This window comes from Streptomyces hyderabadensis (assembly GCF_020404845.1).
Taxonomy (GTDB): domain Bacteria; phylum Actinomycetota; class Actinomycetes; order Streptomycetales; family Streptomycetaceae; genus Streptomyces; species Streptomyces hyderabadensis.
Window position 1 is genome coordinate 1 of sequence record NZ_JAIOJZ010000025.1, and the last position, 57,671, is coordinate 57,671.

Annotated in this window: 45 protein-coding genes, 2 tRNA genes and 1 pseudogene (1 of these 48 running past the window's edge); 19 read left to right on the forward strand and 29 right to left on the reverse strand. The window is 71.4% G+C overall.

The genetic code is table 11. The annotated features are described in order from the left end of the window. Window positions 1–32: 32 nt before the first annotated feature. From K7854_RS37920 to K7854_RS20175, 4 genes and pseudogenes are all read right to left on the reverse strand, one after another. Window positions 33–215: pseudogene (locus K7854_RS37920) on the reverse strand (hypothetical protein); the annotation flags it as partial. 273 nt (window positions 216–488) lie between these two features. Further along, window positions 489–1,265 carry a TIGR03936 family radical SAM-associated protein gene (locus tag K7854_RS20165; protein ID WP_226027946.1) on the reverse strand — a complete coding sequence of 259 codons (777 nt, stop codon included), beginning with the start codon at window positions 1,263–1,265 and terminating at the stop codon, window positions 489–491. A gap of 140 nt (window positions 1,266–1,405) precedes the next feature. Beyond that, the gene (locus tag K7854_RS20170) at window positions 1,406–2,494 is read right to left on the reverse strand and encodes a hypothetical protein (RefSeq protein ID WP_226027947.1); all 1,089 of its coding nucleotides are present in this window, start codon (window positions 2,492–2,494) and stop codon (window positions 1,406–1,408) included. 49 nt (window positions 2,495–2,543) lie between these two features. Then, window positions 2,544–4,682 carry a phosphorylase family protein gene (locus tag K7854_RS20175; protein WP_226027948.1) on the reverse strand — a complete coding sequence of 713 codons (2,139 nt, stop codon included), beginning with the start codon at window positions 4,680–4,682 and terminating at the stop codon, window positions 2,544–2,546. Window positions 4,683–4,960: 278 nt separating this feature from the next. Here K7854_RS20175 and K7854_RS20180 point away from each other — a divergent pair, with 278 nt between their 5' ends. Then, window positions 4,961–6,313, forward strand: coding sequence for an MFS transporter (locus K7854_RS20180; RefSeq protein WP_226028021.1), 1,353 nt, complete (start codon window positions 4,961–4,963; stop codon window positions 6,311–6,313). A 106-nt stretch (window positions 6,314–6,419) separates the two neighbouring features. On the opposite strand, the gene K7854_RS20185 is transcribed toward K7854_RS20180, so the two are convergent. The 10 genes from K7854_RS20185 to K7854_RS20230 all read right to left on the reverse strand — a co-directional run bounded on the left by K7854_RS20185 (window position 6,420) and on the right by K7854_RS20230 (window position 20,700). Then, window positions 6,420–8,378: a TIGR03960 family B12-binding radical SAM protein gene (locus K7854_RS20185; RefSeq protein ID WP_226027949.1), complete on the reverse strand. Its 1,959-nt coding sequence runs from the start codon at window positions 8,376–8,378 to the stop codon at window positions 6,420–6,422. Between the two features lie 124 nt (window positions 8,379–8,502). Continuing rightward, window positions 8,503–9,699 (reverse strand): rod shape-determining protein RodA, encoded by a 1,197-nt coding sequence (gene rodA, locus K7854_RS20190; protein ID WP_226027950.1) that lies wholly within the window; start codon window positions 9,697–9,699, stop codon window positions 8,503–8,505. Further along, window positions 9,696–12,005, reverse strand: coding sequence for a penicillin-binding protein 2 (mrdA, locus tag K7854_RS20195; RefSeq protein ID WP_226027951.1), 2,310 nt, complete (start codon window positions 12,003–12,005; stop codon window positions 9,696–9,698). Before mrdA ends, rodA begins: the two co-directional genes overlap by 4 nt. 49 nt (window positions 12,006–12,054) lie before the next feature. Beyond that, window positions 12,055–12,726, reverse strand: a complete 672-nt coding sequence (gene mreD, locus K7854_RS20200; RefSeq protein ID WP_226027952.1) for a rod shape-determining protein MreD — start codon at window positions 12,724–12,726, stop codon at window positions 12,055–12,057. Between the two features lie 13 nt (window positions 12,727–12,739). After that, window positions 12,740–13,783: a rod shape-determining protein MreC gene (mreC, locus tag K7854_RS20205; RefSeq protein ID WP_226027953.1), complete on the reverse strand. Its 1,044-nt coding sequence runs from the start codon at window positions 13,781–13,783 to the stop codon at window positions 12,740–12,742. Between the two features lie 181 nt (window positions 13,784–13,964). Continuing rightward, on the reverse strand, window positions 13,965–14,984 hold the full coding sequence (locus K7854_RS20210) for a rod shape-determining protein (protein WP_007449816.1): 1,020 nt from the start codon (window positions 14,982–14,984) through the stop codon (window positions 13,965–13,967). 319 nt (window positions 14,985–15,303) lie between these two features. Next, window positions 15,304–15,717 carry a nucleoside-diphosphate kinase gene (gene ndk, locus K7854_RS20215; protein WP_159329531.1) on the reverse strand — a complete coding sequence of 138 codons (414 nt, stop codon included), beginning with the start codon at window positions 15,715–15,717 and terminating at the stop codon, window positions 15,304–15,306. Between the two features lie 145 nt (window positions 15,718–15,862). Continuing rightward, on the reverse strand, window positions 15,863–16,219 hold the full coding sequence (locus K7854_RS20220) for a DUF4233 domain-containing protein (RefSeq protein WP_127892212.1): 357 nt from the start codon (window positions 16,217–16,219) through the stop codon (window positions 15,863–15,865). A gap of 6 nt (window positions 16,220–16,225) precedes the next feature. Next, window positions 16,226–17,749 carry a bifunctional tetrahydrofolate synthase/dihydrofolate synthase gene (gene folC, locus K7854_RS20225; protein ID WP_226027954.1) on the reverse strand — a complete coding sequence of 508 codons (1,524 nt, stop codon included), beginning with the start codon at window positions 17,747–17,749 and terminating at the stop codon, window positions 16,226–16,228. 326 nt (window positions 17,750–18,075) lie between these two features. After that, window positions 18,076–20,700, reverse strand: coding sequence for a valine--tRNA ligase (locus tag K7854_RS20230; protein ID WP_226027955.1), 2,625 nt, complete (start codon window positions 20,698–20,700; stop codon window positions 18,076–18,078). Between the two features lie 138 nt (window positions 20,701–20,838). Here K7854_RS20230 and K7854_RS20235 point away from each other — a divergent pair, with 138 nt between their 5' ends. Continuing rightward, complete coding sequence (locus K7854_RS20235; protein WP_226027956.1) at window positions 20,839–21,840, forward strand: hypothetical protein; 1,002 nt, start codon at window positions 20,839–20,841, stop codon at window positions 21,838–21,840. 77 nt (window positions 21,841–21,917) lie between these two features. Here K7854_RS20235 and clpX read toward each other — a convergent pair whose 3' ends face one another. The 5 genes from clpX to K7854_RS20260 form a co-directional block, all read right to left on the reverse strand. Further along, window positions 21,918–23,204 carry an ATP-dependent Clp protease ATP-binding subunit ClpX gene (clpX, locus tag K7854_RS20240; RefSeq protein WP_003976182.1) on the reverse strand — a complete coding sequence of 429 codons (1,287 nt, stop codon included), beginning with the start codon at window positions 23,202–23,204 and terminating at the stop codon, window positions 21,918–21,920. 191 nt (window positions 23,205–23,395) lie between these two features. Further along, window positions 23,396–24,109, reverse strand: coding sequence for an ATP-dependent Clp protease proteolytic subunit (locus tag K7854_RS20245; protein WP_127892207.1), 714 nt, complete (start codon window positions 24,107–24,109; stop codon window positions 23,396–23,398). A gap of 50 nt (window positions 24,110–24,159) precedes the next feature. Beyond that, window positions 24,160–24,765, reverse strand: a complete 606-nt coding sequence (locus K7854_RS20250) for an ATP-dependent Clp protease proteolytic subunit (protein ID WP_030399935.1) — start codon at window positions 24,763–24,765, stop codon at window positions 24,160–24,162. A 357-nt stretch (window positions 24,766–25,122) separates the two neighbouring features. Further along, complete coding sequence (gene tig / locus K7854_RS20255; protein WP_226027957.1) at window positions 25,123–26,526, reverse strand: trigger factor; 1,404 nt, start codon at window positions 26,524–26,526, stop codon at window positions 25,123–25,125. A gap of 168 nt (window positions 26,527–26,694) precedes the next feature. Then, window positions 26,695–26,771 (reverse strand) — tRNA-Pro (locus K7854_RS20260). Between the two features lie 163 nt (window positions 26,772–26,934). Between K7854_RS20260 and K7854_RS20265 the strand changes: the two genes are divergently transcribed. After that, window positions 26,935–27,005: transfer RNA gene (locus K7854_RS20265), tRNA-Gly, on the forward strand. A 106-nt stretch (window positions 27,006–27,111) separates the two neighbouring features. Here the strand turns inward: K7854_RS20265 and K7854_RS20270 are convergent. Beyond that, the gene (locus K7854_RS20270) at window positions 27,112–27,306 is read right to left on the reverse strand and encodes a hypothetical protein (RefSeq protein WP_052838144.1); all 195 of its coding nucleotides are present in this window, start codon (window positions 27,304–27,306) and stop codon (window positions 27,112–27,114) included. Window positions 27,307–28,028: 722 nt separating this feature from the next. On the opposite strand from K7854_RS20270, the gene K7854_RS20275 reads away from it, so the two are divergent. Then, the gene (locus tag K7854_RS20275; RefSeq protein WP_226027958.1) at window positions 28,029–29,213 is read left to right on the forward strand and encodes an acyltransferase family protein; all 1,185 of its coding nucleotides are present in this window, start codon (window positions 28,029–28,031) and stop codon (window positions 29,211–29,213) included. A 10-nt stretch (window positions 29,214–29,223) separates the two neighbouring features. On the opposite strand, the gene K7854_RS20280 is transcribed toward K7854_RS20275, so the two are convergent. Next, window positions 29,224–29,709: an HD domain-containing protein gene (locus tag K7854_RS20280; RefSeq protein WP_226027959.1), complete on the reverse strand. Its 486-nt coding sequence runs from the start codon at window positions 29,707–29,709 to the stop codon at window positions 29,224–29,226. A 48-nt stretch (window positions 29,710–29,757) separates the two neighbouring features. Continuing rightward, complete coding sequence (locus K7854_RS20285; protein WP_226027960.1) at window positions 29,758–30,945, reverse strand: PP2C family protein-serine/threonine phosphatase; 1,188 nt, start codon at window positions 30,943–30,945, stop codon at window positions 29,758–29,760. 162 nt (window positions 30,946–31,107) lie between these two features. Between K7854_RS20285 and K7854_RS20290 the strand changes: the two genes are divergently transcribed. After that, window positions 31,108–32,379, forward strand: a complete 1,272-nt coding sequence (locus K7854_RS20290; RefSeq protein WP_226027961.1) for a GNAT family N-acetyltransferase — start codon at window positions 31,108–31,110, stop codon at window positions 32,377–32,379. A 10-nt stretch (window positions 32,380–32,389) separates the two neighbouring features. On the opposite strand, the gene K7854_RS20295 is transcribed toward K7854_RS20290, so the two are convergent. Together K7854_RS20295 and K7854_RS20300 are read right to left on the reverse strand one after the other, a co-directional pair. Next, window positions 32,390–33,220: an Fpg/Nei family DNA glycosylase gene (locus K7854_RS20295; RefSeq protein WP_226027962.1), complete on the reverse strand. Its 831-nt coding sequence runs from the start codon at window positions 33,218–33,220 to the stop codon at window positions 32,390–32,392. Between the two features lie 228 nt (window positions 33,221–33,448). Next, entirely contained in the window at window positions 33,449–33,934 is a 486-nt protein-coding gene (locus K7854_RS20300; protein WP_226027963.1) for a ribose-5-phosphate isomerase, read from the reverse strand. A 208-nt stretch (window positions 33,935–34,142) separates the two neighbouring features. Between K7854_RS20300 and K7854_RS20305 the strand changes: the two genes are divergently transcribed. After that, a complete protein-coding gene (locus tag K7854_RS20305) occupies window positions 34,143–35,588 on the forward strand; it encodes an amino acid permease (RefSeq protein ID WP_226027964.1) in 1,446 nt (481 codons plus the stop codon). 71 nt (window positions 35,589–35,659) lie between these two features. Here K7854_RS20305 and K7854_RS20310 read toward each other — a convergent pair whose 3' ends face one another. Further along, window positions 35,660–36,244 (reverse strand): biotin transporter BioY, encoded by a 585-nt coding sequence (locus tag K7854_RS20310; protein WP_226027965.1) that lies wholly within the window; start codon window positions 36,242–36,244, stop codon window positions 35,660–35,662. 333 nt (window positions 36,245–36,577) lie between these two features. Here K7854_RS20310 and K7854_RS20315 point away from each other — a divergent pair, with 333 nt between their 5' ends. The 9 genes from K7854_RS20315 (at window position 36,578) to K7854_RS20355 (ending at window position 45,837) form a co-directional block, all read left to right on the forward strand. Continuing rightward, a complete protein-coding gene (locus K7854_RS20315) occupies window positions 36,578–37,963 on the forward strand; it encodes an amino acid permease (RefSeq protein ID WP_226027966.1) in 1,386 nt (461 codons plus the stop codon). Between the two features lie 152 nt (window positions 37,964–38,115). Then, complete coding sequence (locus tag K7854_RS20320; protein ID WP_226027967.1) at window positions 38,116–38,757, forward strand: superoxide dismutase; 642 nt, start codon at window positions 38,116–38,118, stop codon at window positions 38,755–38,757. A gap of 423 nt (window positions 38,758–39,180) precedes the next feature. Continuing rightward, window positions 39,181–40,380, forward strand: coding sequence for an ROK family protein (locus K7854_RS20325; protein WP_226027968.1), 1,200 nt, complete (start codon window positions 39,181–39,183; stop codon window positions 40,378–40,380). 238 nt (window positions 40,381–40,618) lie between these two features. Then, window positions 40,619–41,683 carry an ABC transporter substrate-binding protein gene (locus tag K7854_RS20330; protein WP_226027969.1) on the forward strand — a complete coding sequence of 355 codons (1,065 nt, stop codon included), beginning with the start codon at window positions 40,619–40,621 and terminating at the stop codon, window positions 41,681–41,683. After that, window positions 41,680–42,531, forward strand: coding sequence for an ABC transporter permease (locus K7854_RS20335; RefSeq protein ID WP_372481048.1), 852 nt, complete (start codon window positions 41,680–41,682; stop codon window positions 42,529–42,531). Before K7854_RS20330 ends, K7854_RS20335 begins: the two co-directional genes overlap by 4 nt. Continuing rightward, complete coding sequence (locus K7854_RS20340) at window positions 42,507–43,238, forward strand: ABC transporter ATP-binding protein (RefSeq protein WP_226027971.1); 732 nt, start codon at window positions 42,507–42,509, stop codon at window positions 43,236–43,238. Before K7854_RS20335 ends, K7854_RS20340 begins: the two co-directional genes overlap by 25 nt. Beyond that, window positions 43,238–44,620: an LLM class flavin-dependent oxidoreductase gene (locus K7854_RS20345; protein WP_226027972.1), complete on the forward strand. Its 1,383-nt coding sequence runs from the start codon at window positions 43,238–43,240 to the stop codon at window positions 44,618–44,620. The genes K7854_RS20340 and K7854_RS20345 overlap by 1 nt, the downstream gene beginning before the upstream one ends. Before the next feature lie 14 nt (window positions 44,621–44,634). Continuing rightward, a complete protein-coding gene (locus tag K7854_RS20350; protein WP_226027973.1) occupies window positions 44,635–45,528 on the forward strand; it encodes a TauD/TfdA dioxygenase family protein in 894 nt (297 codons plus the stop codon). A gap of 84 nt (window positions 45,529–45,612) precedes the next feature. Further along, window positions 45,613–45,837: a hypothetical protein gene (locus K7854_RS20355; RefSeq protein WP_226027974.1), complete on the forward strand. Its 225-nt coding sequence runs from the start codon at window positions 45,613–45,615 to the stop codon at window positions 45,835–45,837. 58 nt (window positions 45,838–45,895) lie between these two features. Here the strand turns inward: K7854_RS20355 and K7854_RS20360 are convergent, their stop codons facing one another. Next, complete coding sequence (locus tag K7854_RS20360; protein WP_226027975.1) at window positions 45,896–46,534, reverse strand: mycothiol-dependent nitroreductase Rv2466c family protein; 639 nt, start codon at window positions 46,532–46,534, stop codon at window positions 45,896–45,898. A 177-nt stretch (window positions 46,535–46,711) separates the two neighbouring features. On the opposite strand from K7854_RS20360, the gene pepN reads away from it, so the two are divergent. After that, on the forward strand, window positions 46,712–49,285 hold the full coding sequence (gene pepN, locus K7854_RS20365) for an aminopeptidase N (RefSeq protein WP_226027976.1): 2,574 nt from the start codon (window positions 46,712–46,714) through the stop codon (window positions 49,283–49,285). A 322-nt stretch (window positions 49,286–49,607) separates the two neighbouring features. Further along, the gene (locus tag K7854_RS20370) at window positions 49,608–50,678 is read left to right on the forward strand and encodes a hypothetical protein (RefSeq protein WP_226027977.1); all 1,071 of its coding nucleotides are present in this window, start codon (window positions 49,608–49,610) and stop codon (window positions 50,676–50,678) included. 7 nt (window positions 50,679–50,685) lie between these two features. Here K7854_RS20370 and K7854_RS20375 read toward each other — a convergent pair whose 3' ends face one another. After that, window positions 50,686–51,825 (reverse strand): serine hydrolase domain-containing protein, encoded by a 1,140-nt coding sequence (locus K7854_RS20375; RefSeq protein WP_226027978.1) that lies wholly within the window; start codon window positions 51,823–51,825, stop codon window positions 50,686–50,688. Window positions 51,826–52,212: 387 nt separating this feature from the next. Between K7854_RS20375 and K7854_RS20380 the strand changes: the two genes are divergently transcribed. Beyond that, window positions 52,213–55,506, forward strand: a complete 3,294-nt coding sequence (locus tag K7854_RS20380) for a S8 family serine peptidase (RefSeq protein WP_226027979.1) — start codon at window positions 52,213–52,215, stop codon at window positions 55,504–55,506. A gap of 73 nt (window positions 55,507–55,579) precedes the next feature. Here K7854_RS20380 and K7854_RS20385 read toward each other — a convergent pair whose 3' ends face one another. Together K7854_RS20385 and K7854_RS20390 are read right to left on the reverse strand one after the other, a co-directional pair. After that, window positions 55,580–56,320: a hypothetical protein gene (locus tag K7854_RS20385; RefSeq protein WP_226027980.1), complete on the reverse strand. Its 741-nt coding sequence runs from the start codon at window positions 56,318–56,320 to the stop codon at window positions 55,580–55,582. Window position 56,321: 1 nt separating this feature from the next. Beyond that, entirely contained in the window at window positions 56,322–56,852 is a 531-nt protein-coding gene (locus K7854_RS20390; protein WP_226027981.1) for an RNA polymerase sigma factor, read from the reverse strand. A gap of 280 nt (window positions 56,853–57,132) precedes the next feature. On the opposite strand from K7854_RS20390, the gene K7854_RS20395 reads away from it, so the two are divergent. Next, window positions 57,133–57,671: the 5' portion of an aspartate-semialdehyde dehydrogenase gene (locus K7854_RS20395; RefSeq protein WP_226027982.1), read on the forward strand. 478 nt of this gene lie beyond the right edge of the window; 539 of the gene's 1,017 nt are visible here — the first part of the coding sequence; its start codon is at window positions 57,133–57,135; the stop codon falls past the right edge of the window.

Here is a 57,671-nt window from a genome sequence, read left to right on the forward strand (position 1 = left end):
GCCTTCGAGCGCTACGACGAGGAGACCGCCACCGCGGCGGGGGCCTCGGCCGGCGCGACGGTCTCCGCCGGCGCCTCGGAGGCACCGGACGGCGGGCCCGCGGGGCGGGACGCGGCCCTGCGCCGACGGCGCGGCGGCAGGGTGTCGCTGGGGGTGTTCGACTCGGTGTCCGTCGAGCTGGTCGCGGACCCGGTGGGTTCGGTCGGTTCGAGCATGCGGGGGTTTCTCCCGTCAGGCTCCCGGGCGCCGCGCCTGGTCCGGCATCGACATGTCGACCGCCGGTGACGTCCGCGGCTCGCGCGGTGCGCGGTCGCCGCCGTCCGGGGCGCGGGCGCCGCTCGGAAGCTCTCCGTGTCTTGTCTCGCCGGTTCCGTACCCCTTGTCGTGCACGGCCTGGCGAAAGTCTTGTGGTCGGTGCGCTGCCCGACCCAGGTGGCTCCCGAGTTCGAGGGCGGCGCTACGACGTCCGTCCCTGAGCGGAACCTTCCTTACGCCGGCGCCTTCGCGGCGGCGGAAGCGGCGGCCGGATGCGGCGCGGGCGCTTCTGCCTCGCGGTCGGGCGCGAGCGGGTCGGTCACCGCACCGGTCTCTTCATCGAACAGCCCCTGCGCCAGCCTGGTCACCGCTGCGGGGACCGGCGGCGCCAGGTCGGCCACGGCGCGAAGACCGGACAGGACGTCGTCGGGTCGTACGGCAGGCGTCACGTGCCGAACAACCAGCCGCAGTATCGCACAGGGCCGGTCGGTCGGCCTATCAGCCGGTGAACCGTGCGTGGTGACGCTCTCCAGGTGCGCGACGGCGGAGCGGGTGTCGAAGGTACGGACGCCGTTCTTCGTACGGCGCTGGACCTCCACCGCCGGGGCCGCGTTGAACGCCGCGACGGCGGCGTCGGCCTCGGCGGACTCCACTCCGTCCAGCCGCAGCTCCCACACGGAGGCCGTCAGCCGGTCGGCGAGCCCCGAGGTCCGGGCCTCGACCGCCTCGACGACGTCGAGCCCGGCGGGCAGCGACTCGTCGAGGAGCAGCCGCAGCCGCTCCGGGTCGCGCGCCTCGGTGAGCGCGATCTCCAGGTACTCCGCCTCACTGCCCGTGCCGGTGGGTGCGGCATTGGCGTACGACACCTTCGGGTGCGGGGTGAACCCCGCCGAGTACGCCATCGGCACCTCGGCGCGGCGCAGCGCACGCTCGAAGGCGCGCTGGAAGTCACGGTGGCTGGTGAACCGGAGGCGGCCGCGCTTGGTGTAGCGCAGTCGGATGCGCTGCACCGCGGGAACGGGCGGCGGGCCTACGGGCTGTCGCTTGCCCAGGGGACTTCTCCTTGTGTACGGCGGTCAGGACCGGGACGCAGCCCCGCGGTGGCGGGGAGCACACCGGCTGACGCTTTCCCAGCGTCGTGCAGTCGGGATCATCCCCGCGTCGGCGGGGAGGTTTCGCGCCCGGTCCTCTTTTCTAGAGTACGCGCTGGCGCAGGCATAGGTTCCCGCCGGTCCACCGGCCGCCGACCCGCGGGCTCCCCGAACAGCATCCGGCGCACGTCGGCGCGGGCCTGCCGCACCGAGAGCCGGGCCGAGGCCAGCGCCTGCCGGGTCGCCCGCCCCGCGCTGCGCCCCGCCTCGGCGAGGGGCCGCAGGACGGCGTCCCGCGCGGCATGCCCCACCGGGGTCAGCACACTCCGGTACACCCAGCGCGCCGGTTCGGCCACGGTCCAGCGCAGGACGGTGCCGAGGAACCGCCCGACGGCGCGCGAGAGGTGCCCGGCGATCCGCCAGGCGTGCCCGAGGGCGTCCGCCACCTCCCGTGCGACGACCGCGAGGACCCGGCCGACCGGGGCGAGCACCCACCGCCACACGGCGAGGGCCGGCAGCACCAGCAGCACCCGGACGGTCCAGTACAGGACGAACCCGACACCGGTGACGACCAGCCCCACCCCCCGCGCCACCTGCCGGCCGCACCAGGCGAGCGCGTGCCCGACCGGGGTGAGCACCCACCGGTACAGCCACATCGCCGGTACGACGGCCAGGTACCGCCCGAGCCACGCCAGAGCGGCGTACAGCCCCCGCCCGACCGCCGCGAGCCCCGCGCCCACCCGGGTGAAGAACCAGGCGAGCCCGTGCCCGACCGGCGTCAGGACCCACCGGTACAGCCACACCGCGGGCACCACGAGCAGCACGCGCCCCAGCCACCCCACGCCCTTGGCGAGCGGCACGACGACGTACCGCCACAACGCGACCAGCGGCCACACGAAGACGGCCCGCCCGAGCCACGCCAGCGCCCGCCCGACGGGACGCAGCACCGCGTCCCGCAGGAACCGCCCCGCCACGACCAGCGCGTCCCACACCATGCGCACCGGCACGACCAGCACCAGCACCACGATCCGCACCGGAATCCGGATCGCCACGGCGAGGCATCCCTCGGCGTCCGACCGGCGCACCGGCTCGCCCTGTCCCGCCCGCGGCTGCACACCGGGCGCCTTCTCCAGATCCACCATGCACATGAGGACGCCGCTCGACCCGGTTCGGATCCCGCGACGTCCCGTCCCGCGGCTACTCGCCGCCTGGGACGGCGGGTGCGGGTGCGGCGGGTGCGGGTTCGGCGTGTTCCAGCAGTTCGCGGACGAGGGCGACGAGGGCGTGCGGCGTTCTGGCCAGGGCCTGCGGCAGGGCACGGGCCTCGGGCGGCACGATGTCCGAGCCGTCCAGGTTGATGATCCAGAGCTGGAGTTCGCCCACCGCGTGCCTGCGCAGGGCCAGCTCGATCTCGTCGTAGCAGAACCTGCTCAGGGCGTACGACCTGCTCCACAGGACGACGAACAGGTCGGCGGACAGGACCGCGTCCTCGATCGTGGGGTTGACCATGCGGTCCGGCCGCAGCTCCTTCTCACCGACCAACGCGGTGATCCCCGCGCCGGAGAGGTACGTCTCCAGGGCCTGGGCGAATTCGGCGTCGGGCCTCGCACGGCTGATGAAGACCCGACGCGGCGGCCACCGGTAGTTGTGCGGCGTGCGCATGCGGGCGGTCACCAGCTGGTCCGCGATCTTCATGGCGTCCGGCACCGCGTCCCGGTCCATGAGCCGGCGGTGTTCGAGCGCGGGGTAGACCGCGGCCCAGTCCCGCCGCTGGTACGCACGCCGGGACGCGCCGCCGAGGAACGCGAACGGCACGATCGGCTTCCGGCGCGCCTCGGCCAGGTGGAGCACCGTGTTCGCCGTCTTGGAGACCCGGCCCCCGACCGCGATCACGACATCGGCCTCCTCCATGGCCTGGATCTGGCACAGCAGCCATGCCTGCTCCCGGGATTCGTCGTCCTCGGGCCCCGGGTAGTACCAGTTCTTGATCTCCGTGTCGTGACCGGACCCCAGCATCGCGAGCATCTCCGTCTGCCGCTCGGCGACCTCCGGGTGCCGCGGACTGTGCAGGTGCACGATGCGGCCTGCACCCGACTGGACGTAACCGATCACCGCGTGGAGGTCGGCGGAGTCCGGGAAGGGACTGCACACGACGAGTTCCGCACCGGCCTTCGCGACGGCCTGCCCCAGCTGCTCGCAGACGTGCGCGAGCTGGGACTGCTCGTAGTCCGGGTAGGTCGTCTCGCCCGTCACACCGCCGAGGACGTAGACGGACCTGATCCGCGACAGGGCGGCGGACGGCGCGGCGACCTGCGGCGCGGCCAGGCGCCGGCCCAGCAGCTTGAACAGCACCTCCGCGGAGGAGCGCGCCGCGAACTGCTTGTACCGGTCGTCCTTGCGCGGATCCGCGTGGTCCATCACCCCTTTGGCGACCACCCAGTCGGACAGCCCCAGCCGGTGGGCGACCTGCGCGATGACGGCGGACTCCATCTCCAGACCGGCGACGGAGCGCACGCCCCACTGCTTGAGCCGCGCCCAGGTGAGCCCGTCCTTCACCACGACGTTGCCACTGGCCATCGGCCCGACGACGACGGCGTACGGCAGCTTGCGGGGGCCGTCCAGGTCGTCGTAGACGAGTTGCTCGATGTGCGCGTACCCCGCGTCCGTCAGCGACAGGGCGGCGCCCTTCCGGGTCACCAGACCGTCGGCCTGCAGGCTCTGGATCTGGTCGGTCCACGAGGCCTGGGAGAGGAAGCGCGACCTGGCGGGGTGCCGCCGGGGGTCCTCACCGGCGTAGAGGCGCTCCATCAGCCAGATCCGCGCCTCGTGCGGGGAGGCCTCGCCGAAACTGGGCAGGTCGGACGTCCCGAGGTCCTGCGCGGCCCGCAGCCAGCCCTCCGGGGCGGGGATCTGGCGATGGTCCCCCTCGAAGCCGTCCTGGGTCCGCTTCCCCTCGTCGTAGGCGTACGCCAGCTCGGCCACCACGACGTCGCCGAGCGCCACGTGCGCCGGGTTGCCCGCGCACACCCCGCACATGGCGAGGCAGCGGGGCCGCAGGCGTTCCACGAGCGTGGACACCACCGGCGCGGTCGCGGTGGCCCCCATCCGGGTGGGCCGGGCCAGGGCCACGGTCATGCTCCTGCCGTCGGCCAGGACGTACGTGCCGACGAGGAAAGGGATCAGGGACTCCGACTCGTGCTCCTCCCAGGCCGCGACCCCGGGATGCCCCGCGTACCCCGCCGAGCCGGCCGACCGGGCCGCCTCGTACTCCTCCTTGAGCGCCGTGATGATCAGTACGTCGACCCCGCCCGACCCGGCGTCCGCCCCCAAACCCATGGACCCGACCGTACCCGCCCCTGGTAGCGTTCGCGGCATGTCTGCTGCCTCGTGCGCGGCCGCTTGCGCCGCGGTGACCAGGACGTCCCGCTAGCGGCGGGGCGTTCGGCTCACACATCCTTCCTGGACGTCCAGCCGCTTCGTGATCGGACCGGAGCGGCACGCTCGTGCTGCTCGGGTATTCCTCTGAGCAACGGAGCCCCTCGATGCTTCCAGGCATCCCTTCCTCCGGCGGGCACGGCCCGTCTCCCGCGCGCGCGTGGCTGGTGCTGTGCGCGATGTCCATGCTGCAGTTCTTCATCGCGGTCGACGTGACCGTGGTCAACATCGCCCTGCCCTCGATCGGCGCCGGCTTCGGCGTCGACGGACACACCCTGACCTGGGTGGTGGTCGGCTACACGGTCACCGGCGGCGGGATGCTGATGCTCGGTGGCCGCCTCGGCGACCTGCTCGGGCGGCGGCGCGTACTGCTGCTCGGCACCGGTCTGTTCGGCGCCGCGTCGCTGCTGGCCGGGCTGGCCCCCACGTTCGCCCTGCTGGTGGTCGCGCGTCTGCTCCAGGGTGCCGGTGAGGCGGTCGCGCTGCCCGCCGCGATGGCCACCATCGTCCTGATGTTCCCCGAGGGGCCGCGCCGGACGCGGGCCCTGAGCGTGTGGGCGGCGGTGGCGAGCTGCGGCCTCGTACTCGGGTTCGTCGTGTCCGGGATCATCACCGCTCACCTGGGGTGGCGGTGGGTCTTCCTGGTCTCGGTCCCGTTCCTGCTGGTCGTGCTGCTGGCGGCCGTCTTCCTGGTCGAGGGCGACCGGCCCGTGGCCGGGGACGGGCCGGCGCCGGACCTTCCCGGCGCGCTGCTGCTGACCGCCTGCCCGCTGCTGTTCGTCCTCGGGGTGGTCGAGGCCGGTGAACCCGCCTCGCCCGCGTGGGTGGCCCCGGTGTCGCTGGCCGGGGCGGCGGCCGCCGGAGCCGGGTTCCTCCGGGTCGAGGCACGCTCGCGGGACCCGCTGCTGCCGCTCCGCTTCTTCGCCGACCGCACGCGGGTGACGGCCAACCTGACCACGATGCTGCTGAGCGGCGGCCTGTCGACCTCGTTCCTGCTGTTCACCTACTACCTGCAGGACCGGTTGGGCGTCGGCCCGCTCGGCTCGGGCCTGACGATGCTGCCGCTGGCGGTGTCGCTGCTCGTGTTCTCCGCGCTCGTGCCGCGCCTGCTGGACCGCTGGGGAGCACGCGCGTGCGTGCTGGCCGGCATCGGGTTCACCGCCGCCGCGATGGCCGCGATCGCGCTCGTCTCGGCCCTGGAGGCAGGGGCGGCGGCGCTCGTCCCGGCCATGCTCCTGATCTCGGCCGGGATGGCGTTCGGCATCGTGGGCCTGCAGTACCTCGCGGTCAGCGGCGTCACCGAGGACGACGCCGGGATCGCCTCGGGCGTCCAGCGCGCGGCCGACCAGCTCGGCGGCGCGACCGGGGTGGCCGTCTGCGTCGGGCTCGGGTTCGCCCCGGCCCTGCACTCCCTCGATCCGTTCCTGGTCACCACCGTGCTGGCCACCCTGGGACTCGCCGCCGGCGCGGCCGTGGCCTGGCGCATGCCCGCCCCCGCCGCCCCGGTAACGGCACAGACTCCGGCCGGGTGACACCCACCGTCGGCCGGGGGTGCCGCCGGGCACCCCGGCCGACGGTGCGGTCCGCTCGCGGAGACCGCCGCCACGCAGCGACCCGGACGGCCCCCGTCCCCTCGGTTCAGCCGGCCGGCGCGGTGTTCTTGACCGTCAGCGGCAGCAGCTTCTTGCCGGTCGGGCCGACCTGGATCTCGGTGTCCATCGCCGGGCAGACGCCGCAGTCGAAGCACGGGGTCCAGCGGCAGTCGTCGACCTCGGTCTCGTCGAGGGCGTCCTGCCAGTCCTCCCAGAGCCACTCCTTGTCGAGGCCGGAGTCGAGGTGGTCCCAGGGCAGGACCTCCTCGTAGCCGCGCTCGCGGGTGGTGTACCAGTCGACGTCGACGCCGGCCGGCTCCAGGGCCTTGTCGGCGCAGGCCATCCAGCGGTCGTAGGAGAAGTGCTCGCGCCAGCCGTCGAAGCGGCCGCCGTCGTCGTAGACGGCGCGGATGACGGCGCCCAGGCGGCGGTCGCCGCGGGAGAGCAGGCCCTCGACGATGCCGGGCTTGCCGTCGTGGTAGCGGAAGCCGATGGAGCGGCCGTACTTCTTGTCGCCGCGGATCTTGTCGCGGAGCTTCTGCAGGCGGGCGTCCGTCTCCTCGGCGGAGAGCTGCGGGGCCCACTGGAAGGGGGTGTGGGGCTTGGGGACGAAGCCGCCGATGGAGACCGTGCAGCGGATGTCGCCGGAGCCGGAGACCTCGCGGCCCTTGGCGATGACCCGGGTGGCCATGTCGGCGATCTGCAGGACGTCGTCGTCGGTCTCGGTGGGCAGGCCGCACATGAAGTACAGCTTCACCTGGCGCCAGCCGTTGCCGTAGGCGGTCGCGACGGTCCGGATGAGGTCCTCCTCCGAGACCATCTTGTTGATCACCTTGCGGATCCGCTCGGAGCCGCCCTCGGGGGCGAAGGTGAGACCGGAGCGGCGGCCGTTGCGGGTCAGCTCGTTGGCCAGGTCGATGTTGAAGGCGTCGACGCGGGTGGAGGGCAGGGACAGGCCGATCTTGTCGTCCTCGTAGCGGTCGGCGAGGCCCTTGGCGACGTCGGCGATCTCCGAGTGGTCGGCGGAGGAGAGGGAGAGCAGGCCGACCTCCTCGAAGCCGGTCGCCTTCAGACCCTTGTCGACCATCTCGCCGATGCCGGTGATCGAGCGCTCGCGCACCGGGCGGGTGATCATGCCGGCCTGGCAGAAGCGGCAGCCGCGGGTGCAGCCGCGGAAGATCTCCACCGACATGCGCTCGTGAACGGTCTCGGCGAGCGGGACGAGGGGCTGCTTGGGGTAGGGCCACTCGTCGAGGTCCATGACGGTGTGCTTCGAGACCCGCCACGGGACGCCGGAGCGGTTGGGTACGACGCGGGCGATACGGCCGTCGGGGAGGTACTCGACGTCGTAGAAGGCGGGGACGTAGACGCCGCCGGTCTTGGACAGGCGGAGCAGCAGCTCCTCGCGGCCGCCCGGGCGGCCCTCGGCCTTCCAGGCGCGGATGATCGCGGTGACCTCCAGGACGGCCTGCTCGCCGTCGCCGATGACCGCGCAGTCGATGAAGTCCGCGATCGGCTCGGGGTTGAAGGCCGCGTGGCCGCCGGCCAGGACGATCGGGTCGTCGATGCCGCGGTCCTTCGCCTCCAGCGGGATGCCCGCCAGGTCCAGGGCGGTGAGCATGTTGGTGTAGCCCAGCTCCGTGGAGAAGGAGAGGCCGAACACGTCGAAGGCGCCGACCGGGCGGTGGCTGTCGACGGTGAACTGCGGGACGGAGTGCTCCCGCATCAGCTCCTCCAGGTCCGGCCAGACGCTGTAGGTGCGCTCGGCGAGGACGCCCTCCTGCTCGTTCAGCACCTCGTAGAGGATCATGACGCCCTGGTTGGGCAGGCCGACCTCGTAGGCGTCCGGGTACATCAGGGCCCAGCGGACGTCGCAGGACTCCCAGTCCTTGACCGTGGAGTTCAGCTCTCCGCCGACGTACTGGATCGGCTTCTGCACGTGCGGGAGCAGGGCTTCCAGCTGCGGAAACACGGACTCGGCGGCCGGGGAGGCTTCGGCAGGCATCTCACGGGACCTTCGTGTGCTGACAAGGGGGACCATCCAGCCTAACCCGGCCGGACCGGTCCCCCTTACCGCTCGACCGCGCTCGGCCCCCGGGAGCCCCACCGCTCACGCCCCGGGTGCCGGGCTACGCCGACATCGGTCTCTGCACGGTGATCGACTGGAGCAGGCCGACCGCCATCCACACGGCGAACATGGAGGAGCCGCCGTAGGAGACGAAGGGCAGGGGCAGGCCGGTGACCGGCATGATGCCGAGGGTCATGCCGACGTTCTCGAAGGTCTGGAAGGCGAACCAGGCGACGATCCCGGCGGCGACGACCGTGCCGTACAGGTCGGGGGTGCTGCGGGCGATCTTGCAGGCGCGCCACAGGACCACGCCGAGCAGCGCGATGATGAGACCGGCGCCGAGGAAGCCCAGTTCCTCACCGGCGACGGTGAAGACGAAGTCGGTCTGCTGTTCGGGGACGAACCGGCCGGTGGTCTGGGAGCCGTGGAAGAGGCCGGAGCCGGTGAGCCCGCCGGAGCCGATGGCGATGCGGGCCTGGTTGGTGTTGTAGCCGACGCCCGCGGGGTCCAGGGCCGGGTTGGCGAAGGCGGCGAAGCGAGCGATCTGGTAGTCGTCCAGGATCCCGAGCTGCCAGACCGCGAGCGCACCGGCGGTGCCGGCGCCGAGCAGTCCGAAGACCCAGCGGTTGCTGGCGCCGGAGGCGAGCAGGATGCCGAGCACGATGATGACCATGACCATGACCGACCCGAGGTCGGGCATGAGCATCACGATGAGCATCGGCACGGTGGCCAGGCCCAGGGCCTGGAGCACGGTGCGGTGGTCGGGGTACGGCCGGTCCCCGGCGTCGACGCGTGCGGCCAGCAGCATCGCCATGCCCAGGATGATGGTGATCTTCACGAACTCCGAGGGCTGCAGGGAGAAGCCGCCGGGGAGCTTGATCCAGGAGTGGGCGCCGTTGATGGTCGAGCCGAGCGGGGTGAGCACCAGCAGGATCAGGAAGACGGAGGCGCCGTAGAGGACCGGCACGGCGGTGCGCAGGGCGCGGTGGCCGAGCCAGACGACGCCGACCATCAGGGCGAGGCCGATGCCGGTGTTCAGGAGGTGCCGGGTGAGGAAGTAGTACTGGTCGCCCTGGTTGAGTTCGGTGCGGTTGCGGGTCGCGGAGTAGACGAGCAGCGAGCCCAGCAGGGACAGGGCCACGGCGGCCAGCAGTATCGGCCAGTCGAGCCGCCGGGCCATGGAGTCCCGGGCGAAGAGGCGGGTCCAGCCGGCCTTCTCGGGGCCGTACCCGGAGACCTGGAAGCTGTTGCCGGTCATGCGCGTGCCCTCCGGCTTCTGCCCCTGGCGACCGGTCGGCTGCCGCGCCGGGCGCCGCGTGCGCCGCCGCGCCGCCGGTGGCGGCGGGTGTCGCGGTTCTCCCCGTTCTGGTTGGGGGTGGTCGCGGGCTGGCCGCCCTCCTCGACGGGGGCGTACTCCTCGTCCGGGGATGCCTTCTCGTCGGGCAGGAGTTCCTTGACGACGTCCTTCGGCATCTTCGGGGACAGGATGGTGCCGTCCGTCTTGATCTTCGGGAGGCTCGCCTGGGGCTTGGGCAGCAGGGCCTTCTTCGGGTCGACGTCGCCGTCGTCGGAGACGCCGTACAGCGCGTCGTAGATGTTGCGGACGGCGGGTCCCGAGGCGCCGGAGCCGGTGCCGCCCTGGGAGATCGTCATGACGATCGAGTAGTCCTTGGTGTACGTGGCGAACCAGGACGTGGTCTGCTTGCCGTAGACCTCGGCGGTACCGGTCTTGGCGTGCATCGGGATCTTGTCCTGCGGCCAGCCGACCTGGGCGAACCGCCAGGCGGCGGTGCCTCGGCTGGCGACGCCGGCGAGGGCCTCGTCCATCTTGGCCAGCGTGGTCTTGCTTATGGGCAGCTTGCCGTGCGCGGTGGGCTCGATCTCGCGGACGGTCTTGCCGTCGGGGCTGACGATCGCCTTGCCGATGGTCGGGTCGTACATGGTGCCGCCGTTGGAGATGGCCGCGTAGATGGTGGCCATCTGGATGGGGGTGACGAGGGTGTCGCCCTGGCCGATGGAGTAGTTGATGGAGTCACCGGCGCGCATCTTGTTGCCCTCGAGGCAGTTCTCGTACGCGATCTTCTCGACGTAGGAGCCGTCCTTCTTGCCGGACTTGCACCAGGCGTCCTTGTTGGCCTCCCAGTAGTCCTGCTTCCACTGGCGGTCGGGGACGCGGCCGGTGACCTCGTTGGGGAGGTCGATGCCGGTCTTGGCGCCGAGGCCGAACTGGTGGGCGGCCTTGTAGAAGTAGTCGTTGGGGTCCTTGGGGTTCATCCCGCCGTCCTTCTTCCACTCCTCGTGGGCCAGGCGGTAGAAGACGGTGTCGCAGGAGAGTTCCAGGGCGCGGCCGATGGTGATCATGCCTTCGTTGGCCGACTCGAAGTTCTTGAAGACCTGGCCGCCGACGTTGTAGGCGCTGGAGCAGTCGTAGTTGCCGTCGAAGTCGTAGCCGGCCTCGACCGCGGCGGCCGAGGAGACCACCTTGAAGATGGAGCCGGGCGCCGCCTGGCCCTGGGTGGCGCGGTTGAGCAGCGGGTAGTTGGACTCCTTGCCGGTGAGCTTCTTGTAGTCCTTGGCGGAGATGCCGCCGACCCAGGCGTTGGGGTCGTAGTCGGGGTTGGAGGCCATGGCGACGACGCGGCCGGTCTTGGCCTCCATCACCACGACGGCGCCGGCGTCGGCCTCGTAGGTCCGGTTGGTGTTGCGGTCCATCTCCTTGCGGGCGGCCTTCATCGCCTCGTTCAGCTCGTACTCGGCGACCCGCTGGACGCGGGCGTCGATGCTGGTGACGAGGTTGGAGCCGGGGGTGCCGGGGTCGGACTCGGCCTCGCCGATGACGCGGCCGAGGTTGTCGACCTCGTAGCGGGTGACGCCGGCCTTGCCGCGCAGCGCCTTGTCGTACTGGCGCTCCAGGCCGGAGCGGCCGACCTGGTCGGAGCGCAGGTAGGGCGAGTCGGTGTCCTGGGCCTTCTGCAGCTCCTCGTCGGTGACCGGCGAGAGGTAGCCGAGGACCTGGGCGGTGTTGGACTTGCCGGGGGCGGCGTAGCGGCGTACGGCCATGGGTTCGGCGGTGATGCCGGGGAAGTCCTCGGCGCGCTCGCGGATCTGCAGGGCCTGCTTGACGGTGGCCTCGTCGGTGACCGGGATCGGCTGGTAGGGCGAGCCGTTCCAGCAGGGCTGCGGGGTCTTGGCGTCGCAGAGCCGGACTTTGTCCATGACGTCCTGGGGCTTCATGCCGAGGACGCCGGCCAGCTTGGTGAGGACGGCCTTGCCGTCGTCCTTCATCTTGAGCAGCTCGGTGCGGGAGGCGGAGACGACGAGCCGGGTCTCGTTGTCGGCGAGGGCGACGCCGCGGGCGTCCAGGATCGAGCCGCGGGTGGCGGGCTGGACGACCTGCTGGACGTGGTTGCCGGAGGCCTCCTCGGCGTACTCGTCGCCCTGGCGGATCTGGAGGTACCAGAGGCGGCCGCCGAGGGTGGCGAGGAGCGAGAGGACGAGGATCTGGATGACGACGAGCCGGGTCTGGACGCGGGTGCTGCGGCCGGTCTCGGGGATATTGGTCACTGCTGGTGCCTCCCCCTGAAGAAGTAGGTACGGGTGTGCTGCCGCGTCGTCACAGCCGCTTGACCCCCTTGATGCGTCCGGCACGGGCCACCCGGGCGCGGGCCGTCTTCACCCGCAGGGCGTTGCGCTGTCTGCCGATGCGCAGTCCGGTGCCCGAGGAGAGCCAGCCGGAGGAGATGTCGGGGCTCTGGGCGGCGGAGTTGGTGTCGGCCAGCGGGTCGTGTTCGGCGCGCCGGGCGAGCGCCATGATGCCGGGGACGACGAAGGGCGCGAGCAGCAGGTCGTACAGGGCGGCCGTGAACAGCAGGCTGGGCAGGCCGACGTGGCGGGCGGCGGTGTCGCCGACGAGCGCGCCGACGCCCGCGTAGAGCAGGGTGGTGCCGACGGCGGCGGCGGCCACGACGACCATGGGGCCGGTGGCCGAGCGGAGCCGTCCGTTGTCCGGCTTGGCGAGTCCGGCGAGGTAGCCGATGACGCACAGGACGAGGGCGTAGCGGCCGGCGGCGTGGTCGGCGGGCGGGGCGAGGTCGGCGAGGAGTCCGGCGCCGAAGCCGACGAGGGCGCCGCCGACGTGGCCGTAGACCAGGGCGAGGCCGAGGACGGTGAGCAGCAGTAGGTCGGGGACGGCGCCGGGCAGGTGCAGGCGGGCGAGGACGCTGACCTGGATCACCAGGGCGACGACGACCAGGGCGACGGACAGCAGGATCCGGTTGACGCGCATGGGGTGAAGGCTCCTACGGCTCGGGCTGCTCGTTCTGCTGCTCTGTCTGGTCGTTCTGGCCGGTGGCGTCGCCCTGGCCGGTCGCATCGCCCTGCCCGGTCGCCTCGTCCTGTCCGGCCTCGTCGTTCTGGGCCTGGCCCTCGGGGTCGGCCCCGGGGGTGACGGTGACGGTCACGGTCGGCGTGGGCTTGGGCTGCTTCTTCTCCGGGAGCACCGTGTCGCGCGGGTCCTTCGCCGGGGCCTGCACGACGACGCCGACGATGTCGAGCTTGGTGAAGCTGACGAACGGCGTGACGTCGAGGATGCGGGTGAGGTCGCCGCCGTTGGGGTCGACGCGGGTGATGGTGCCGACGGGCACGCCGGGCACGAACGGCTTGTCGGCCTGGGAGCCGAAGGTGACGAGGCGGTCGCCCTTCTTGACGTCGGCCTTGCCGTTGAGGAGTTCGACACGCAGGGGGCGGCTGCCCTGGCCGGAGGCGAAGCCGAGTTCGTCGCCGGACTCCATCCGGGTGCCGACGGTGAAGTCCGGGTCGTTGGCGAGCAGCACGGTCGCGGTGTTCGGGCCGACGGTGGTCACGCGTCCGACGAGGCCGTCGCCGTTGAGGACGGTCATGTCGCGCTTGACGCCGTCGTTGGCGCCGACGTCGATGGTGATGGTCCAGGAGAAGCCCTGGGCGGCTCCTATGGCGATGACCTGGGCGCCCTTGATGCCGTACTGCCCGGCTCCGGCCAGCCCCAGCATCTTGTCGAACTGCTTCAGCCGGCTGCGGCCGCGCTCGTCGCTGCCCAGCTTGGCCTTCAGGGCGGCGTTCTCCGTCTCCAGCTGCGCGAGCCGGTCGTGCCGGTCGCCGGAGTCGCGGATCGCGGAGACGGCGTTGCCGACGGGGTCGACCGCGGAGGAGACCCCGTTCTCGATCGGACCGAAGACGCTCGCCGCGGCCTGCCGGGCACCGTCGACCGGTGAGTCCTCCCCGCCGCGGATGTCCACCGTGATCAGTGCGAACGCGATGGCGATCAGCAGCACCAGGAGCAGCCGGCTCTCTTTCGTGTCCCTCACGTGCGGCGGCCGTGCCTTCCTCGTCGAATTCGGGAATCTCGGAATGTACGTGGCGGTGTTCAGGAATGCAGCTGATTCGGTACGTCGGGCACTTCACGCGCATCCGGTACCGGAACCCTCTATATCAACGATCCGCCGCACGAGAGGAGATCGTCTCGTACGGCGGAACCGAAGTGTTACGTCATCTGCGCGGCGAGGCGTCCAGCACCTGCTGGAGTGCCTCGAACTCCTCGACGCACTTACCGCTGCCGAGCGCCACGCTGTCCAGCGGGTCCTCGGCGATGTGGATCGGCATCCCGGTCTCCCGGCGCAGCCGTTCGTCGAGCCCGCGCAGCAGCGCGCCGCCGCCGGTCAGCACGATGCCCCGGTCCATGATGTCGCCGGACAGCTCCGGCGGACACTTGTCGAGGGTCGTCTTGACGGCGTCGACGATGGCGTTGACCGGCTCCTCGATCGCCTTGCGCACTTCGGCGGCGGAGATGACGACGGTCTTGGGCAGCCCGGAGACGAGGTCCCGGCCGCGGATTTCGGTGTGCTCGTCGGAGTCGAGGTCGTACGCCGAACCGATCGTGATCTTGATCTGTTCGGCCGTGCGCTCACCCAGCAGAAGGCTGTACTCCTTCTTCACGTGCTGGATGATCGCGTTGTCCAGCTCGTCACCCGCGACGCGGATGGACTGGGCCGTGACGATGCCGCCGAGCGAGATGACCGCGACCTCCGTGGTGCCGCCGCCGATGTCCACCACCATGTTGCCCGTGGCCTCGTGGACCGGCAGGCCGGAGCCGATGGCCGCGGCCATGGGCTCCTCGATGATGTGCACCTGACGGGCGCCGGCCTGGGACGACGCCTCGATGACGGCGCGGCGCTCGACGCCGGTGATGCCCGAGGGCACACAGACGACGACCCGCGGCCGAGCCAGATACCGCCGCTTGTGGATCTTCAGGATGAAGTAGCGGAGCATCCGCTCGGTGATCTCGAAGTCGGCGATGACGCCGTCCTTCAGCGGGCGCACGGCGACGATGTTGCCCGGCGTGCGCCCGATCATCTTCTTCGCTTCGGCGCCGACCGCGAGGATGCCACCGGTGTTGGTGTTGATCGCGACGACGGACGGCTCGTTGAGTACGATCCCGCGACCCCTGACGTACACCAGCGTGTTGGCGGTCCCGAGGTCGACAGCCATGTCACGGCCGATGAACGACATTGAGTTCCCCATCAGGATTCGACTGGCCTTCCCAGGAGCTTTTGAGGGCTTTTCAGGTAGGCGAAGTGGGTGCAGTGACGCGTGGAGGTATCCATCGTAGACGCGCTTTCGCGAACACTGCGCGAGGGTCTTCGCCATTGTCAGCAGATGGCGCACCGCCTCGCTTGTGGAGACGGGCCAACGGTGGGATCCGTTCCCCCGATCAGGCGCGCATATGCCACAGGGCGGTCGCTTTCGCGCGACCGCCCCGGCTCCGCCCGGTCCATTCGGCTGACGTGGCGTCAGAAAAAAGGTGCTCCCGGCGTGTCCCGAAGGAGGATCAGACCCGGCCCGGGAAGAAGATCTTCAGTTCACGCTCGGCGGACTCCTCGGAGTCGGAGGCGTGGATCAGGTTCTCGCGGACGATCACACCGTAGTCCCCGCGGATGGAGCCGGGCGCGGCGGCGATCGGGTCGGTGGGCCCGGCCAGCGCGCGCACGCCCTCGATAACCCGCTCGCCCTCGACAATCATGGCCACGACCGGGCCGGACGCCATGAACTCGACCAGCGGCTCGTAGAACGGCTTGCCCTTGTGCTCGCCGTAGTGCTGCTCCAGCGTGTCGGTGTCCAGGGTGCGCAGTTCCAGCGCGGTGATCTGCCAGCCGGCCTTGCGCTCGATACGGCTGATGATCTCGCCGGTCAGGCCACGACGGACGGCGTCGGGCTTGAGGAGGACGAGGCTGCGCTGGGTCACGGGGGCTCCCTTGGAGAGGTTCGAGATGTGCGGTCGTGCGGGTGATGAATGAGGTTACCGGGCGTGTCGCGGCCCCCGTCACGCAGCGTCAGGCATACCGGGCCCGTCAGCGCCGACGACCACGCCGCACGAGGTCGGGAGCGTGTCAGGCGGGGTCGGGCGCGGCGGCCTCGGCCTGGGCGGCGAACCTCGCCTTGGCCTCGTCGATCTTCCGCCCGTAGTGCACGGAGGCCCACCACAGGGCGGCGAAGATCGCGCCGAGGAAGAACATGGTCGGCACGACGAAGCCGGAGGCGATCAGCGCGACCTGCAGCGCCCAGCCGAGGGCGACCCCGCCGGGCCGGGTGATGACCCCGCACAGCAGCACGCTGAGGACCATGGCGATGCCGCTGACCGTCCACACCGTCCCCACCGACAGGTCCGGGTCCTTCATGGCGACCAGTCCGGCGAAGCCGATCACGAAGAACTCGCCGATCAGCGTCGAAGCACAGAGCGTACGCACGGTTACTCAGCCCCTCCTCAGGAGCAGTCGGGCCTCGCCGACGGTGATGACGGAACCGGTGACGAGCACACCGCCGCCCGCGAACTCGCCCTCCTCCTCGGCCAGCGTGATCGCGGCCTCCAGGGCGTCCGGCAGCCGCGGCTCGACCTGGACGCGGTCGTCGCCGAAGACCTCCACGGCGATCGCGGCCAGCTCGTCGGCGTCCATGGCGCGGTGGCTGGAGTTCTGAGTGACGACGACCTCGGCGAAGACCGGCTCGAAGGCTTCGAGCAGCCCCCGCACGTTCTTGTCGCCGCTGGCGCCGACCACCCCGATGAGCCGGCTGAACTGGAAGGCCTCCCCCACCGCCTCGGCGGTGACCCGGGCCCCGGCCGGATTGTGCGCGGCGTCCAGGACCACGGTCGGCGAGCGCCGGACCACCTCCATGCGTCCCGGCGAGGCGACGGAGGCGAAGGCCTTGCGCACGGTGTCGACGTCCAGCGGCTCGGGTCGCTGCGCGCCGACGCCGAAGAACGCCTCGACGGCGGCCAGCGCGACCGCCGCGTTGTGCGCCTGGTGGGCGCCGTGCAGCGGCAGGTAGACCTCGGTGTACTCGCCGCCGAGCCCGCGCAGGGTCACCAGCTGCCCGCCGACGGCGACCTCGCGGGCGACGACGCCGAACTCCAGCCCCTCGCGGGCCACGGTGGCGTTGACGTCCACGGCCTTCTTCAGCATGACCTGCGCCGCGTCCACCGGCTGCTGGGCCAGGATGACGGTGGCGTCCTGCTTGATGATGCCGGACTTCTCGACCGCGATCTCGCCGGGCGTCCCGCCGAGCCGGTCGGTGTGGTCCAGGTCGATGGGGGTGACGACGGCGACGTCCCCGTCGATGACGTTGGTGGCGTCCCAGGAGCCGCCCATCCCGACCTCGACGACGGCCACGTCCACGGGCGCGTCGGCGAAGGCGGCGTACGCCATGCCGGTCAGCACCTCGAAGAAGGAGAGCCGGTACTCCTGCTGCGCGTCGACCATCTCGACGTACGGCTTGACGTCCTCGTACGTCTCGACGAACCGCTCGGCGGAGATCGGCGCCCCGTCCAGGCTGATCCGCTCGGTGATCGACTGCACGTGCGGCGAGGTGTACCGCCCGGTGCGCAGTTCGAAGGCGCCGAGCAGGGCCTCGATCATGCGGGCGGTGGAGGTCTTGCCGTTGGTCCCGGTGATGTGGATGGAGGGGTACGAGCGCTGCGGCTCGCCCAGTACGTCCATCAGGGCGGCGATCCTGGTGACGGACGGCTCCAGCTTGGTCTCGCCCCAGCGGGTGGCCAGCTCCGTCTCGACGGCGCGCAGGGCCGCGTCCACCTCGGGGTCCTCCGGGCGACCGGGGATGTCGGCCTGCGGGGGGCCGCCCTGGGTGCGCAGGGTGCGGCTGCCGGCCTCGATGACGGCGAGGTCGGGGTCGCGGGTGGTCTCCGCGTCGATGATCTCGTCGAAGGAGTCGAGGGGGTCGGAGGGGTCGGGCTGGCCGTTCTCGCCGGGGTTGTCACTCACGGGGACCAGTCTACGTACCCGGTCCCCCGTAACCGCGGGCAGTCGTGCCGCCGCAGCCGCGGGCAGTCGCGCCGCCGCAGCCGCGGGCAGTCACGCCGCCGCAGCTGCGGGCAGTCGTGCCGCTGGGGCGGCACGGGTGGGCGCAGCGGCACCCCGTGAACGCCGGGCTGCGCGATGCCCTGCGGGGCGCCAACGGAGGGGGGCGACTTGGGTCCCGGGCGAGTGCGGCGCCGTCGTGGCTGGTCGCGCAGTTCCCCGCGCCCCTGAGGACGCGAAGGCACCCGGCGCCTGCAAGGGCTCCGGGTGCCTTCCTCAGGTATCGGCGACTACGCCTCCGGCAGCTTCTCCAGCTGGGCGGTGATGCGGGTGATGTCCTCGTCCGCCTTGGCGAGGCGGCCGCGGATCTTGTCCACCACCTGGTCCGGCGCCTTCGCCAGGAACGCCTCGTTGCCGAGCTTGGCGTTCGCCTGGGCCTTCTCCTTCTCCGCCGCGGCGAGATCCTTCGCCAGCCGCTTGCGCTCCGCGGCGAAGTCGATGACGCCGGAGAGGTCGAGGGCGACCTCGACCCCCGCGACCGGCAGCGTCGCCGTCGCGGCGAAACCGCCGCCCTCCGGCTGGAGCCGCAGCAGCTGCCGGACGGCCGCCTCGTGGGCCGCCAGAGGACTGCCCGCCAGCGTCAGCCGGGCCGGGACCCGCTGGCCTGGCTGGAGCCCCTGGTCGGCACGGAAGCGGCGGACCTCGGTGATGACGGACTGGACGGTCTCGATCTCCCGCTCGGCGTCCGCGTCCCGGAAGCCCGAGTCCTGCGGCCAGTCGGCGATGACGACCGACTCGCCGCCCGTGAGCGTCGTCCACAGCGTCTCGGTGACGAAGGGGACGACCGGGTGCAGCAGCCGCAGGGTCACGTCCAGGACCTCGCCCAGGACGCGCTGGGAGACCTCGGCCGCCTCGCCGCCCGCCTGGAAGGTGGTCTTGGACAGTTCGACGTACCAGTCGAAGACCTCGTCCCAGGCGAAGTGGAACAGCGCGTCGGAGAGCTTCGCGAACTGGTAGTCCTCGTAGTACGCGTCGACCTCGGCGACGACCGAGTTGAGCCGGGAGAGGATCCAGCGGTCGGTGGACGACATCTTCGACGCGTCCGGCAGCGGGCCCTTGACCGTCGCGCCGTTCATCAGCGCGAAGCGGGTGGCGTTCCAGATCTTGTTGGCGAAGTTCCGGGAGCCCTGGACCCAGTCCTCGCCGATCGGGACGTCGACGCCCGGGTTGGCGCCGCGCGCGAGGGTGAAGCGGAGCGCGTCGGAGCCGTACTTGTCCATCCAGTCCAGCGGGTTCACGACGTTCCCGAAGGACTTGGACATCTTCTTGCCGTTCTGGTCACGGACCATGCCGTGCAGGGCGATGGTGTGGAACGGCGGGGTGCCGTCCATCGCGTAGAGGCCGAACATCATCATCCGGGCGACCCAGAAGAAGAGGATGTCGTAGCCGGTGACCAGGACGGAGTTCGGGTAGAACTTCGCGAGCGACTCGGTCTGCTCGGGCCAGCCGAGGGTGGAGAAGGGCCACAGACCGGAGGAGAACCAGGTGTCCAGGACGTCGGAGTCCTGGTACCAGCCCTCGCCGGCCGGCGGCTCCTCGTCGGGGCCGACGCAGACGACCTCGCCGTTCGGCCCGTACCAGACCGGGATGCGGTGGCCCCACCACAGCTGGCGGGAGATGCACCAGTCGTGGAGGTTGTCGACCCAGTCGAAGTACCGCTTCTCCATCTCCTGCGGGTGGATCTTGACCTTGCCGTCGCGGACCGCGTCACCGGCGGCCTTGGCCAGCGGGCCGACCTTGACCCACCACTGCATGGACAGGCGCGGCTCGATGGTGGTCTTGCAGCGCGAGCAGTGGCCGACGGAGTGGACGTAGGGCCGCTTCTCGGCGACGATCCGGCCCTCGGCGCGCAGCGCGGCGACGATGGCGGAGCGGGCCTCCAGGCGGTCCAGGCCCTGGAAGGGGCCGTGGGCGGTGATGACGGCGTGCTCGTCCATCACGGCGATGGCGGGCAGGTCGTGCCGCTGGCCGATCTCGAAGTCGTTCGGGTCGTGGGCGGGCGTCACCTTGACGGCGCCGGTGCCGAACTCGGGGTCGACGTGCTCGTCGGCGACGACCGGGATGGAGCGGTCGGTCAGCGGCAGCTTGATCTGCTTGCCGACCAGGTGCTTGTAGCGCTCGTCCTCGGGGTGGACGGCGACGGCGGTGTCGCCGAGCATCGTCTCCGCGCGGGTGGTGGCGACGACGATGGTCTCGTCGCCCTCCCCGTACTTCATGGAGACCAGCTCGCCGTCGTCGTCCTGGTACTCGACCTCGATGTCGGAGATGGCCGTGAGGCACCTCGGGCACCAGTTGATGATGCGCTCGGCGCGGTAGATCAGCTCGTCGTCGTAGAGCCGCTTGAAGATGGTCTGGACGGCCTGGGACAGGCCCTCGTCCATCGTGAAGCGCTCACGGGACCAGGCGACGGCGTCGCCGAGGCGGCGCATCTGGCCGGAAATCTGCCCGCCGGACTCGCTCTTCCACCGCCAGACGCGCTCGACGAAGGCCTCCCGGCCGAGGTCGTGCCGGGACTTGCCCTCCTTGGCCAGCTCGCGCTCGACGACGTTCTGCGTGGCGATGCCGGCGTGGTCCATGCCGGGCTGCCACAGCGTCTCGTAGCCCTGCATGCGCTTGCGGCGGGTCAGGGCGTCGATGAGCGTGTGCTCGAAGGCGTGCCCGAGGTGCAGGCTGCCCGTGACGTTCGGCGGCGGGATGACGACGGTGTACGGCGGCTTGTCGCTCTTCGCGTCGGCCTCGAAGTAACCCCGTTCTACCCAGCGCTCGTACAGCTGCCCCTCTACCTCGGCCGGCGTGTACTGGGTCGGCAGTTCGGTGCTGGGTGCGGGCTGCGGCTGCTGAGAGTTCTCGGTCACGGGGGTCAGTTTACGGGCGTCACGGCCCTGTCCCGAAACGCGTTTCGTTTGTAACGGTGCGGCCCCCGGTGACCTGCGCACGCCAGGTCTGAGTCAGGATGTCAGCACCACGTAAAGCATCCGAGGGGGAACCCAGAAATGAGTCACAACCAGCCGGGCCCGTACGGCGGGCAGCCCCAGCAGCCCGGACCGTACGGCCAGCCGGGCCCGTACGGCCAGCAGCCCCCGCAGGCCCCCCAGCCCGGCTACGGCTACCCCCAGCAGGCCCCTCCCCCGCAGCCGGGCTACGGCTACCCGCAGCCCCAGCAAGGCGGCGTCCCGCCGCAGACCCCGCCGTACGGCCAGCAGCCCGGCTACGGCCAGCAGCCCCCTTACGGTCAGCAGCCCCCGTACGGCCAGCAGCCCTACGGCATGCCCCAGCCCCCGGCGCCGGGCGGCGGCAAGAAGAAGACCGGCCTGATCATCGGCGCGGTCGCCGTCGTGGCGGCGATCGGCGTGGGCGCGTACTTCGTGTTCGGCGGCGGCGGTGGCGCCGGCGGCGGCCTGGAGGACGACGGCGCCCACAAGCTGACGACGCCGACGAAGGCGCTCGGTGAGTACACCAAGGTCCAGGGGCAGGAGAGCGGCGACTCCGACACCGCCAAGGACATGGAGAAGAGCGGCGTCAAGGAAGGCACCGCCGTCATCGGGCAGTGGTCGACCGCCGACTTCAGCGGCTACGACCCCGAGGACCCCTCCACCATCCCCGACCAGTCGGAGCTGCTGACCGCCAAGGGCTTCACGATGGTGGGCGGTTACGGCAAGATCGACGACCCCCAGGCGACCCTGGACAAGTTCTTCGCCAACATCCAGAAGGAAGTCGAGGAGAGCTCCACCAGCGACACCGGCGGCATGCAGAACGCCGAGCTGGTCGGCGAGCCCGAGGAGGTCGACATCGACGGCACCGTCGCCAAGTGCCAGTCGACCAAGGCCACCAACGCGCTCACCAAGAAGGAGTCGACCGACTGGTTCTGCGCCTGGGCCGACTACAGCACCATCGCCATGGTGTCTCCCGGCGACAACACCGGTACCGGGGTCGGCAAGGACACCGCGATCGACATCACGACGAAGCTGCGGGACGAGGTCCGCGTCAAGTCCTGACGCGCCGCCGACGGCAATGCGGGAGGGGCCCGGTCGAACCGACCGGGCCCCTCCCGCGTACGCGTGCTGTGTGACGGCTACGCCGTCTTCTGCTCGCCCGGGCCGCGGCCCCGCGAATCGCGGGGGATCAGGGTCGGGTTGACGTTGGAGAGGACCACGTCGGCGGTGATGACGACGCGGGCGACGTCCTTGCGGGACGGGACCTCGTACATCACGCCCTGGAGGACCTCCTCCATGATGGCGCGCAGGCCGCGGGCTCCGGTCTGGCGGAGGATGGCCTGGTCGGCGATGGCCTCCAGGGCCTCGCGCTCGAAGTCCAGCTCGACGCCGTCGAGTTCGAAGAGGCGCTCGTACTGCTTGACGAGGGCGTTGCGCGGCTCGACCAGGATCTGGAGGAGCGCTTCGCGGTCCAGGTTGTGGACGGAGGTGATGACGGGCAGCCGGCCGATGAACTCGGGGATCATGCCGAACTTGACCAGGTCCTCCGGCATGACCTGCTCGAACTGGTCCTTGGACTCGATCTCCCGCTTGGAGCGGATCTGCGCGCCGAAGCCGATGCCCTTGGCGCCGGCCCGGCCCTCGATGATCTTCTCCAGGCCCGCGAAGGCACCGCCCACGATGAACAGCACGTTCGTCGTGTCGATCTGGATGAACTCCTGGTGCGGATGCTTGCGGCCGCCCTGCGGCGGGACCGAGGCGGTGGTGCCCTCCAGGATCTTCAGCAGGGCCTGCTGGACGCCCTCGCCGGACACGTCGCGGGTGATGGAGGGGTTCTCACTCTTCCGCGCGACCTTGTCGATCTCGTCGATGTAGATGATCCCGGTCTCGGCCTTCTTGACGTCGTAGTCGGCGGCCTGGATCAGCTTCAGCAGGATGTTCTCGACGTCCTCGCCGACGTACCCCGCCTCGGTGAGCGCCGTGGCGTCGGCGATCGCGAAGGGGACGTTCAGCATGCGGGCGAGGGTCTGGGCGAGGAGGGTCTTGCCGGAGCCCGTGGGGCCCAGCAGGAGGATGTTGGACTTCGCCAACTCGATGGCGTCCTCGCGGCCTTGGGCGCCGCCGTTCTCGCCGGCCTGGACCCGCTTGTAGTGGTTGTACACCGCGACGGAGAGGGCCTTCTTGGCCGCTTCCTGGCCGACCACGTAGCTCTCGAGGAACTCGTAGATCTCGCGGGGCTTCGGGAGCTCCTCCCAGCGCACCTCGCTGGTCTCGGCCAGCTCCTCCTCGATGATCTCGTTGCAGAGGTCGATGCACTCGTCGCAGATGTACACACCGGGCCCTGCGATGAGCTTCTTGACCTGCTTCTGGCTCTTCCCGCAGAACGAGCACTTGAGCAGATCGCCGCCGTCACCGATGCGTGCCACGGTGTGCTTCCCCTTCGCCTGGGAGACTCCCGGACGTCGACGTCACGTCAACGGCGGGCGGACTCCTGGTGCTGCCTTATGTCCGACGGTACCTTGCCGGGCCCCTCGTCCGGGCCCCCCTTGGCACGGTTCGCTTTGACGTGAATCGCGTCAAACCGTGCCAAGGAGCGGCAGACGATACAGCCTCCCGCCTAGCGGAGAGAGGAGTTGTCCATCTTCCGGGTGGTGATGATCTGGTCGATCAGGCCGTAGCTCAGCGCGTCCTCGGCCGTGAGGATCTTGTCGCGCTCGATGTCCTCGCGGATCTTCTCGACCGGCGTGGTGGAGTGCTTGGCCAGCATCTCCTCCAGCTGCGAGCGCATCCGGAGGATCTCGTTGGCGGCGATCTCCAGGTCGGAGACCTGACCGCGGCCGGTCTCGCTGTACGGCTGGTGGATCAGCACGCGCGCGTTCGGCAGCGCCATGCGCTTGCCCGGGGTGCCGGCGGCCAGCAGGACGGCGGCGGCGGAGGCGGCCTGGCCCATGCAGACCGTCTGGATGTCCGGCTTCACGTACTGCATCGTGTCGTAGATGGCCGTGAGCGCGGTGAAGGAGCCGCCGGGGCTGTTGATGTAGACCGAGATGTCGCGGTCCGGGTCCATCGACTCCAGGCACAGCAGCTGCGCCATGACGTCGTTGGCGGAGGCGTCGTCGATCTGGACGCCGAGGAAGATCACCCGCTCCTCGAAGAGCTTCGCGTACGGGTCGTACTCGCGCACGCCCTGCGAGGTGCGCTCGACGAAACGCGGGATGACGTAGCGGGACTCGGCCTGCGGGCCGGTGTAGCGGCCCTGGGAGGCGGCGGCGCGCATGTCCTGGGTGGCGTGCATGCGGTCGTACAGGCCGCTGCCGGGGAAGTCGTTCACAGTGTCTCCTGTAAAGGGGCTGAGGCGGTCGGCTCGGGGCGGTGGATGGCTCAGGCGCCCGTGCCGCCGCCGCCCGGCATGCCGGCGGCCGTGGCGATCACGTCGTCGATGAGGCCGTACTCCTTGGCCTCGAAGGCGTCGAACCAGCGGTCGCGGTCCGAGTCGCGGGTGATCTGCTCGACCGTCTGGCCGGTGTGCTGGGAGGTCAGCTCGGCCATGCGCTTCTTGGTGTGCAGCAGCCGCTCGGCGTGGATCTTGATGTCCGAGGCCGAGCCGGCCAGGCCGGCGGAGGGCTGGTGGATCAGGATCTCGGCGTTCGGCAGCGCGAAGCGCTTGCCGGGGGTGCCCGCGCTGAGCAGGAACTGTCCCATGGAGGCCGCGAGACCCATCGCGATCGTCACCACGTCGTTCTTGATGTACTGCATGGTGTCGTAGATCGCCATACCGGCCGTGATCGAACCGCCCGGGCTGTTGATGTACAGGAAGATGTCCTTGTCCGGGTCGGAGGCAAGGAGCAGCAGCTGTGCGGTGATCTTGTTGGCGATGTCGTCGTCGACCGGCTGGCCGAGGAAGATGATCCGCTCGCCGAGCAGCCGGTTGTAGACCTGGTCGCCGAGGCCGCCACCGATGGAGGGCTCGCCGGCGGCTGAGGGCATCAGATTCGTCACGTATCCACCTGCTCGTCTTACGACGGCGCCGGGCCGTCTCACGTTTCCCTGCGGGGCTGGAGCCGCTTTCGGGGACTCCCCTGCCCTCGTATTCATGGACCCTAACGCGGTGGCCCTCCGGTGCCATCCCGGTTCTGCGGGTGTTCGCCTCGGGCGTAGTGCTCCGCGGGGTGCGGGGCGGGTTCCCGCCGTCGCGGTGCGCGTTCGTCGCCGGGTGCGGGGCCCGTCGTGGTTGCTCGCGCAGTTCCCCGCGCCGCTGGCGGAGGTACCCGGCCGTATGACGAAAGGGCCCCGGCACTGATGTCCGGGGCCCTTTCTGCGTCCGTCTGGGCAGACGCGAGGGGATCAGCCCTCGGTCTTCTCCTCGGCCTTGTCGTCGGCCTGCTCGGCGTCGGCGGACTCGGCGGCGGCCTCGGTGGCCTCCGTCTCCTCGTCCTCCTCGTCGTCCAGGTCGACGATCTCGCCGTTGGTGTCCTTGACCGTGGCCTTCTCGACCACGGCGGCCAGGGCCTTGCCGCGGGCGACCTCGCCGACCAGGAGCGGGACCTGGCCCTGCTCGACGACGGCCTGGGCGAACTGGTCGGGGGACATGCCGGAGGAGGCGGCGCGGCGCATGAGGTGCTCGGTCAGCTCTTCCTGGCTGACGTTGAGCTTCTCCTGCTTGACCAGCTCGTCGAGGACGAACTGGGTCTTGATGCCCTTGACCGCGGCCTCGCGGGTCTCGGTCTCGAACTCCTCGGCCGTCTTGCCCTGGAGCTCCAGGTACTTCGCGAGGTCGAGGCCCATCTGGCCGAGCTGGTGGTGCTCCAGGTTGTGCTTGCGGGTGTTGATCTCGTCCTCGAGGAGCTTCTCGGGGACCGGGACCTCGACCAGCTCGAGCAGCTTGTCCAGCACGCGCTCCTGGGCCTGCGTGGCCTGGTCGTACTGCTTCATGTTGGCCAGGCGCTTGCGGCTGTCGGCCCGCAGCTCCTCCAGCGTGTCGAACTCCGACGCGAGCTGGGCGAAGTCGTCGTCCAGCTCGGGCAGCTCGCGCGCGGCGACCTGGGTGACCTTGACGGTGACCTCGGCCTCCTTGCCGGCCGCCGAGCCGCCCTTCAGCTCGGAGGTGAAGGTGGCCTCGCCACCGGCCTCCAGGCCCGTCACGGCGTCGTCGATGCCGTCCAGCAGCTCGCCGGAGCCGATGGTGTAGGACACGCCGTCGGCGACGCCGTCCTCGAGGACCTCGCCGTCGACCTTGGCCCGCAGGTCGATGGTGATCACGTCGCCGTCGGCGGCGGCGCGCTCGACCGGGGAGGTGGAGGCGAAGCGGTCGCGCAGCTGCTCCACCGACTTCTCGACGTCCTCGTCGGTGACCTCGACGGCGTCGACCTCGACCTCGATGCCGGAGTAGTCCGGGATCTCGACGGTCGGACGGACGTCGACCTCGGCGGTGAAGTTCAGCGTCTCGCCGTCCTTCAGCTCCGTGATGTCGACCTCGGGCTGGCCGAGCGGGTTCAGCTCGGCCTCGTTGACCGCGTCGGTGTAGAACTTGGGAAGCGCGTCGTTGACCGCCTCCTCCAGAACCGCACCGCGGCCGAACCGCTGGTCGATGACCCGGGCCGGGATCTTGCCCTTGCGGAAGCCCTTCACCGTGACCTGCTGGTTGATCTTCTTGTACGCCGCGTCGAGGCTGTCCTTGAGCTCCTCGAAGGGCACCTCGACAGTGAGCCGAACCCGGGTCGGGTTCAGGGTCTCCACGGCGCTCTTCACGGTTCGGTCTCCTTGGTGGCTGACTTCTTGGGTTCTGCCGGAACCAGAGTGTGTCCGGCAAATTTCGCCGCCCGGAGACTTCAGACGCTGAGACACACGGGCGTGCAGCTTGCATAGTAACGGCAGCGACTACACGGCCCAAAAGGCGATCACTCGGTGGTCGGTCGATGGTCGGGGTGGCGGGATTTGAACCCACGGCCTTCCGCTCCCAAAGCGGACGCGCTACCAAGCTGCGCCACACCCCGTCTGGTGCGACACGTAGGGTACATGCCGCCGGGCGCCGGGGACCGCGGAGTTTCGCGGGCGTCCGGGAAGGTCCGGCGCGGACCGGAAGGGGTGTGCGGCGAGGCGGGGCGACCCGCTACGATGCGTGCAGTGCCGCGGTCACCGACCCGCGGCGCCAGCCGTGCGGGCGTAGCTCAATGGTAGAGCCCCAGTCTTCCAAACTGGCTACGCGGGTTCGATTCCCGTCGCCCGCTCCGAGAGGCCTCCGGCCCGGTCCCCCAGGGGATCGGGCCGGAGGCCTTTGTGCGGTCCGGGACCGGTCCGGGCCCGGGGCGCGGGCCGGTCCGGAGCCGCGCGGGCCTAGAACTGGATCGAGTTGATCGTCTCGGCTATCGAGTCCAGGAAGCGCTGGATGTCGTCGGCCATGCCGGTCGAGGCCAGGAAGAAGCCGAAGAGGACCGCGACGACCGCCGGCCCCGCCTTGATCGAGCCTCCCCGCAGCAGCACCACCAGGATGATCCCCAAGAGCAGCACCACTGACAGTGAAATGGCCACAACTGATCACACCCTCGGTCGGTCCGCACTCCCGCCCGGAGGTGCGGCACCGCACACCCCCGCCAGAACCATCGTGCCACCAACCGGGCCCCGTCATGCGGCAGGTGACACATCGTCCGGCCGGTTCCGTGGGCGGCGCGCTCCCCGGCGCACGCGGGCACACGCCGCCGTCACGCCCCGTACAGAATTTCGATATATCACCCGTACGGGGAATTCGACGCGCTTCGTTTCCATGTCCACACAACGCGTTCGCAGGTAATTCGAATTGTCGCGGCGGACACATCGGCGGGAGCTTCGACGGAACATCGCAGGACGCGTCGACAGGTTCATCACAGGGAGATCACAGGATCACCCTCGGAGCCCGTAAGCGCATTGAAGCGGACATTCCAGCGGAGTCGCCTCCTGGCCTTATGCGCTGTTTAGTCGTGATGTGTCATGACAAGTGGGGTGCGCCCGGCGGAGCTTGGCCGCCCGGCCGCGCCCCATGGTGTGGGGGCCGTCACGCGCCCGAAGAGGCCGAGTTCCCGGAATAGCGGGGTACTCGAACGGTACTCACGCCGCACTCACACGGTACTCAAGACGCGAAATGCGGGAATGACGTCGAGGGTTTTACGGAATCACACGGAGAACGCTAGGGTGCCTCAGATGTTCTACGCTGCCTCGTCCCCCACCAGAGCAGCGAGGTCCTGTGGTCACTCGCCGAGTTCTCGGCGGGGGGTTGCATGACTAGCTCGCTGCTACCTCACGGCGACCGGAAGTCGCCGTCCCCGCCCTCCCCGCCGAGCCGGCAGCGCGACGCGTTCTTCGACAACGCCAAGTACCTGGCGATCGTGCTGGTCGGCGTGGGCCACGCCTGGGGCCAGATCCTGGACGGCAACCGGACCGTGGAGACCCTCTACCGGGTCCTGTACACGTTCCACATGCCGGCGTTCATCGTCATCTCCGGCTACTTCTCGCGCAGTTTCGACCTGAGCCCCAAGCGCGTCAAACGACTGATCACCGGTGTCGCCGTCCCGTACCTCGTCTTCGAGGTCGCCTACACGCTGCACCGCCGCGTCAGCGAGGACCCGCAGAGCGACTTCAGCCTGCTGGACCCCACCTACCTCCTGTGGTTCCTGTGCGCGCTGTTCGTGTGGCGGCTGACCACCCCGATCTGGCAGACGGTCCGGTGGCCGCTCCCGATCGCCCTCGGCATCGCCGCGCTGGCCTCCGTGACGCCCAGCGTCGGCAACGACCTGAACATGCAGCGGGTGCTGCAGTTCCTGCCGTGCTTCGTGCTGGGCCTGGTCCTGCGCCCCGAGCACTTCCAGCTGGTGCGGCGCCGCTCGGTGCGGATCCTGTCGGTGCCGGTGGTCGCGGCGGCACTGGTGATCGGCTGGTGGTCGGTGCCGCGGATGGAGACCGGCTGGTTCTACCGCAACGCCGCCGTGCAGGGCACGGGCGCCCCCTGGTGGTCCGGGCCCGTCCTGACGCTCGCGCTCTTCGGCTGCTCCGTGGTGCTGACCGCGTGCTTCTTCGCCTGGGTGCCGGGGCGCCGCATGTGGTTCACGGCACTCGGCGCCGGCACGATCTACGGCTATCTGCTGCACGGCTTCCTGGTGAAGGAGGGCCTCTACACCGGCTGGTTCCAGCACTCCTTCCTGGACACGCCGCTCGGTGAGATCGGGCTCACCGTCCTCGGCGCCACCGTCGTCACCCTGCTGTGCACCAAGCCCGTCCAGCGGGTGCTGCGGTACGTGGTCGAGCCGAGGATGGACTGGGCCTTCAAACGGGATCCCGGTGCCGCCGCCCGGGACCGTGCGCAGCGGGACCGGTCCGGGGCGACGTCCGAGACGCGGTCCGGAGCGCGCGACCGGGAGACCGCGCCCGCCGCGCCGAACGGCAGCGGCCAGAAGGTCTCCGTCTAGGACCGGTGGGTCATTCCTGGCCGAGGAGTGCGCGCATGCGCGTGTACTTCTCGGCCAGTCGCGTGCGGGTGGCCTCGTCGAGGACGGCCAGCCGCGCGGGGTCGGCGTTGTGCGCCAGGTCCGCCTCCTTGACCAGCCGTGCGCCGGGGGTGGCCAGGATCCGCGCGGCGTACGCCTCGGGCAACTCCCCCGCCCGCTTGGTGAGGGCCAGGACGATGTCCTTGGTGCGGCGGCTCAGCGGTGCCTCGTCCAGCCAGCGCTCGGTCAGCGCGTCGTCCTCGACGGCGTCGTGCAGCCAGGCGGCCGCGATCTGCTCGTCGTCGCCGCCGCGGCGCCGCACGCCCTCGGCGACGGCCCACAGGTGCTCGGCGTACGGCCGGCCCGCCTTGTCGGTCTGTCCGGCGTGGGCGGCGCGGGCGGTGGCCTCGACCTGGGCGAGGGAGAGCGGTGGGGCGGGCGGTCCGGGCGGTCCGGAGTCGGGGGACACGGGCGGCATGGGCCCAGTATGTCGGTGCGGGCCCCGGTCCGTCGGCGGAGGGGGTGTTCAGTTTGCCGTCGGCGCGGACTGGGCCGTGGGGCCCTCCCGGCAGATCAGCAGCAGCGCCCGGTCGTCGTTGACGTCCTTGGCCACCGCCTCGATCAGGTGCCAGGCCGCGCCGTGGAAGCCGCCCGCGACATAGCGGTCGGCCTCGCCGGTGAGGCGGTCGATGCCCTCGGCGATGTCCCGGTCGGAGGTCTCCACCAGGCCGTCCGTGAACAGCATCAGCACGTCACCGGGCCGCAGCGAGCCCTTCACCTGGTCGAACTGGGCGCCGTCGTACACGCCGAGCAGCGGTCCCTCGGCCGACTTCTCCTCCCAGCGGCCGGTGCCCGCGCTGAGCTGGAGGCCCGGCGGATGTCCGGCCGAGTACAGCTCGTAGTCGCCGGAGTCGAGGTCCAGGACGAGGTGGATGGAGGTGGCGAAGCCCTCGTCCCAGTCCTGGCGGAGCAGATAGCCGTTGGCGGCCGGCAGGAAGGCGTGCGGGGGCAGGCTGCCCAGCAGTCCGCCGAAGGCCCCGGACAGCAGCAGGGCGCGCGAGGCCGCGTCCATGCCCTTGCCGGAGACGTCGGTGAGGACGACCTCCAGGGTGCGGCCGCCGTTGGTGCGGGCCGCGACGACGAAGTCGCCGGAGAAGGACTGCCCGCCCGCCGGGCGCAGCGCCATCTCGCGGTGCCAGCCCTTGGGCAGCTGGGGCAGCTTGCTCTGGACGCGGATGCGTTCGCGCAGGTCGAAGAGCATGGTGCCGCCGCGCCGCCAGGGCACGCCGACCCGGCTGCGGAACTGGGCGACCAGGAGTCCGAAGAAACCGCAGGCCGCGACCACCAGGACCACACCGGGCGTGACCCGGGAGGGGCCCTCGGTGTAGGGGCCGAGCTGCACCGACTCCACGATCAGCGCGGTGGCCGCCGCGGCGTACAGGCCGAGCAGGCTCGCCGGGCGCAGCAGCAGGCCGCCCGCGACGATCGGGATGACCAGTGCGGAGGGCGAGCACCACACCGAATTGGCCATCGTGGTGGCCGCGATGACGGGGATCGTCAGCAGCAGTCCGGCGAGCGCGATCCAGTCCGAGCCGTCGCCGCGGAAGTAGTCGACGGCGGCTCGGCGCACGCCGACGCGGGCCCGGTGCCACTGCTTCTTCCACCGGGCCGCGAACGTCTCGGCCTCCGCGCGCCGCTGTCGTCCTGCTGCCATTAGTTCGGGACCCTATCCATCGAACCGGCCGCTTGGCACGGGAGGTCCTACTTGTCCCCCGTCCGAGGCCGGACTTCACAGTGAACTTCACGAACGGCTCCCGCGCCGCCACCCCGTGGAAATTGTCTCGCTCCGCTCGCCCGGCCCTGGTACGCATGCAGCATGGAACGGTCGACGAGTGATGACAGCGGTGTGACGGCGGAGCCGAGGGTCCTGCGGCGGGACGAGTGGGACAGGTGGTACGGGACGCTGATCCGCGCCTTCGGCGGGGTTCCGGAGCCGGCCGAGGAGCTGGAGCTGTTCCGGGAGCTGACGCAGGTCGACCGGTCGATCGGCGTCTGGGAGGGCGACGGGGAGGACGAGCGCTGCGTCGGCACGGCGGGGGCGTTCGCCTTCCGGATGACCGTGCCGGGCGGCACGCCGGTGCCCGCCGCGGGCGTGACGATGGTGAGCGTCGCCGCGACGCACCGGCGCCGGGGCGTACTGACGTCGATGATGCGGCGGCAACTGGACGACGTACGGGCCTGGGGCGAGCCGCTGGCGGTGCTGACGGCCTCCGAGCCGGCGATCTACGGCCGGTTCGGGTACGGCGCCGCGACCTTCGCGCTCAACGCGGAGATCGACACGAGCCGGGTCCGGCTGTCGCTGCCGGCCGGTACGGACGACGTACGGCTGCGGTACGCGGAGCCCGCGGACGTCATCGACGCCTGCGAGGCGGTGTACGCACGGCTGGTACCGGGGCGGCCCGGGATGCTGGCCCGGCGGCCCGGCTGGGAGCGGCTGGCGCTGCTGGACCCGGAGAGCGGGCGGGACGGTGCCTCGCCGCTGCAGTGCGTGGTCGCCCGGCGGGACGGCGAGGTCACCGGGTACGCGCGGTTCCGGGTGCGGCCCACCTGGGGGCCCGAGGGGCCCAAGGGCACGGTGGTCCTCGACGACCTGGCCGGGCTCGATGCGGCGACCGAGGCGGCGCTGTGGCGCTTCCTGTACGACGTCGACCTGACCTCCACGCTGACGGTGCGGGGGCGGCCGGTCGACGAGGCCTGGCAGTACCAGGTGTCGGACATCCGGCGGTGCCGGCCGGAGCTGCGGGACGCGTTGTACGTACGGCTGGTGGACGTGGGGGCGGCGCTCGCGGCGCGGACCTACCAGGCGCCGGTGGACGTGGTGTTCGAGGTCGAGGACGCCTTCTGCCCCTGGAACGCGGGGCGTTGGCGGCTGAGCGGCGACGCGAAGGGCGCGTCGTGCGAGCGTACGTCGGACGCGGCCGATCTCGCCCTGTCCGTACGGGAGTTGGGGTCGGCGTACCTCGGGGGCGTGAGCCTCGGTTCGCTGGGTGCGGCCGGGCGGGTGCGCGAGGTGCGGGCCGGGGCGCTGGCGGCGGCGTCGGTGGGGTTCGGGTCGGACGTGGCGCCGTGGCTGCCGCACGGGTTCTGAGCGCGGGGCGCTAGCGCCGCTGGCAGGTCGGGCACCAGAAGAGGTTGCGGGCGGCGAGGTCGGCGGTGCGGACCGGGCTGCCGCAGAGGTGGCAGGGCTGGTTCGCCCGGCGGTAGACGTACACCTCGCCGCCGTGGTCGTCGACGCGGGGCGGGCGGCCCATCGCCTCCGGGGTGTGCTCGGGGCGGACGGTGTCGATGCGGTTGTTCCGCACGCCCTCGCGCATGAGGGCGGTGAGGTCCTGCCAGATCGCGTCCCACTCGGCGCGGGTGAGGTCCTTGCCGGGGCGGTACGGGTCGATGCCGTGCCGGAAGAGGACCTCGGCGCGGTAGACGTTGCCGACGCCTGCGATGACCTTCTGGTCCATGAGCAGGGCGGCGACGGTGGTGCGGCTGCGGGAGATCCGGCGGTGGGCGGCCTCGGGGTCGGCGTCCGGGCGCAGCGGGTCCGGGCCGAGGCGGTCGTGTATCGCCTGCTTCTCCGGGTCGGTGATCAGGGCGCAGGTGGTGGGGCCGCGGAGGTCGACGTACGCGGTGTCGTTCACGAGGCGGAGGCGGACGGTGTCCGTGGGCGGGGGCGCGGGGGCCGGACCGAAGGCGACCTTGCCGAAGAGGCCGAGGTGGATGTGGACCCAGGCGGGGCTGTCGGCTGCGTGCTCGGCTGTGCCGAAGCCCAGGAAGAGGTGTTTGCCGTGGGCGTCGGCGGTGGTCAGGACGGTGCCGTCGAGGAGGGCGGCGGAGTCGGCGAACTTGCCCTGGGGGCTGGTGACGTGGACTGCCGTCCGGGCGAAGGCGGCGGTGTAGTCCTGGGCCAGCCGGTGGATGGTGTGCCCCTCTGGCACAGGTCTGTCCTTTCTACGTCCTTCGCCCACCCGCCCACCGACTCGGTGGGCCAACCCGCCCACCCGACTCGGTGGGCCAAGAGGCCCGACTCCCCACGGGGCTCCGCCCCGCCCCCGGCGGGGACTCCGTCCCCCGCACCCCTGCCGGCCCGCTTCCCCGCCCGGTGAGTTCACGTCGGGGTGCCCCCGGTGGTGGTGCGCCGGGGGCGGTGAGGTGGGTCGGGGCTGTTACTGCTGAGGGTGGTGGGGCGGGATCGGGGGGAGGTCGCCCGTGGTTTCGTAGGACGTGAGCATGTCGATGCGGCGGACGTGGCGTTCGTCGCCGGAGAACGGGGTGGCGAGGAAGGTCTCGACGAACTTCGTCGCCTCGTCCTGGGTGTGCATGCGGGCGCCGACCGCGACCACGTTGGCGTTGTTGTGCTGGCGGCCCAGCGACGCCGTCTCCTCGCTCCAGGCCAGCGCCGCGCGCACGCCCTTCACCTTGTTCGCCGCGATCTGCTCGCCGTTGCCGGAGCCGCCGATCACGATGCCGAGGGCGTCGGGGTCCGCGGCCGTGCGCTCGGCGGCGCGCAGGCAGAAGGGCGGGTAGTCGTCCTGGGCGTCGTAGATGTGCGGGCCGCAGTCGACGGGCTCGTGACCCGCCGTCTTGAGCCATTCGACGAGGTGGTTCTTGAGTTCGAAGCCCGCATGGTCCGAGCCGAGATACACGCGCATGCGACGAGTGTGACACGCGGGCCCAGTGGCGGACGCTTCGGGTGGCGGCCCTGAGAAAGGCTGGTGAAACTTCGGAAGCTCAGGGAAAGCTCAAGTAACGATCCGGAATCAAAGGTTCCCGAATCCGTTCACCTCCGTTTCACTGGTCCGGCTCGTACACCGCTCGTACGGGAAAGTGCTCGACCGGCGCAAAGGAAACCCTCCCCCCATGACTTCGCAGCCGACCTTGACCAAGCCCGAGGAGGGGCCCGCGGGCCCCTCGGGACCCGGATCCGGGCTTCAGGCCGGGCTCAAGAACCGCCATCTCTCGATGATCGCCATCGGCGGCGTCATCGGGGCCGGGCTGTTCGTGGGCTCCAGCAGCGGTATCGCCACCGCGGGTCCCGGCATCCTCCTGTCGTACGCGCTCGTCGGCACGCTCGTGGTGCTGGTGATGCGGATGCTCGGGGAGATGTCGGCCGCCAATCCGACCTCCGGGTCGTTCTCCGCCCATGCCGACCGGGCGCTCGGGCCCTGGGCCGGGTTCTCCATCGGCTGGCTGTACTGGTTCTTCTGGGTCGTGGTGCTGGCCGTGGAGGCGACGGCCGGGGCGAAGATCCTGGAGGGGTGGATCCCCGCCGTGCCGCAGTGGGGGTGGGCGCTGATCGTGATGGTCGTGCTGACCGCCACCAACCTCGCCTCCGTCGGCTCCTACGGCGAGTTCGAGTTCTGGTTCGCCGGGATCAAGGTCGTCGCCATCGCCGCGTTCATCGTCGTCGGCGGGCTGGCCGTGTTCGGCGTGCTGCCCGGCGTGGACAGCGAGCAGGCGGGGCTGGGGAATCTGACCGAGCACGGCGGATTCCTGCCGAACGGGGCCGGGGCCATCCTCACCGGTGTGCTGCTCGTGGTGTTCTCGTTCATGGGCAGCGAGATCCCCACCCTCGCCGCCGGCGAGTCCGAGGACCCGCAGCGGGCCGTCACCAAGGCGACCAACAGCATCATCTGGCGCATCGCCGTCTTCTACCTCGGGTCCATCTTCGTGGTGGTCGCGCTGCTGCCCTGGGACGCGCAGTCGATCGTCGACAAGGGCTCGTACGTCGCCGCGCTGGACTCGCTCGGCATCGCGAACGCCGGTCAGATCATGAACTTCATCGTGCTGACGTCCGTGCTGTCCTGCCTGAACTCCGGGCTCTACACCGCCTCCCGCATGGCCTTCTCGCTGGGTGAGCGGGGTGACGCGCCGCGGGCCTTCTCCCGGACCACCCGGCGCGGGGTGCCGCGGACGGCGATCCTGGTGTCCGTGGTGTTCGGCTTCGTCGCCGTCTTCTTCAACTACGAGTTCCCGGACTCCGTCTTCCTCTTCCTGGTCAACTCCTCCGGCGCCGTGGCCCTCTTCGTGTGGCTGGTGATCTGCTTCTCCCAGCTGCGGATGCGCCGGATCATCCAGGCCGAGGCGCCGGAGAAGCTGGTGGTGCGGATGTGGCTGTTCCCGTACCTGACCTGGGCCGCCGCCGCCCTGATCGTCTTCGTGCTGGGCTACATGCTGACCGACACCGAGCACGACGGGCGCACCACCGTGCTGCTCTCCCTGCTCGTCGCCGCGCTCGTCCTCGTGGTCGCCTTCGTCAAGCAGCGGATCGCCGGGCGCGGGGCCACCGCCGCCGAGAAGGGCTGACCGGCCCACGAGAGGGGCCCGCCGGATCGCTGCTGCGCTCCGGCGGGCCCCTCTCGTGGGCCTGCGGCGTACTACCGCTTGTCGACCAGCTTCCACGCGGTGGGCAGGACACCCATCGCCAGCGCGGCCTTGAGCGCGTCGCCGATCAGGAACGGGGTGAGGCCGGCCGCGATCGCCGCGGTGAGGGACATGTCGGCGGCGAGGGCCAGGTAGGGCACGCCGACGGCGTAGATGATCGCCTCGCCGAGCACCATCGTGCCGGCCGTGCGCAGCATCGAGCGGTCGGCGCCGCGGCGGGCCAGGGCGCCCACGGCCGTGACGGCGAGCAGCATGCCGAAGACGTAGCCGAGGGAGGGGGCGGCGGTACCGGAGCCGCCCTCCGCGAACCACGGCACGCCCGCCATGCCGACCAGGGCGTACAGCGCGAGGGAGAGCAGGCCGCGGCGGGCGCCGAGCGTGGTGCCGACGAGCAGTGCCGCGAAGGTCTGGCCGGTCACCGGCACCGGGGAGCCGGGCACCGGCACCGCGATCTGGGCCGCGACGCCGGTGAGCACGGCGCCGCCCGCCACCAGCGCGACGTCCCGGACTCGGGAGGAGGGGATGAGGTCGGCGAGGACCTGCCCGGAGCGGCGGGCGGAAACGGCAGCGGTGCTCATGGGGACTCCGCGGTGGTGTGGACATGTCGGGACACCGCGACGCTATCCCAGCGCCCGGGGGCCGATCACCAGCAGCGCCCGACAAAGGCCCGCTCGTCGGCTTGGTGGGCTCCCGACAAAGGCTGCGGGATACACCTGGACTCGGGTGACACCGGTCACCGAGGGGGTGAGGCGGGCGTCACCAGTAAGCGGAATATTGCATTCGGATGATCACATTCCGTATCCGGGTCGTCCGTATCGTGGGCAGCCGCTGTCGCCGGGCGGCACGAGACCCGAAACTGTGGGCGCTTTTGCCCCTGTCCCGAGCCCCCCACGCATTGGACGAGCCGCTCCATGTCCAACAGCACCGCCACCGACGCGCCCCGGCAGCCGGTGGACTCCCCCCTCTCCCACGGCCTCAAGCAGCGCCATCTGTCGATGATCGCCCTCGGCGGGGTGATCGGCGCCGGGCTGTTCGTCGGCTCGGGCGCCGGTATCGCCGCCGCCGGGCCCTCGATCGTCGTCGCCTACGCCCTCTCCGGTCTCCTCGTGATGCTGGTGATGCGGATGCTGGGCGAGATGTCGGCCGCGTACCCGTCCTCCGGTTCCTTCTCCGCCCATGCCGAGCGGGCGATCGGCCCGTGGGCCGGCTTCACGGCGGGCTGGGCCTTCTGGGTCCTGCTGTGCACGGCCGTCGGACTGGAGGGCATCGGTGCCGCGCAGATCGTGCACGGCTGGCTGCCGGGCACACCCGAGTGGGCGTGGGTGGCGCTGTTCATGGTGGTGTTCTGCGGCACCAACCTGGCCGCCGTGCGGAACTTCGGCGAGTTCGAGTTCTGGTTCGCCGCCCTCAAGGTCGGCGCGATCTCGCTGTTCCTGGTGCTGGGCGTGCTGGCGATCTGCGGCGTGCTGCCCGGCACCGACTCCCCCGGCACCTCCCACCTGGGCGACTTCCTGCCGAACGGCGGCAACGGCCTGATCATCGGCCTGCTCGCCTCGGTGTTCGCCTACGGCGGCCTGGAGACGGTCACCATCGCGGCGGCCGAGTCGGAGAACCCGGTCAAGGGCGTGGCGAGCGCCGTGCGGACGGCGATGTGGCGCATCGCGCTGTTCTACGTCGGCTCGATGGCGGTCATCGTGACCCTGGTCCCCTGGGACTCCCCCGAGGTCGTCGAGAAGGGCCCGTACGTCGCGGCTCTCGACGAGCTGGGCATCCCGGGCGCGGGCCAGCTCATGAACGTCGTGGTCCTGGTCGCGCTGCTGAGCGCGATGAACGCCAACATCTACGGGGCCTCGCGCATCGGCTACTCGCTGGTCGAGCGCGGCCAGGGCCCGAAGGTGCTGGGCCGGGTGTCGGGCGGGGTGCCGCGGATCGCGGTGCTGGTCTCCTCCCTCTTCGGCTTCGGATGCGTGCTGCTCAGCTACTGGCGGCCGGACGACGTCTTCTCCTGGCTGCTGAACATGATCGGCGCGGTCATCCTGGTCGTCTGGATCTTCATCGCCGCCTCGCAGCTGCGGCTGCGCCGCCGGCTGGAGCGGGAGACGCCCGAGAAGCTGGTCGTGCGCATGTGGGGCTTCCCGTGGCTGACCTGGGTGGCGCTGGCGGGCATGGCCGCGGTGTTCGTGCTGATGGCCCGTGAGCCGGACACCCGGGTGCAGCTGTACTCGACGGGCGGAATGACGCTGGCCCTGGCGGCCGTCGGCTACGCCCGGCAGCGGCGGGGAGCCGCCCGCCGCTAGCCCGGCACCCGGACACCCCGAGGGCCCTCGCACGGACGCGTGCGGGGGCCTTTTTCGTGTGCACCCGGCCCGCCCCTCCATGCCTCCGGAGTCTCTTGCTGCTAGCGTGCACTTGCAAGCCTTTTGCAATAAGAGGTCGGAGGGGATCCGCCATGTCCGTCTACACGCTTCCTGAACTGCCGTACGACTACTCGGCGCTGGCTCCCGTGATCAGCCCCGAGATCATCGAGCTGCACCACGACAAGCACCACGCCGCGTACGTCAAGGGCGCCAACGACACGCTGGAGCAGCTCGCCGAGGCGCGGGACAAGGAGACGTGGGGCTCGATCAACGGCCTGGAGAAGAACCTGGCCTTCCACCTCTCCGGCCACATCCTGCACTCGATCTACTGGCACAACATGACCGGCGACGGCGGCGGCGAGCCCCTGGACAAGGACGGCGTGGGCGAGCTGGCCGACGCGATCGCCGAGTCCTTCGGCTCCTTCGCCGGTTTCAAGGCGCAGCTCACCAAGGCCGCCGCGACCACCCAGGGCTCGGGCTGGGGCGTCCTGGCCTACGAGCCGCTGAGCGGGCGCCTGATCGTCGAGCAGGTCTACGACCACCAGGGCAACGTCGGCCAGGGCTCCACCCCGATCCTGGTCTTCGACGCCTGGGAGCACGCCTTCTACCTGCAGTACAAGAACCAGAAGGTCGACTTCATCGACGCCATGTGGGCGGTCGTCAACTGGCAGGACGTGGCCGCGCGTTACGAGGCCGCCAAGTCCCGCACCAACACGCTGCTGCTGGCCCCCTGAGAGCCGGCCCCGGTCGTCCCGCCTCGTGATCGTCTTCTCAACCTTCACCGGGCGGGCGGAATGAGGAGAGCCCCCGCGAGGACGTGACTCGCGGGGGCTCTCCGTCTCCCCGGCGGTCCTTGCCGTCTCCCCCGGCGGTCCTTCCCGTCTCGCCCGTCGGTCGCCGTCTGGGCAGGGCGGTGCCGCTTTGCTAGCTTCGAGCGCATGGTTGCCCAGGCCCGGAACTTCACGTCGCGTCGCTATGTCGACCTGCGACGCCAGGGCACCGCCACCTGTCGCCGTCCTCGCGTGAGCTGACGGGGCACCACACCCGGGTGCACCCGTCGCACGAGTCAGCAGATCCGTGAGGCGGGCGGGGTGGCACCGGCGCGCCTCCGTCCGTTCAGACGGCGCAGTGTCGGACCGTTCCGGAGGAGACCACCCATGCCCCGTACCGCGGCAGCCCTGACCGCTTCCCCCGTACCGCGCGGCGCAGGCCACGGCCGGCGCCGGGCCACCGCCGGCGTCGTCCTGCGCTCCGTGCTGGAGCACGGGCCGGTGGCGCGCAGCACCATCGCCCGGCTGACCGGGCTGTCCCCGGCGTCCGTGACGGACTACTGCGCGCACTTCACCCGGCTCGGGCTGGTCCGCGAGGCCGAGCCGCCCCGCCGCGCGAAGGCAGTGGGCCGCCCGCACGTGCCGCTGGACCTCGACGACTCGCGGTTCGTGGTGGGCGGGGTGCATGTGGCCGTCCCGTACACCACGGTCGCGCTGCTCGATCTGCGCGGCCGGGTGGTGCGGCGGCGGGAACTGAAGCACGAGCGGACCGACCCGCCGGGGGTGCTGGACCGCGCGGCGCGGGCACTGGCGGAGCTGCTGGCCGAGGTCCGGGACGTCCGCCCGCTCGGGGTCGGGATGGCGGCCGGCGGCTGGGTCGACCGGGACTCCGGCGTGATCGTCGAGCACGGACTGCTGGGCTGGCGCGACGTGCCGGTGCGGGAGATGCTCGGCGCGCGCACCGGGCTGCCGGTCCATGTCGACGGCCACGCACGGGCGTTGGTCAACGGCGAGCGGCTCTTCGGGCGGGCCCGGGGCAGCGGGAGCGTGCTGCACCTCTTCGTCGGCAACGTGGTGGACGCGGCGTTCGCCACCCACGACGAGGTGCACCACGGGCCGCGTTCACAGGCGGGCACGATCGCGCACCTGCCGGTGCCGGGCGGCGACGAGCCGTGCCCGTGCGGTCGTACCGGCTGCCTCCAGGCGGAGCTGGGCGAGCGGACCCTGTGCCACCGGGCCCGCGCGGCCGGGATCACCGACGGGGCCGATCCGCGGCACGTGCTCGCCGCGGCGAACGCGGGCGACCCGGTGGCCGCCGCGCTGCTGCTGGAGCGGTCGCGGGCCACCGGGCGGGCGGCGGGGCTGCTGGCGGATGTCCTCAACCCGGAGACGGTGGTGGTGACCGAGATCGGCGCCATGCACCGGGAGGACTGCCTGGCCGCGTTGCGGGAGGCGGTCGGCGCGGAACGCGCGGCGGACGTCTTCCCCACCAGTTTTCCCGGCTCCGTGCTGGCCGTCGCCGGCGGCTCGGTCGTTCTGGACGTGCTGTACCGGGATCCGCTGGGCGTTTCGGCCGAGGCCAATTAATTCAGAAACGCGGAATGTTGACACCGATCACCGAGGACCGGAAGCATTCACCCCATGAGCTGTCGCACCCTCTGTTGCTGACGCCCCGGCGCGCCCGGAGCGCGTATCCCACCGCGTGAATTCCCTTTTCCGTCGCCGGAATTCCGCATGCCTCACTGCCCGGCACCCCGTTGCTGTGCCGTTTTCCGTCTTCCCGGCCGCCGCCGTGCCCGGTCCGGATGAATCAGGGAGTCCTTCCATGCCCCCTCCGCCTGCCACAGGCCTCGACCGCCGCCTCTTCCTCACCTCGCTGATCGGTGCCTCGGCAGCCGTCGCCGGGCTCGGCGGCTGCGCCGACGGCAGTGCCGCCGCCGAGACGAAGGGCGCCTCCACCGCTCCGCTCGCCGACAAGGTGCCCGAGGGCACCAGTCTGAAGATCTCCTCTTATCAGAACACCCAGCAGATCCAGTTCGAACTAGCCGGACTGAAGGTTCCGTTCGAGGTGTCGGACTGGCTGAACATCGGGGCGGGACCCGACGTCATCAACGCCTTCCGGGCGAACTCCCTGGACCTCGCCAACAACGCGGGAATACCGCCGATCCAGGCCTACTACCAAGGCTTCAAGGCGAAGATCGTCGCGATCAACCTCACTCGGAAACCGAACTACCTGTTCGCCACGAAACCCGGCAGCGACATCCGCACCCCGGCCGACTTCGAGGGCCGGAAGCTGGCCTTCTCCCAGGGGCAGGCGCAGGGCGTCGTACTGCTGCGGGCGCTGAAGAAGGCCGGGCTCGGCTACGACCAGGTGGAGCTGGTGCCGCTGACCAGCAACCAGTTCCTGACCGCGCTCCAGTCCGGCCAGGTGGACATCGCCCCGCTCGCCAACAGCCAGGCGCCCGCCTATCTGAACCAGTACGGGTCCAAGGGCGCGCGCACCATCGAGACCGACGTGGTCGACCTGCTCAGCCTGCTGTGGGCACCGCAGTCCGTACTGAACGACCGCGCGAAGGCCGCCGCCGTCGCCGCCTACATCCCGCAGTGGGTCAAGGGGCTCGTCTGGACGTGGGAGCACCCGGACCAGTGGAACAGGGAGTACTACGTCAAGACGCAGAACCTGACCCTCGCGCAGGCGCAGGCCGTCACCGAACTGGCCAACAAGCCGCTGTTCCCGCCGAGCTGGGACGAGGCGATCGCCTGGGAGCAGGAGACGGCTGACCTGCTCGCGGAGGGCGGCTTCGTGAAGGAGTTCGACGTGACGCAGCTCTTCGACCGCCGCTTCGAGGCCATCGCGGCACGGGCCGCGACGGCGGAGTACCGGAGGTGAGCGCCGTGACCACCCTCGCGACCGCCGAGAGCGCGGTCACCGTCGCCGAGGACGCCCACCAGGTGCGCAGGCGCCGCCGCCTCTCGCCCGGGAAGCGGTGGCCGGCCGCCCGGCTCACCGGACCGCTGCTGGTGGTCGTCCTGTGGACGGCCGCCTCCGCCGCCGGCACGCTGGATCCCGGCGCGATCCCGGCGCCCTGGACGGTGGCCGAGACGGCCGGCCGGCTGTGGTCGGACGGGACGCTCGCCACCGACGTCGTCACCTCGCTGCGCCGCGCCGCGACCGGGTTCTCGATCGGGCTGGGCGCCGGGGTGCTGCTGGCGCTGGCCGCCGGGCTCAGCCGGGTGGGCGACGCCCTGATCGACGGGACGGTACAGCTCAACCGGGCCGTTCCGACGCTGGGCCTGATCCCGCTGTTCATCCTGTGGCTGGGCATCGGGGAGACCTTCAAGATCGCCATCATCGCGATCGTCGTGTACATCCCGATGTACCTGAACACGCACGCCGCGCTGTCCGGCATCGACAGCCGCTACGTCGAACTGGCCGAGGTCCAGGGGCTGTCCCGGCTGCGGTTCATCCGCCAGGTGGTGATCCCCGGCTCGCTGCCCGGCTTCTTCGTGGGGCTCCGGCTCAGTGTCACCGGTTCCTGGCTGGGCCTGGTGGTGCTGGAGCAGATCAACGCCACCAGCGGCCTCGGCTACATGATGTTCCAGGCCCAGAACTACGGCCAGACGGACGTGATCCTCGTCGGCCTGCTGATCTACGGCGTCTTCGGTCTGGTCTCCGACAGCGTGGTCCGGCTGATCGAGCGGAGGGTGCTGTCATGGCGACGCACACTGAGCAGCTGACCCGTCCGGCCGTCCGGCTGCACGGCCTGACCAGGTCCTTCAAGGGCCGTACGGTGCTCGACGGCATCGACCTCGAACTGCCCGCGGGCCAGTTCACCGCGCTGCTGGGGCACAGCGGGTCCGGCAAGAGCACGCTGCTGCGGGCCGTGGCCGGACTGGACCACGGCGTCGAGGGCGAGGGGCGGCTGTCGGCGCCGGAGCGGGTGTCGGTGGTCTTCCAGGACTCCCGGCTGCTGCCCTGGTCCCGGGTGCTGGACAACGTGCTGCTCGGCGCGGAGGGCAAGGAGGCCGCCGAGCGCGGCCGGGCCGCCCTGGCCGAGGTGGGTCTGGCGGGACGCGAACGGGCCTGGCCCGGGGAGCTGTCCGGCGGCGAGGCGCAGCGGGCGGCACTCGCCCGGGCCCTGGTGCGGGAGCCGCAACTGCTCCTCGCCGACGAGCCGTTCGGCGCGCTGGACGCCCTGACCCGGATCCGGATGCACAACCTGCTGCGGGAGCTGTGGGAGCGCCACCGGCCCTCGGTGCTGCTGGTCACCCACGACGTCGACGAGGCGATCGTGCTCGCCGACCGGGTGCTGGTGCTGGAGAACGGCCGTATCGGCCTCGACCTGACCATCGACCACCCCCATCCGCGCTCCTACCGGGAGCCGAAGCTGGGCGAGTACCGGGAGCGGCTGCTGGCCGCCCTGGGCGTGACGGAGGACCACTGATGACCCGCCGGCTGCACCTGAACGCGTTCCTGATGAACACCGGTCACCACGAGGCGTCCTGGCGGCTGCCGGAGAGCGACCCGTACGCCCATGTGAGCCTCGCGCACTACGTGGACCTGGCCCGGACCGCCGAGCGCGGCACCTTCGACTCGCTGTTCCTCGCCGACGGTCCGCAGCTGTGGAACAACCTCGCGCAGCGGCCGGCCGGCGCGCTGGAACCGCTCACCCTGCTGACCGCGCTGGCCACCGCGACCGAGCACATCGGGCTGATCGCCACGGCCTCCACCTCCTACAACTCGCCCTACAACCTGGCCCGCAGGTTCGCCTCGCTGGACATCGTCAGCGGCGGCCGGGCGGGCTGGAACATCGTCACCACCGCGGGGGCCGAGGCGGCCCGCAACTTCGGTCTGGACGCCGAGCCCGCGCACGCCGAGCGGTACGCCCGCGCCGCCGAGTTCGTGGACGTGGCGCTGAAGCTGTGGGACAGCTGGGAGGACGACGCGGTCCTCGCCGACAAGGCGGCCGGCGTGTGGGGCGACGACAGCCGCATCCACCCGCCGCGCCACCGGGGGACGTACTTCAGCGTCGAGGGCGCGCTCAACGTGCCCCGCACCCCGCAGGGCTACCCGCTGCTGGTGCAGGCCGGGTCCTCGACCGACGGCAAGGTCTTCGCGGCCCGGTACGCGGAGGCGGTGTTCACCGCGCAGCAGACGCTCGAGGACGCGCGGTCCTTCTACGCCGACATCAAGAGCCGCACCCGGCTCGCGGGGCGTGATCCGGAGCACCTCAAGGTGCTGCCGGGCATCGTCCCGGTGATCGGGTCCACCGAGGCGGAGGCACGCGCCGCGGAGCAGGTCCTGGAGGACCACATCGTGCACACGCACGGCGTGCGGCGCCTGGAGGACCTGCTGCGGCTGGCGCCCGGCACCCTGGACCTGGACGGTCCGCTGCCGGACGACCTGCCGCCGGAGAGCGCCATCGAGGGGGCCAGGAGCCGCTACACGCTGGTCGTGGAGCTGGCCCGGCGCGAGCGCCTGACCGTGCGGCAGCTGATCGGGCGGCTCGGCGGCGGGCGCGGCCACCTCACCTTCACCGGGACCCCGGAGCAGGTGGCCGACGAGATCGAGACGTGGTTCACGCGGGGTGCGGCCGACGGCTTCAACATCATGCCGCCGGTGCTGCCCTCGGGCCTGGAGACCTTCGTGGACCACGTCGTCCCGGTCCTGCGCGAGCGCGGCCTGCTGCGCACCGCGTACGGACCCCGGCAGACCCTGCGCGAGCGCTACGGGCTGCCCCGGCCCCGCAACCAGTACGTCAGCGACGCCGCCGGCGACCCCGGCCCGGCCACGGCCGGGGCGCCGGCCGCACTCACCCGTATCTGAGAGAGGAACCCGCCATGAGCGAACTGCGGATCACCAAGATCACCTCCCGTATCGGCGCGAAGGTGTCCGGCGTCGACATCGCCCGGCCGCTGGACGCGGCCACCGTCACCGCGCTGGGTGCCGCCCTGGCCGAGCACAAGGCGCTGGTCTTCGACGACGTGCACCTCGACGACGAGGGCCAGCAGGCCTTCGTGCGCGCCTTCGGGGACCTCACCACCGCCCACCCGACGGTCGGCGCCGTGGACGGCGCCCCGAACGTGCTGCCGGTGGACAGCGAGCGGGGCCGGGCCAACCACTGGCACACCGACGTCACCTTCGTCCTCAACCCGCCGCAGGCCACCTCGCTGCGCAGCCTGACGGTCCCGCCGTACGGCGGCGAGACGCTGATCGCGTCCTCGGCGGGCGCCTACCGGGACCTGCCCGAGCCGCTGCGGCGGCTGGCCGACGGCCTGTGGGCGGAGCACACCAACGACTACGACTACGCGGTCCCGGACGAGGACATCGACGCGGAGAAGGCCGCGCACCGGTCCCGGTTCACCTCGATCAAGTACCGCACGGCCCACCCGGTGGTGCGGGTCCACCCGCTGACCGGTGAGCGCGGACTGTTCATCGGCGGGTTCGCGCAGCGGATCGTGGGCCTGTCGGTGGGCGAGTCGCGCAAGCTGCTCGAACTGCTCCAGTCCTACGTCACCCGTCCGGAGAACGTGCTGCGGCACCGCTGGTCGGAGAACCAGCTGGTGCTGTTCGACAACCGCATCACCCAGCACTACGCCGTCGACAACTACGACGGCCGGCCGCGCCGGCTGCACCGGGTGACGCTGGCCGGCCCCGTGCCGGTGGGCATCGAGGGCAAGGAGAGCTACTCCATTGAGGGCGACGCCTCGCACTACACCCCGGTCGCCGCGTAACGGCGGCGCGGACCCGGCCCCGGGCGCAGGGGTAGGGCGCCTCCCGCGGGGGAAATGTCCCACCGTTCACCCGAGGAGGCGCTCATGGCGTACGTACGGTGTCCGAACTGCGGCGACACGATGCACGAGTTCCGCGACCTGGAGGGGGACGAGGAGAAGGCGGCGGCGCGGCGGGCGCTCGCGGAGCTGCTGGCGGACGGGGAGGTCTTCGTCGCCAAGGCCTATCACCGCTGCACGTACAACGGCTGCCGCCGGATCCAGCGCAAGGACCGGTGGCGCGTTGGCGCGACGCTGCCGGCGGAGGACTGACCGCCGGTTCCGTCTCCCCGCGTCCCTGGGCAGGGACGCGGGGACACGCGTGCCCGGCTCAGAGGTTGCTGAAGTCGGGGCCCTTGGTGCGGGTGCGCTTGATCTCGTAGAAGCCCGGCACGGAGGCCACGGCCAGGGTGCCGTCCCAGAGCTTGGCGGCGTCCTCGCCCTTGGGGGCGGGGGTGACGACCGGGCCGAAGAAGGCGAGCTGCTCGCCGTCGGCGCCGGGCACGGCGATGACCGGGGTGCCGACCTCCTGGCCGACCTTGTCGATGCCCTCCTTGTGGGAGGCGCGCAGCTGGGGCTCGTAGGGGGTGCCGTCCCAGTGGTCCATGAGGGACTCGGGCAGGCCGACGTCCTTCAGGGCCGCGGCGACCGTCTCCCGGCCCGGGCCCTCCTCCCGGTTGTGGATGCGGGTGCCGAGCGCGGTGTAGAGGTCACCGAGCACCTCGGCGCCGTGCTCCTGCTGGGCCGCGATGACGACGCGGACCGGGCCCCAGGCCTTGACCTCCAGCATCTCGCGGTACTCCGCGGGCAGCTCGTCGAGCTTGTCCTCGTTGAGGACGGCCAGGCTCATCACGTGCCAGCGGACCTCGATGTCCCTGACCTTCTCCACCTCCAGGACCCAGCGTGAGGTCATCCAGGCCCAGGGGCACAGGGGGTCGAACCAGAAGTCGACGGGCGTCTTCTCCGACATGTCTCTCCTCATGAGGCTGCGCGATGGGTCGTTCGTGGGGGCAACCGGCCGTCCGGTCCACCCATTCCCGGCTGCCGTGCGTCAGGGGCGCATGGCAGGATCGGTGCTGTCCGCATACTGAACACCACGTGACACCACGTATACCGATACCGAACACCATCCGAGGGAGTGCCGCCCGTGCCCGGTGAGAATCTGTCCCGCGACGAGGCCCGGGAGCGGGCCGCCCTGCTGTCCGTCGACGGGTACGAGGTGTCCCTCGACGTGCGCTCGGCCGTCGGCGACGCGCGGGGCGAGGGGCCGCGCACCTTCCGGTCCGTCACCACGATCCGCTTCCGCTGCAACGAGCCCGGCGCGAGCAGCTTCGCCGACCTGGTCGCGCCGAGCGTGACCGCGGTGTCCCTCAACGGCCGCGACCTCGACCCGAGCGAGGTCTTCGACGGCTCCCGGATCGCCCTGGAGGACCTGGCCGCCGACAACGAGCTGGTGGTCGACGCCCAGTGCGCCTACTCCCGCACCGGCGAGGGACTGCACCGCTTCGTCGACCCCGAGGACGGCGAGGTGTACCTGTACACCCAGTACGAGCCGGCCGACTCCCGCCGGGTCTTCGCCAACTTCGAGCAGCCGGACCTCAAGGCCCCCTTCCGCTTCGAGGTGCGCGCGCCCGAGGAGTGGACGGTGTGGTCCAACGGCGCGGGCGAGTGCGCCGACGGGGTCTGGCGGTTCGCGGAGACGAAGCCGATCTCGACGTACATCACGTGCGTGGTCGCCGGTCCGTACCACTACGTGACGGACTCCTACGAGCGGACCTTCGAGGACGGCACCCGGCTGGAGATCCCGCTCGGCGCCCTGTGCCGCAAGGGGCTCGCCCCGCACTTCGACGCCGACGACGTCTTCCTGATCACCAAGCAGGGCCTGGACTTCTTCCACGACCACTTCGACTACCCGTACCCCTTCGGGAAGTACGACCAGGCGTTCGTGCCCGAGTACAACCTCGGCGCGATGGAGAACCCGGGGATGGTGACCTTCCGGGAGGAGTACATCTTCCGCGGGAAGGTGACGCGGGCGTCGTACGAGGGCCGTGCCAACACGATCCTGCACGAGATGGCGCACATGTGGTTCGGCGACCTGGTCACCATGGAGTGGTGGGACGACCTGTGGCTGAAGGAGTCCTTCGCCGACTTCATGGGCGCCTTCGCCAACGTCAACGCGACCCGCTTCAAGGACGCCTGGATCACCTTCGCCAACCGCCGCAAGGCGTGGGCCTACCGCGCCGACCAGCTCCCCTCCACCCACCCGATCACGGCCGACATCCGTGACCTGGAGGACGCCAAGCTGAACTTCGACGGCATCACCTACGCCAAGGGCGCCTCCGCGCTCAAGCAGCTGGTGGCGTACGTCGGGCAGGACGCCTTCCTGGAGGGCGCACGGCGCTACTTCAAGCGGCACGCGTACGGCAACACCCGGCTGGGCGACCTGCTGTCGGTCCTGGAGGAGACCAGCGGGCGGGACATGGCGGCCTGGTCGCGCTCCTGGCTGCAGACGGCCGGCGTCAACTCGCTGACCCCGCAGGTGCTGCTGGGCGCGGACGGCACGGTCGACGAGCTGGCCGTGGTGCAGGAGGCGGCGGAATCCCACCCCGAACTGCGCCCGCACCGGATCGCGGTCGGCCTGTACCGGCGTACGGCCGAGGGCGCCCTGGAGCGGTACGCGCGCGCCGAGGTGGACGTGGAGGGGCCGCGCACGGTGGTCGCGGAGCTGGCCGGTGCCGAGGCGCCCGAGCTGGTCCTGGTCAACGACGACGACCTCACGTACTGCAAGACCCGCTTCGACGACACCTCGCTGGCCACGCTGCGCGAGCACCTGGGCGCCGTGACCGACCCGCTGGCCCGTGCGCTGTGCTGGTCGGCGCTGTGGAACATGACGCGGGACGCGCTGCTGCCGGCGCGGGACTTCGCGGCGCTGGTGCTGCGGTTCGCCGGGCGCGAGTCCGACATCGGCGTGCTGCAGATGCTGCACGCCTGGACCGACTCGGCGCTGGTGCACTACGCCGCCCCCGACTGGCGGGAGACGGGCGGGCGGCTGCTCGCCGAGGGCGCGCTGCGCGAGCTGCGGGACGCGGCGCCGGGCAGCGAGCAGCAGCTGGCGTGGGCGCGGTTCTTCGCGTCGGTGGCGTCCGAGGAGGCGGACCTGGCGCTGCTCGGGGGGCTGCTGGAGGGCACCGAGAAGATCGACGGGCTGGACGTGGACCAGGAGCTGCGCTGGGTGTTCCTGGCCCCGCTCGCGGCCCACGGCGCGGCCGACGAAACCGCCCTGGCCGCCGAGCTGGCCCGCGACGACACCGCCTCCGGCAAGCGCCACCAGGTGCGCTGCCTCGCCTCGCGCCCCTCGGCCGCGGTGAAGGCGCAGGCCTGGGCCCAGGTCGTGGAGTCGGACGCGCTGTCGAACGCGTTGGTGGAGGCGACCATCGCCGGGTTCGCGCAGCCCTCCCAGCGGGAGCTGCTGGCGCCGTACACCGAGAAGTACTTCGCGGCGATCGAGCGGGTGTGGGCCGAGCGGTCCATCCAGATCGGGATGGACGTGGTCCGGGGCCTGTTCCCGTCGCTGCGGGACTCCCGGGACACGCTGGACGCGACCGACGCGTGGCTGTCCGCGCACGAGGGGGCGGCGCCGGCGCTGCGCCGTCTGGTGCTGGAGGCTCGGGACGATCTGGCGCGGGCGTTGCGGGCGCAGGCTTGCGACGGGGGTGCGTGAGGGTTCTGTCGGTCGTCGGGTGCGGGTTCGTTGTGGTTGATCGCGCCCACGCAGCGGAGCCGCACATCGATACAGCCCCGCGCCCCTGAGGGGCGCGCCGTCCTGCCCGGCGCGACATGAACACCGCCCCTTTGGCCAATGATTGAGCGTTCCGTCGTTGTTACGGAATTCGGTCAACAGCAGCCGTAACCCCTGGTCCCACCCTTTCGGACCAGGGGTTTCGGCATCCGAACACCCGTCCTTTAGTCCGGCCTTGTCCCGGTTCGGCGATGGGCGTGTAACAGGGGTTAAGGGGCGGATCGGGCGCGGGAAATTGCCGGTCATGACGCACAACACCCCGCTCTCCCCCCGCCCCCGCCCGCTGCACGAACTGGCCGACGGCAGGCGTCGGCTGATGACGGCCGCGCAGCTGCGGGCGCACGGTGTCTCCGCCGCTCAGTCCAGTGAGCAGTGCCGGCCCGGCGGCCCCTGGCAGCAGCTGCTGCCGAACGTGGTCCTGCTGCACCCGGGCCCGCCGACCAGCGAGGAGCGCCTGCACGCGGTGCTGCTGTACGCGGCACGGGACCGCGCCTCGGGCACCGCATCCGGCGTGAGCGCCTCCGTGCCGGTGCAGCCGGGCGGGGAGCACCCGCCCGGGCCGGCCTACGCCGAGGCGATGATCACCGGCCTGGCCGCGCTGACGCTGCACGGCTTCTCCGCCGCTCCCCCGCTGCCCTCCCTGGACGTCATCGACGTCCTGGTGCCGCGACTGCGTCGGCTGCGCACGACGGGCTGTGCGCGCGTCGTCCGCACCGCCGCGCTGCCGACCGCGGTGGAGCTGACCGGCGTGCCGGTGGCACCGGTGGCGCGGGCCCTGGCGGACGCGGTGGCGGAGCTGACCGACCCGGGCACGGTGCGCCGGCTGCTGACGGAGGCGGTGCGCGGCGGGCACTGCGAACCGGCCGCGGTGGTAGGGGAGCTGAACCGGGCCCGGCTGCTCAGCCGCCCGCACGTGGTGGACGCCGTGGACTCGCTGGTCGCCGAGGGGCGGGCGCTGGCCGAGCAGCGGCTGTACCGGATGGTGCGCGAGCACGCCCTGCCCGAGCCGGTCTGGAACGTCGACCTGCGCCTGCCCGGCGGGCCCCACCTGGGCGGCGTGGACGCCTTCTGGCCCGAGCACGCGGTGGCCCTGGAGCTGGACACCCGGGCGCACCGGCAGCAGGAGGAGGACGCCGCCCGGGCGGAGCACGCCCGCAAGCGCGAGCACCTGGAACGGCTGGGGATCACCGTCGTGCACCTGACCCCGCGCAAGCTGCGGGACTGCCCGGAGCACCAGGCGGCCGTCGTGCGTACGGCACTGATGGCGGCCGGGGACCGGGAGCCCGCGGCGTACGTCGTGGTGCTGCCGCGCTAGGTCGCGGTCACCCGGTGCAGAACTCGGCCTCGATCACCGCCTCGCCGTCGCCGGACCAGTCGCCGTTGAAGTTGAAGGCGAGCGCGTGCCGGCCGTCCCGGGTCGCCACCGCCTCCGACGAGGAGCCGTGGATGCCGCCGGCGTGCCCCCAGACCGTCACCCCGCAGTCCAGTTCCCGCTTGATCAGACCGAGTCCGTACTCGGCGCCGTCCATCGCGGGGACGGTGGTGGTCATCTCGGCGAGCTGCTTGGCGGGCAGCAGCCTGCCGCGGAGCAGGGCGGTGTAGAAGCGGTTCAGATCGGCCGAGCTGGAGACCGCCTCGCCCGACGCGCCGGCGATGGACGGGTTGAGCCGGGTGACGTCGTACGTCGGGCCGGTCGCGGTCTCGGCCAGCTTGGAGTAGGCGCGGCTGCTGGGGCGGGGCAGGCCGGTGCGGGTGCCCGGGAAGGAGGTGGCGCGCAGGTGCAGCGGCTCGGTGATCCGGCGGCGCACCTCCTCGGCGTACGGGCGGCCGGTGGCCTCCTCGATCACCAGGCCGGCCAGGACGTAGTTGGTGTTGGAGTAGGTCCAGGAGGTGCCGGGTGCGAAGTACGGTTCGTGGGCCATGGCGATCGCGACCAGCTCGCGCGGGGTCACCGTGTCGTAGCGGTGCTCGAAGAAGCCGTCCTTGAGGAAGTAGTCGCGGGCGAACCCCTCGTCCTCGGTGTAGTTGTAGACGCCGCTGGTGTGGTTGAGGAGCTGGCGCAGGGTGATCCGGGCACCGTCGTGGCCGTGGCCCGCGACCACGCCCGGCAGCCACCGGTCCACCGAGTCGTCCAGTGAGAGCCGGCCCTCGGCCTCCAGCTGGAGCAGCACGGTGGCGACGAAGGTCTTGGTGATGCTGCCGACCCGGTAGCGGTCCCGCTCGGAGCGCGGCTCGCCGGTGCGCAGATCGCCCACCCCGGCCGTCTCGGACCAGGTGCCGCGGCCGTCGCGGGCGGTCGCCGTGACGCCGGGCACGCCGTCCTCGACGGCGGCCTGCAGGGCCCGGCGGGTCGCGTCGTGGCCGCCGGTGGCGTCGGGCGCGGCCACGGCGGGACCCGCGAGGGCCGCCGACAGGGCCACGGCGGCGGCCGCGAGCAGGGCGGTTCGAACGCGTACGGTCATGTCTTCCCCCATCCTCGGTGCTGCTCGGTCCCGGGAGAGACCGCACCGACCGCAAGAGGGTTGCCGTGGTCCGCGACGGTTGAACGTGATTCGGCCCCTTTTCACCCGCACCGGTGGCGTGCGGTGCGCCGCGGGCAGGGCGGGCGGTACGGGAGGCGCCGGAGGGTGCCGGAGGACCCCACCGGGATTGTCATGACCCGTCCCATGTGTCCTCGATGGCGTATGGCGGAAGTACGCCATGGCTTCTTCCCGTCCCGGACAACTCTCCCCAATCAGTGATCCCTTGAGTAAAGCTGAGCGGTCGTCCGGGATCGGATTCCGGACTGCCTCGGCCAGGGCCGGTCGGCCTTGGTCGTGCCGCTCGCTCCTCCACCCCAAGGGATGCCGATGACCAACACCCCCCAGCGCGAACCGATACCGGGCGCGAGACGCGCGGCCCGCCTGGCCGTGGCCACGGGCCTCGCCGCCGCGCTGGCCGCGGTCGGGCCCGTGCCCGCGGCGCTCGCCGCCGACGGACCCGCTGCGACCGCGCCGCCCGTCGACGCCTCCGTCAAGTCCGCCCACGACAAGCTCGGTTCCGACGACGCGGACCGGCTCACCGAGGCGAAGGCCGACGGCGAGAAGAACATCACGATGATGGTCGCCACCGCGCCGGGCCGGACCGAGCAGGTGGCGAAGGAGCTGGACGGGGTGGCCGGCGGCACCGTCGGCCGCACCTACGACGAGCTGGGCTACGTACGCGCCACCGTCCCCACAGCCAAGGCGGACTCGGCCATCGCGGCCGCCGCGAAGCTCTCCTCCGTGCACGGCATCGACCTGCGCGAGGAGATCCCGCTGGACGACCCGACGCCGAGCGCGGACATGGCGAAGGGCGCCTCGCACCAGGGCCGTTCCTACCCGGCCCCGGACCGCTGGACGCCCGCGAAGAACCCGTACAACCCGTCCTTCGAGACCGGCGCCGTCGACTTCGTGAAGAAGAACCCGAAGTCGGACGGCCGGGGCGTCACCATCGGCATCCTCGACTCCGGCGTCGACCTCGGCCACCCGGCGCTGCAGAAGACCACCACCGGCGAGCGCAAGATCGTGGACTGGGTCACCGCCACCGACCCGGTCGTCGACGGCGACCGCACCTGGCGCCCGATGACCACCTCCGTCTCCGGGCCCACCTTCACCTACGGCGGGCAGACCTGGACGGCGCCCGCGGGCTCGTACCGGGTCAGCACCTTCCTGGAGTCGTACACCACCGGCGGTGACGCCGCGGGCGACGCCAACCGGGACGGCGACACCACCGACTCCTGGGGCGTCCTGTACGACGCCGAGGCCGGCACGGTCCGCGTCGACCTGAACAACAACCACGACTTCTCCGACGACACCCCGATGAAGCCCTACAAGAACGGCTTCCAGGTCGGGTACTTCGGCACCGACGACCCGAAGACGGACGTGGCCGAGCGCCAGCCCTTCGTCGTCGAGGTCCGCAAGGACGTCGTCTACAACTCCTCCGGCACCAAGGCCGACTTCGTCAACATCGGCGTCATCGAGTCCGAGCACGGCACGCACGTCGCCGGACTCGCCGCCGCCAACGGGCTGTTCGGCGGCCGGATGGACGGCGCCGCGCCCGGCGCGCAGATCGTCTCCTCCCGCGCGTGCACCTGGAGCGGCGGCTGCACCAACGTCGCGCTCACCGAGGGCATGATCGACCTCGTGGTCAACCGCGGCGTCGACATCGTCAACATGTCGATCGGCGGACTGCCCGCCCTCAACGACGGCAACAACGCCCGCGCCGAGCTGTACACGCGGCTCATCGACACCTACGGCGTGCAGCTGGTCATCTCCGCGGGCAACTCGGGCCCCGGCGCCAACACCATCGGCGACCCCGGCCTCGCCGACAAGGTGATCTCGGTCGGCGCGTCCATCTCGCGCGAGACCTGGGCCGCCAACTACGGCTCCCAGGTGCGGACCGAGTACCAGATGATGCCGTTCTCCTCGCGCGGCCCGCGTGAGGACGGCGGCTTCACGCCGACGCTGACCGCGCCCGGCGCGGCGGTCAACTCCATCCAGACCTGGATGCCCGGCGCCCCGGTCCCGGAGGCGGGCTACGACCTGCCCGCCGGTTACGGCATGCTCCAGGGCACCTCGATGGCCTCCCCGCAGGCCGCGGGCGCCTCGGCGCTGCTGCTGTCGGCGGCCAAGCAGGCCCGCATCGACCTCACCCCGGCGAAGCTGCGCACCGCGCTGACCTCCACCGCCGACCACATCAAGGGCGTGCAGGCGTACGAGGAGGGCGCGGGCCTGATCGACATTCCCGCCGCCTGGAAGTCGATCCGGCGCGGCGCCACCGCCCACGAGTACACGGTCAAGGCACCGGTCGACACCGCGATCGACCAGTTCCTCGAGACCCCGGGCTACGGCACCGGCCTGTACGACCGCGAGGGCGGCCTGAAGGCCGGGCAGAAGAAGACGTACGAGATCACACTCACCCGCACCACCGGCGCCGACCGGCCGGTCCGGCACGAGCTGGACTTCGAGAACAACGCGGGGCACACCTTCCGGATCGCCGGACGGGACTCGGTGTACCTGCCGCTGAACGAGCCGGTCACCGTCAAGGTCGAGGCGCGGCCCGGTTCCGCCGGTCTCAAGAGCGCGATCCTGGAGGTCGACGACCCGCGCACCGAGGGCGTCGACCAGCAGGTCCTGACCACGGTCGTGGTCTCCGCCCCGCTGAAGTACGACTTCTCCGCGAAGGGCTCGGTGCAGCGCAACGACACCACGTCGTACTTCGTGACCGTCCCCGAGGGCGCGAAGTCGCTGGAGGTGGCGATCGGCGGGCTCAAGGGCGGGAGCCAGACCCGGTTCATCTCCATCCACCCGTACGGCGTCCCGTCCGACAACACCTCCACGCCGTACTGCTACAACAACTACCTCGACGGCAACGGCTGCCGACCCGACGTGCGCGCGTACGCCGACCCGCAGCCCGGCGTCTGGGAGGTCGAGGTCGAGGCCCGGCGCACCTCGCCGCTGCTCGACAACCCCTACGAGCTGGACGTCACCGTGCTCGGCGCGGCCTTCGACCCGGAGGTCGTCACGGTGCCCGAGGCGAAGGCCGGCACCCCGGCCGACGCCTCCTGGACGGTGACCAACCAGTACGCCCCGCTCGACGGCAAGCTGGTCGGCGGCCCGCTCGGCTCGTCCGAGACCTCCCGCCCGACGATCAAGCAGGGCGAGACGGCCACCTCCACGGTCGAGGTGCCCGAGGGCGCCGAGTCGCTGGACGTCGCCATCGGGGGCGTCTCCGACGCGGCCGCCGACCTGGACCTGACGGTCTACGGCGAGGACGGCTCCGTCGTCGCCCAGTCCGCCGACGGCGACTCGGAGGAGTCGGTCTCCCTGGCCAAGCCGGCCGCCGGTACGTACACCGTCGAGGTCGCGGGCTACTCGGTGCCCTCGGGCAGCACGGAGTACGACTACCGGGACGTGTACTTCGCCGACACCCTCGGCTCGGTCACCGTGGACGCGGCGGCGGTGAAGCTCGGCACGGGCGACTCGGCGACGGTCTCCGGCAGCGTCACGGCCCTGGCCGCCGCCCCCGAGGGCCGCGAGTTCTTCGGCCGGGTCCAGCTGGTCAACGCCCACGGCACGGTCGCGGGCCTGGGCAGCGTGCGGATCGGGAAGGTCGTGCCGTAGTCCGGTGCGGTACGGGGAAGGGGCGGGCGCGCCTCGTGTCGGGCGCCCGCCCCTTTCGCTTGCCCCGGGTGGGTCAGTCGCAGGTGAGGGTGCGCGACTCCGGGAGGGAGGCGGTGATCCAGGCGCGGGCGGTGGCGATGTTCCGCTCGCCGGTGATCACCGTGTCCGCGGTGGGCCGGTCCCGCAGGGCGCCGACCAGCACCCGGTCGCCGGGGCGCAGGGTGGCGAGGCCGTCGTCCAGCACGAACGTCGGCGCCGGGCCGGTGCTCCCCCCGGGTGCGTAGGACTGCGTCACCCGCAGCGTGATCCGGTGCCGTGCGCTGCCCGGCACCGGATCGGCGGCGGTCACCGTGCCCTCGGCGACCAGCCGGGCGCAGGCGAGGTAGCGGGGGGTGCCGAAGACGACGGCGGCCTCCTGGCCCGCGGAGGGGCTGCTCGGCCGCACGGCGGACTTGTCGGCCGCGCTGCCGCTCGCCGCGTCCTCGGAGGCACCGCTGCCGCTCTGCACCACCAGCCAGCCCAGGCCCGCGACCACGACCCCCGCGCAGGCCGCCGCGAGGACGCCGAACGCGAGGCGGAAGGGGCGGCGGCGCGGCGCCGGGGCCCGGACGGGTTCCAAAGCCGGGTCCTGTGCCGGTACGTCCTCGGCCAGGGCGTCGCCGAGCAGGTTCAGCTGCTCCCGCAGCAGCGCCACGTCGGCCGTCGCCGACCGGTGCTCGCCCCGGGCGTCCGGCCCCGCGTCGGGCGGCAGCGGCTCGCCCGTGATCGCGGCCATCAGCGCGTCGTACCCACCGGGGTGCCGTTCGGCGGCCATCTCACACCACCTCGTCCTCGTGCAGGCGGGCGCGCAGGGCCCGTACCGCCGTGTGCAGCCTGCTCTTGACCGTGCCCTCGGGGATGCCCAGCTCCTCGGCGATGCCGCGCACCGGCAGATCGGCGTAGAAGCGCAGGACGAGGACCTGGCGCTGGGCGTCGGGCAGCTCGTCCAGGCCCTGCGCGACGGCGAGGGACAGGACGCTGGCGTCCTCGTCGCCGGGGTGCTCCGTCTGGCGCAGCGCGGCCAGGCGTTCCCCGAGGCGGTCCTGGCGGCGCCTGGCCCGGTGCCAGTCCATGGCCAGGTTGGAGGCGACGACCGCCGCCCAGGCGGACACGTCGCGCGGCGCCTCGCGGCCACTGGCCGTCCGCTCCAGCAGCCGCAGGCGGACCTGCTGCACCCCGTCCGGCAGGTCCGCCTGCGGCACCCCGCCCAGCGCGAGCACCGCCCGCACCCGGCGTTCCTGTGCCGCGTCCAGGGGGTCGTCGCGTACGTCGTCCCCCTGGCCGCGGCGGGTCCGTCTGCGCAGCACCGCACCCCTCCCCCTCGGCCCTCTTCTCGCGTCTCCCCTATGACGCGGCAGCGGTCCGAAACGTTCGCCCGCCCGGTCGCCTTTCGGCGCGAGGCGTACGTCACATCGTCGTGTGGCGCGGGAAGGGATGGGCAGGGGCGGACCGAGCCCTGGCGTCCCAAGGTGCGGGAACACCGCGCAAAGGATTGGACAGGCGGGCCGGGCTTCGCCCCATGATGGAAAAGTCTCGGCCGAGCAAAGCGCGCGTGAAGACACGCGCACGAACGGAGAAGGAGTCACCGTGAGGGTCGGAATCGTCGGAGCCACCGGTCAGGTGGGCACGGTCATGCGCAGGATCCTCACGGAGCGCGACTTCCCGGTCACCGAGCTGCGCCTGTTCGCCTCGGCGCGCAGCGCGGGCAAGGAGCTGGACGGCGTGACGGTGGAGGACGCGGCCACCGCCGACTACTCCGGGCTCGACATCGTGCTGTTCTCGGCGGGCGGCGCCACCTCCAAGGCGCTGGCCGAAAAGGTCGCCTCGCAGGGCCCCGTCGTGATCGACAACTCCTCCGCCTGGCGCCGCGACCCCGAGGTCCCGCTGGTGGTGTCCGAGGTGAACCCGCACGCGATCGCCGACCGCCCCAAGGGCATCATCGCCAACCCGAACTGCACCACGATGGCCGCGATGCCGGTGCTGCGTCCGCTGCACGCGGAGGCGGGCCTGGAGGCCCTCGTCGTCGCCACCTACCAGGCGGTGTCCGGCTCCGGCCTGGCCGGCGTGGACGAGCTGTTCGAGCAGGTCCAGAAGGTCGGCGCGGACGCCCCCAAGCTGACCCACGA

Excerpts from the sequence above, each read along its gene's own strand:
- K7854_RS20170 (WP_226027947.1), bottom strand. The coding sequence starts at position 2,494 with ATGTGCATGGTGGATCTGGAGAAGGCGCCCGGTGTGCAGCCGCGGGCG.
- K7854_RS20175 (WP_226027948.1), bottom strand. The coding sequence starts at position 4,682 with ATGGGTTTGGGGGCGGACGCCGGGTCGGGCGGGGTCGACGTACTGATC.
- K7854_RS20180 (WP_226028021.1), top strand. The coding sequence starts at position 4,961 with ATGTCCATGCTGCAGTTCTTCATCGCGGTCGACGTGACCGTGGTCAAC.
- K7854_RS20185 (WP_226027949.1), bottom strand. The coding sequence starts at position 8,378 with ATGCCTGCCGAAGCCTCCCCGGCCGCCGAGTCCGTGTTTCCGCAGCTG.
- rodA (WP_226027950.1), bottom strand. The coding sequence starts at position 9,699 with ATGACCGGCAACAGCTTCCAGGTCTCCGGGTACGGCCCCGAGAAGGCC.
- mreD (WP_226027952.1), bottom strand. The coding sequence starts at position 12,726 with ATGCGCGTCAACCGGATCCTGCTGTCCGTCGCCCTGGTCGTCGTCGCC.
- K7854_RS20210 (WP_007449816.1), bottom strand. The coding sequence starts at position 14,984 with ATGTCGTTCATCGGCCGTGACATGGCTGTCGACCTCGGGACCGCCAAC.
- K7854_RS20235 (WP_226027956.1), top strand. The coding sequence starts at position 20,839 with ATGAGTCACAACCAGCCGGGCCCGTACGGCGGGCAGCCCCAGCAGCCC.
- K7854_RS20250 (WP_030399935.1), bottom strand. The coding sequence starts at position 24,765 with ATGCCCTCAGCCGCCGGCGAGCCCTCCATCGGTGGCGGCCTCGGCGAC.
- K7854_RS20275 (WP_226027958.1), top strand. The coding sequence starts at position 28,029 with ATGACTAGCTCGCTGCTACCTCACGGCGACCGGAAGTCGCCGTCCCCG.
- K7854_RS20280 (WP_226027959.1), bottom strand. The coding sequence starts at position 29,709 with ATGCCGCCCGTGTCCCCCGACTCCGGACCGCCCGGACCGCCCGCCCCA.
- K7854_RS20285 (WP_226027960.1), bottom strand. The coding sequence starts at position 30,945 with ATGGCAGCAGGACGACAGCGGCGCGCGGAGGCCGAGACGTTCGCGGCC.
- K7854_RS20290 (WP_226027961.1), top strand. The coding sequence starts at position 31,108 with ATGGAACGGTCGACGAGTGATGACAGCGGTGTGACGGCGGAGCCGAGG.
- K7854_RS20300 (WP_226027963.1), bottom strand. The coding sequence starts at position 33,934 with ATGCGCGTGTATCTCGGCTCGGACCATGCGGGCTTCGAACTCAAGAAC.
- K7854_RS20305 (WP_226027964.1), top strand. The coding sequence starts at position 34,143 with ATGACTTCGCAGCCGACCTTGACCAAGCCCGAGGAGGGGCCCGCGGGC.
- K7854_RS20310 (WP_226027965.1), bottom strand. The coding sequence starts at position 36,244 with ATGAGCACCGCTGCCGTTTCCGCCCGCCGCTCCGGGCAGGTCCTCGCC.
- K7854_RS20315 (WP_226027966.1), top strand. The coding sequence starts at position 36,578 with ATGTCCAACAGCACCGCCACCGACGCGCCCCGGCAGCCGGTGGACTCC.
- K7854_RS20320 (WP_226027967.1), top strand. The coding sequence starts at position 38,116 with ATGTCCGTCTACACGCTTCCTGAACTGCCGTACGACTACTCGGCGCTG.
- K7854_RS20325 (WP_226027968.1), top strand. The coding sequence starts at position 39,181 with ATGCCCCGTACCGCGGCAGCCCTGACCGCTTCCCCCGTACCGCGCGGC.
- K7854_RS20330 (WP_226027969.1), top strand. The coding sequence starts at position 40,619 with ATGCCCCCTCCGCCTGCCACAGGCCTCGACCGCCGCCTCTTCCTCACC.
- K7854_RS20340 (WP_226027971.1), top strand. The coding sequence starts at position 42,507 with ATGGCGACGCACACTGAGCAGCTGACCCGTCCGGCCGTCCGGCTGCAC.
- K7854_RS20345 (WP_226027972.1), top strand. The coding sequence starts at position 43,238 with ATGACCCGCCGGCTGCACCTGAACGCGTTCCTGATGAACACCGGTCAC.
- K7854_RS20350 (WP_226027973.1), top strand. The coding sequence starts at position 44,635 with ATGAGCGAACTGCGGATCACCAAGATCACCTCCCGTATCGGCGCGAAG.
- K7854_RS20355 (WP_226027974.1), top strand. The coding sequence starts at position 45,613 with ATGGCGTACGTACGGTGTCCGAACTGCGGCGACACGATGCACGAGTTC.
- K7854_RS20360 (WP_226027975.1), bottom strand. The coding sequence starts at position 46,534 with ATGTCGGAGAAGACGCCCGTCGACTTCTGGTTCGACCCCCTGTGCCCC.
- K7854_RS20370 (WP_226027977.1), top strand. The coding sequence starts at position 49,608 with ATGACGCACAACACCCCGCTCTCCCCCCGCCCCCGCCCGCTGCACGAA.
- K7854_RS20375 (WP_226027978.1), bottom strand. The coding sequence starts at position 51,825 with ATGACCGTACGCGTTCGAACCGCCCTGCTCGCGGCCGCCGCCGTGGCC.
- K7854_RS20380 (WP_226027979.1), top strand. The coding sequence starts at position 52,213 with ATGACCAACACCCCCCAGCGCGAACCGATACCGGGCGCGAGACGCGCG.
- K7854_RS20385 (WP_226027980.1), bottom strand. The coding sequence starts at position 56,320 with ATGGCCGCCGAACGGCACCCCGGTGGGTACGACGCGCTGATGGCCGCG.